46 protein-coding genes and 2 riboswitches (1 of these 48 running past the window's edge) are annotated in these 57,671 nt (G+C 41.2%); of the genes, 9 read left to right on the plus strand and 37 right to left on the minus strand.

What is annotated here, in order from left to right; genetic code table 11:
- Positions 1-490: 490 nt before the first annotated feature.
- The 6 genes from A8F95_RS05735 to A8F95_RS05760 form a co-directional block, all read right to left on the minus strand.
- Positions 491-1,825 carry an NCS2 family permease gene (locus tag A8F95_RS05735; protein WP_065409745.1) on the minus strand — a complete coding sequence of 445 codons (1,335 nt, stop codon included), beginning with the start codon at positions 1,823-1,825 and terminating at the stop codon, positions 491-493.
- Positions 1,826-1,917: 92 nt separating this feature from the next.
- Positions 1,918-2,019, minus strand: a riboswitch (purine riboswitch).
- Between the two features lie 82 nt (positions 2,020-2,101).
- Positions 2,102-3,655, minus strand: a complete 1,554-nt coding sequence (gene guaA, locus A8F95_RS05740) for a glutamine-hydrolyzing GMP synthase (RefSeq protein ID WP_065409676.1) — start codon at positions 3,653-3,655, stop codon at positions 2,102-2,104.
- 99 nt (positions 3,656-3,754) lie between these two features.
- A riboswitch (purine riboswitch) is annotated at positions 3,755-3,856 on the minus strand.
- Between the two features lie 140 nt (positions 3,857-3,996).
- Positions 3,997-4,629 (minus strand): VC0807 family protein, encoded by a 633-nt coding sequence (locus A8F95_RS05745; RefSeq protein WP_065409677.1) that lies wholly within the window; start codon positions 4,627-4,629, stop codon positions 3,997-3,999.
- Positions 4,630-4,730: 101 nt separating this feature from the next.
- The gene (locus A8F95_RS05750; protein WP_065409678.1) at positions 4,731-6,410 is read right to left on the minus strand and encodes a M20/M25/M40 family metallo-hydrolase; all 1,680 of its coding nucleotides are present in this window, start codon (positions 6,408-6,410) and stop codon (positions 4,731-4,733) included.
- Between the two features lie 250 nt (positions 6,411-6,660).
- The gene (gene nadE, locus A8F95_RS05755; protein ID WP_065409679.1) at positions 6,661-7,488 is read right to left on the minus strand and encodes an ammonia-dependent NAD(+) synthetase; all 828 of its coding nucleotides are present in this window, start codon (positions 7,486-7,488) and stop codon (positions 6,661-6,663) included.
- A gap of 26 nt (positions 7,489-7,514) precedes the next feature.
- A complete protein-coding gene (locus A8F95_RS05760) occupies positions 7,515-8,987 on the minus strand; it encodes a nicotinate phosphoribosyltransferase (protein WP_065409680.1) in 1,473 nt (490 codons plus the stop codon).
- A gap of 213 nt (positions 8,988-9,200) precedes the next feature.
- Between A8F95_RS05760 and A8F95_RS05765 the strand changes: the two genes are divergently transcribed.
- The gene (locus tag A8F95_RS05765) at positions 9,201-9,653 is read left to right on the plus strand and encodes a hypothetical protein (protein WP_065409681.1); all 453 of its coding nucleotides are present in this window, start codon (positions 9,201-9,203) and stop codon (positions 9,651-9,653) included.
- 94 nt (positions 9,654-9,747) lie between these two features.
- Here the strand turns inward: A8F95_RS05765 and ltaS are convergent, their stop codons facing one another.
- From ltaS to A8F95_RS22975, 3 genes are all read right to left on the minus strand, one after another.
- Entirely contained in the window at positions 9,748-11,706 is a 1,959-nt protein-coding gene (ltaS, locus tag A8F95_RS05770) for a lipoteichoic acid synthase (RefSeq protein WP_065409682.1), read from the minus strand.
- A gap of 397 nt (positions 11,707-12,103) precedes the next feature.
- Positions 12,104-12,280 carry a hypothetical protein gene (locus A8F95_RS22960; protein ID WP_245671148.1) on the minus strand — a complete coding sequence of 59 codons (177 nt, stop codon included), beginning with the start codon at positions 12,278-12,280 and terminating at the stop codon, positions 12,104-12,106.
- Positions 12,281-12,734: 454 nt separating this feature from the next.
- Positions 12,735-13,181 (minus strand): DUF2515 family protein, encoded by a 447-nt coding sequence (locus A8F95_RS22975; protein WP_245671151.1) that lies wholly within the window; start codon positions 13,179-13,181, stop codon positions 12,735-12,737.
- 105 nt (positions 13,182-13,286) lie between these two features.
- Here A8F95_RS22975 and shc point away from each other — a divergent pair, with 105 nt between their 5' ends.
- Positions 13,287-15,179 (plus strand): squalene--hopene cyclase, encoded by a 1,893-nt coding sequence (gene shc, locus A8F95_RS05780; RefSeq protein WP_065409683.1) that lies wholly within the window; start codon positions 13,287-13,289, stop codon positions 15,177-15,179.
- A 180-nt stretch (positions 15,180-15,359) separates the two neighbouring features.
- Here shc and A8F95_RS22350 read toward each other — a convergent pair whose 3' ends face one another.
- The 16 genes from A8F95_RS22350 to nhaC all read right to left on the minus strand — a co-directional run bounded on the left by A8F95_RS22350 (position 15,360) and on the right by nhaC (position 36,794).
- Positions 15,360-15,536, minus strand: a complete 177-nt coding sequence (locus A8F95_RS22350; protein ID WP_156186981.1) for a hypothetical protein — start codon at positions 15,534-15,536, stop codon at positions 15,360-15,362.
- Between the two features lie 27 nt (positions 15,537-15,563).
- Positions 15,564-17,519, minus strand: a complete 1,956-nt coding sequence (locus A8F95_RS05785; protein WP_065409684.1) for an aconitate hydratase — start codon at positions 17,517-17,519, stop codon at positions 15,564-15,566.
- A gap of 184 nt (positions 17,520-17,703) precedes the next feature.
- Positions 17,704-19,530, minus strand: coding sequence for a sigma-54-dependent Fis family transcriptional regulator (locus tag A8F95_RS05790; RefSeq protein ID WP_065409685.1), 1,827 nt, complete (start codon positions 19,528-19,530; stop codon positions 17,704-17,706).
- Positions 19,531-19,743: 213 nt separating this feature from the next.
- The gene (locus A8F95_RS05795; RefSeq protein WP_065409686.1) at positions 19,744-21,306 is read right to left on the minus strand and encodes a bifunctional GNAT family N-acetyltransferase/carbon-nitrogen hydrolase family protein; all 1,563 of its coding nucleotides are present in this window, start codon (positions 21,304-21,306) and stop codon (positions 19,744-19,746) included.
- Between the two features lie 42 nt (positions 21,307-21,348).
- Positions 21,349-22,413: an ABC transporter substrate-binding protein gene (locus A8F95_RS05800; RefSeq protein ID WP_065409687.1), complete on the minus strand. Its 1,065-nt coding sequence runs from the start codon at positions 22,411-22,413 to the stop codon at positions 21,349-21,351.
- A gap of 42 nt (positions 22,414-22,455) precedes the next feature.
- On the minus strand, positions 22,456-24,090 hold the full coding sequence (locus A8F95_RS05805; RefSeq protein WP_065409688.1) for an amidohydrolase: 1,635 nt from the start codon (positions 24,088-24,090) through the stop codon (positions 22,456-22,458).
- Positions 24,091-24,203: 113 nt separating this feature from the next.
- A complete protein-coding gene (locus A8F95_RS21880) occupies positions 24,204-25,259 on the minus strand; it encodes an ABC transporter substrate-binding protein (RefSeq protein WP_065409689.1) in 1,056 nt (351 codons plus the stop codon).
- Between the two features lie 50 nt (positions 25,260-25,309).
- Positions 25,310-26,086, minus strand: a complete 777-nt coding sequence (locus A8F95_RS21885; RefSeq protein WP_095407446.1) for an ABC transporter permease subunit — start codon at positions 26,084-26,086, stop codon at positions 25,310-25,312.
- A gap of 1 nt (position 26,087) precedes the next feature.
- Positions 26,088-27,008, minus strand: a complete 921-nt coding sequence (locus A8F95_RS05820; RefSeq protein WP_425414972.1) for an ABC transporter permease — start codon at positions 27,006-27,008, stop codon at positions 26,088-26,090.
- A 144-nt stretch (positions 27,009-27,152) separates the two neighbouring features.
- Positions 27,153-28,376 carry a saccharopine dehydrogenase family protein gene (locus A8F95_RS05825; RefSeq protein WP_065409692.1) on the minus strand — a complete coding sequence of 408 codons (1,224 nt, stop codon included), beginning with the start codon at positions 28,374-28,376 and terminating at the stop codon, positions 27,153-27,155.
- Positions 28,377-28,482: 106 nt separating this feature from the next.
- The gene (locus A8F95_RS05830) at positions 28,483-29,556 is read right to left on the minus strand and encodes an ABC transporter ATP-binding protein (RefSeq protein WP_095407447.1); all 1,074 of its coding nucleotides are present in this window, start codon (positions 29,554-29,556) and stop codon (positions 28,483-28,485) included.
- Between the two features lie 46 nt (positions 29,557-29,602).
- Complete coding sequence (locus tag A8F95_RS05835; protein ID WP_065409693.1) at positions 29,603-31,123, minus strand: aldehyde dehydrogenase family protein; 1,521 nt, start codon at positions 31,121-31,123, stop codon at positions 29,603-29,605.
- 54 nt (positions 31,124-31,177) lie between these two features.
- Complete coding sequence (locus A8F95_RS05840) at positions 31,178-32,539, minus strand: putrescine aminotransferase (RefSeq protein ID WP_065409694.1); 1,362 nt, start codon at positions 32,537-32,539, stop codon at positions 31,178-31,180.
- A gap of 328 nt (positions 32,540-32,867) precedes the next feature.
- On the minus strand, positions 32,868-34,145 hold the full coding sequence (locus A8F95_RS05845; protein ID WP_077247236.1) for an NAD(P)/FAD-dependent oxidoreductase: 1,278 nt from the start codon (positions 34,143-34,145) through the stop codon (positions 32,868-32,870).
- Between the two features lie 35 nt (positions 34,146-34,180).
- Complete coding sequence (locus A8F95_RS05850; RefSeq protein ID WP_077247237.1) at positions 34,181-35,257, minus strand: C45 family autoproteolytic acyltransferase/hydrolase; 1,077 nt, start codon at positions 35,255-35,257, stop codon at positions 34,181-34,183.
- A 94-nt stretch (positions 35,258-35,351) separates the two neighbouring features.
- Entirely contained in the window at positions 35,352-36,794 is a 1,443-nt protein-coding gene (nhaC, locus tag A8F95_RS05855; protein ID WP_065409695.1) for a Na+/H+ antiporter NhaC, read from the minus strand.
- Between the two features lie 433 nt (positions 36,795-37,227).
- On the opposite strand from nhaC, the gene selD reads away from it, so the two are divergent.
- The 3 genes from selD to A8F95_RS05875 all read left to right on the plus strand — a co-directional run bounded on the left by selD (position 37,228) and on the right by A8F95_RS05875 (position 41,272).
- The gene (gene selD / locus A8F95_RS05865; protein ID WP_425414971.1) at positions 37,228-38,289 is read left to right on the plus strand and encodes a selenide, water dikinase SelD; all 1,062 of its coding nucleotides are present in this window, start codon (positions 37,228-37,230) and stop codon (positions 38,287-38,289) included.
- A gap of 18 nt (positions 38,290-38,307) precedes the next feature.
- Complete coding sequence (gene mnmH / locus A8F95_RS05870) at positions 38,308-39,366, plus strand: tRNA 2-selenouridine(34) synthase MnmH (RefSeq protein WP_065409697.1); 1,059 nt, start codon at positions 38,308-38,310, stop codon at positions 39,364-39,366.
- 550 nt (positions 39,367-39,916) lie between these two features.
- Positions 39,917-41,272 (plus strand): APC family permease, encoded by a 1,356-nt coding sequence (locus A8F95_RS05875; RefSeq protein ID WP_065409698.1) that lies wholly within the window; start codon positions 39,917-39,919, stop codon positions 41,270-41,272.
- A gap of 124 nt (positions 41,273-41,396) precedes the next feature.
- On the opposite strand, the gene A8F95_RS05880 is transcribed toward A8F95_RS05875, so the two are convergent.
- Positions 41,397-42,713 (minus strand): MFS transporter, encoded by a 1,317-nt coding sequence (locus tag A8F95_RS05880; RefSeq protein ID WP_065409699.1) that lies wholly within the window; start codon positions 42,711-42,713, stop codon positions 41,397-41,399.
- Positions 42,714-43,060: 347 nt separating this feature from the next.
- Here A8F95_RS05880 and A8F95_RS05885 point away from each other — a divergent pair, with 347 nt between their 5' ends.
- A complete protein-coding gene (locus tag A8F95_RS05885) occupies positions 43,061-44,251 on the plus strand; it encodes a PucR family transcriptional regulator (RefSeq protein WP_245671152.1) in 1,191 nt (396 codons plus the stop codon).
- 79 nt (positions 44,252-44,330) lie between these two features.
- Positions 44,331-45,212 (plus strand): DMT family transporter, encoded by an 882-nt coding sequence (locus tag A8F95_RS05890; RefSeq protein ID WP_065409700.1) that lies wholly within the window; start codon positions 44,331-44,333, stop codon positions 45,210-45,212.
- Between the two features lie 67 nt (positions 45,213-45,279).
- Here A8F95_RS05890 and A8F95_RS05895 read toward each other — a convergent pair whose 3' ends face one another.
- Both A8F95_RS05895 and A8F95_RS05900 read right to left on the minus strand, forming a co-directional pair.
- The gene (locus A8F95_RS05895; protein WP_077247238.1) at positions 45,280-46,545 is read right to left on the minus strand and encodes an MFS transporter; all 1,266 of its coding nucleotides are present in this window, start codon (positions 46,543-46,545) and stop codon (positions 45,280-45,282) included.
- A gap of 109 nt (positions 46,546-46,654) precedes the next feature.
- Positions 46,655-48,310 carry an amidohydrolase gene (locus A8F95_RS05900; protein WP_065409701.1) on the minus strand — a complete coding sequence of 552 codons (1,656 nt, stop codon included), beginning with the start codon at positions 48,308-48,310 and terminating at the stop codon, positions 46,655-46,657.
- Between the two features lie 474 nt (positions 48,311-48,784).
- On the opposite strand from A8F95_RS05900, the gene A8F95_RS05905 reads away from it, so the two are divergent.
- Positions 48,785-49,252: a hypothetical protein gene (locus A8F95_RS05905; protein WP_065409702.1), complete on the plus strand. Its 468-nt coding sequence runs from the start codon at positions 48,785-48,787 to the stop codon at positions 49,250-49,252.
- A gap of 203 nt (positions 49,253-49,455) precedes the next feature.
- Entirely contained in the window at positions 49,456-50,052 is a 597-nt protein-coding gene (locus A8F95_RS05910; protein ID WP_065409703.1) for a hypothetical protein, read from the plus strand.
- Positions 50,053-50,155: 103 nt separating this feature from the next.
- On the opposite strand, the gene A8F95_RS05915 is transcribed toward A8F95_RS05910, so the two are convergent.
- From A8F95_RS05915 to A8F95_RS05955, 9 genes are all read right to left on the minus strand, one after another.
- Positions 50,156-50,578 (minus strand): YugN family protein, encoded by a 423-nt coding sequence (locus A8F95_RS05915; RefSeq protein ID WP_065409704.1) that lies wholly within the window; start codon positions 50,576-50,578, stop codon positions 50,156-50,158.
- A 115-nt stretch (positions 50,579-50,693) separates the two neighbouring features.
- Entirely contained in the window at positions 50,694-51,251 is a 558-nt protein-coding gene (locus A8F95_RS05920; protein WP_065409705.1) for a flavodoxin family protein, read from the minus strand.
- A gap of 201 nt (positions 51,252-51,452) precedes the next feature.
- The gene (locus A8F95_RS22355) at positions 51,453-53,240 is read right to left on the minus strand and encodes a hypothetical protein (RefSeq protein ID WP_065409706.1); all 1,788 of its coding nucleotides are present in this window, start codon (positions 53,238-53,240) and stop codon (positions 51,453-51,455) included.
- 51 nt (positions 53,241-53,291) lie between these two features.
- The gene (locus A8F95_RS05930) at positions 53,292-54,374 is read right to left on the minus strand and encodes a hypothetical protein (RefSeq protein ID WP_065409707.1); all 1,083 of its coding nucleotides are present in this window, start codon (positions 54,372-54,374) and stop codon (positions 53,292-53,294) included.
- A gap of 237 nt (positions 54,375-54,611) precedes the next feature.
- A complete protein-coding gene (locus A8F95_RS05935) occupies positions 54,612-55,418 on the minus strand; it encodes a hypothetical protein (RefSeq protein ID WP_065409708.1) in 807 nt (268 codons plus the stop codon).
- On the minus strand, positions 55,405-55,926 hold the full coding sequence (locus A8F95_RS05940) for a sigma-70 family RNA polymerase sigma factor (protein ID WP_245671153.1): 522 nt from the start codon (positions 55,924-55,926) through the stop codon (positions 55,405-55,407). Before A8F95_RS05940 ends, A8F95_RS05935 begins: the two co-directional genes overlap by 14 nt.
- A gap of 281 nt (positions 55,927-56,207) precedes the next feature.
- Positions 56,208-56,657 (minus strand): hypothetical protein, encoded by a 450-nt coding sequence (locus A8F95_RS05945; protein ID WP_065409709.1) that lies wholly within the window; start codon positions 56,655-56,657, stop codon positions 56,208-56,210.
- Positions 56,658-56,756: 99 nt separating this feature from the next.
- Positions 56,757-57,095, minus strand: a complete 339-nt coding sequence (locus tag A8F95_RS05950) for a YmaF family protein (protein WP_049659907.1) — start codon at positions 57,093-57,095, stop codon at positions 56,757-56,759.
- Between the two features lie 39 nt (positions 57,096-57,134).
- On the minus strand, positions 57,135-57,671 hold the 3' portion of the coding sequence (locus A8F95_RS05955) for a DUF2935 domain-containing protein (RefSeq protein WP_049659906.1). The gene runs 363 nt beyond the window's last position; the window shows 537 of its 900 coding nt (coding positions 364-900); its start codon lies off the right edge, out of view; its stop codon occupies positions 57,135-57,137.

Consider the following 57,671-nt stretch of genomic DNA (forward strand, 5'->3'; position numbering starts at 1 on the left):
ATTTTGTTCAGTTTTCAAAGATCAATTTTTCACCGTCGCCCGATAGCGACTTTCTTATTATATCATCTTGTTTACTGCTTGTCAAAACTTTTTTAAGAAGCTTTTTCAGTGTCTCGCTGTTGTTTATCACCAGCGGCGACTCTTAATACTATACCAGGCAATTTTAAAAACGTCAATATTTTTTTAAATAAAATTTATTTCTCTTTATCTTCTTTTTTAGCTGCTTCATTTCCCTATTTTCAAATCACAACTCTTTCATCATAGCCCAGCGGCCGATTGTAATAGAAAACGTTAACTACTCCATCATGCATCTGCAGGATCTTGTGCAGGACAAACTCCAGAGTGCGATTCAACGTCCTGCGGAAAAGTGAGGCCTAGCGAACCGCGACAGAAGTGTCCTTCTGCAACAAACATCAATAACCAAGCATGACAGGGTCAAAATAATAAAAGAGGCCGTCTTCTGCATAGAAAACAACCTCCTTCTTAATCTTTAAATCAGAAAAACAAAATACAACACGAAGATAACAAATAAGAAATACATAATCGGATGAATCTCTTTTCCTCGACCTTTGGCAATCATCGTAATTGGATAAAAGATAAAGCCCATAGCAATTCCTGTAGCAATGCTATACGTCAGCGGCATAGCTACAATTGTTAAAAATGCAGGAACAGCAATTTCAAACTTCGTCCAGTCAATTTGGCCGAGCGCAGATACCATTAGAACACCGACAATAATCAAAGCAGGAGCTGTTACTGGCGCTGTGATAACTTCTAACAACGGAAAGAACAACAAAGACAATAAAAAGAATCCTGCTGTCACAACAGAAGCAAATCCTGTTCGAGCACCGGCCGCTACTCCTGCAGAAGATTCTATATAAGAAGTTGTTGTTGAGGTTCCAAGCAATGCCCCAATGACTGTAGCACATGAATCAGCAAAAAGAGCTTTCCCAGCACGCGGCAACTTATCTTCTTTCATCAAGCCTGCCTGATTAGCGACAGCTACAAGTGTCCCAGCTGTATCGAAAAAGTCCACGAATAAAAATGTTAAAATCACAACAAGCATTTGAATCGTAAAAATTTCTGATGGTGATTGAAAAATTGTTTCCAACGCAACCCCGAAAGTCGGCTCAATACTTGGCACTGTGCCGATCACACTTTTCGGTAAATCAATGAGACCTGTCACCATTCCAATTACGGCTGTAATGATCATTCCAATGAAGATTCCGCTATTAACACCTCTTGTCATTAAAATGACCGTAACAATAATACCAAAAATGGCAAGCAGCGTATTGCCGGCTGTTAAATCGCCGATTCCAACAAGAACGGCATCATTATTAACAATAATACCGGCGTTTTGAAAGCCGATAAAAGTGATGAACAAACCAATTCCAGCTCCAACAGCGAGTTTAAGCTCTGTAGGAATCGAATTAATAATTTTCTCACGCAAACCGGATAACGTTAATAAAATAAAGAACAATCCCGAGAATAACACACCACTTAAAGCTGTTTGCCAGGAAACCCCGTATGTTAAAACGACTGTGTAAGCAAAAAATGCATTTAATCCTACTCCCGGCGCTAAAGCAACCGGGTATTTCGCTATCAATCCCATCAATAAAGAACCAATCGCTGCCGCAATAGCGGTAGCCACAAAAACAGCCCCATAATCCATTCTCATCGCATCTGGTAAATCCGGTACTGTCTTTAGCGAGAGTGTTACTGGATTAACAATGAGAATATATGCCATCGACAAAAAGGTCGTTAACCCTCCAATAAATTCACACCTGTAATTTGTACCGAGCTCTTCAAACTGGAAAAACTTTTTCATCATAATCCCCTTCCTATTTCCCGATCAAAAATAAAAGCGCCTCGGACAAAAGCGTCCAAAGCGCAACTTAGATACCAAACGATAGAGAAAGATCTATCTATTTGTTACCTCGTAGTCAAGCTATTTACGGCAGCTCGGTAGAAACTTTTGGGCCATATTCCCAAGATTATACGAAGATTACATCAAGATTTAATTCTCTCTCATTTTATCCGGCTTCTTCTAACGAGTCAATAAGAAGGCGAACGTTTTATGCTTTTTATAGTAATTTGTTCGTGTTTATTCCCACTCAATTGTAGCAGGCGGCTTGCTTGTAACGTCATACACAACGCGGTTAACGTGTGGTACTTCGTTTACAATGCGTGTTGAAATTTTCTCAAGCACATCCCAAGGGATACGCGCCCAGTCAGATGTCATGCCGTCAATAGACGTCACCGCACGAATACCGATTGTATAATCGTACGTACGAGCATCCCCCATTACCCCTACACTGCGGATATCCGGCAGTACAGTGAAGTATTGCCAAATCTCACGCTCAAGCCCATTCAAACGAACTTCCTCACGTAAGATCGCATCAGATTCACGTACAATCTCTAGCTTTTCTTCACTAATTTCTCCAAGAACACGAATGCCAAGTCCCGGTCCTGGGAACGGCTGACGCCATACAATATGATCAGGAATACCAAGCTCTGTTCCAAGAGCGCGAACTTCATCTTTAAATAGCGTATTTAAAGGTTCAATCAACTTAAACTGCATATCTTCAGGCAGCCCGCCAACGTTATGGTGGGATTTGATCGTTTGCGCAGTTGCTGTCCCACTTTCAATTATATCTGTGTAAAGTGTTCCTTGCGCTAAGAATTCAATACCTTCCAGCTTAGTTGCCTCGTCATCAAATACATAGATAAATTCGTTGCCAATAATTTTACGTTTTTGCTCAGGATCTGAAACACCTTTTAATTTGCTTAAGAAGCGATCCTTTGCATCTACTTTAATTACGTTCATGTTAAAGCCTTGCGCGAATGTTTCCATTACGTCGTCCGCTTCACCTTTACGAAGCAATCCATGATCGACGAAAATACATGTTAACTGATCACCAATTGCTTTGTGAATTAATACGGCTACGACAGAAGAATCTACCCCGCCGCTTAAAGCGCAAAGTACTTTTTTGTCGCCAACGACTTGACGGATTTTTTCCATTTCTACTTCGATGAAGTTTTCCATGGACCAATCGCCACTGCAGTCGCACGCTTCAAATACAAAGTTCTTTAAAAGCTCAATACCATACACAGAGTGTTTTACTTCCGGGTGGAATTGCACAGCATAAAGCTTCTTCTCTTCGTTACTCATGGAAGCAATCGGGCAAGAAGGGTTCACCGCATCAACAGAAAAGCCTTCCGGAGCAGCTGTAACTAAATCACCATGACTCATCCAGACAACTTGCTCAGCTGGCAGCCCTTTATAGAGTGCTGTTTCATTTTTCACTTGAATTGCTGCTTTTCCGTATTCACGGTGTGAAGCAGGTTCCACTTTTCCGCCAAAATGCTTCGTCATCAACTGCATACCGTAGCAAATGCCAAGAATCGGAATATTTAATTCAAAGATTTTCTCATCGCAATGAAATGCATTTTCCGAGTAAACGCTGTTTGGTCCACCGGAAAAGATAATACCTTTCGGGTTCATTTCTCTTACTTCTTCTGCAGTGATTGTATGCGGATGAAGCTCACTATACACACCAAACTCCCGAATACGGCGAGTAATCAATTGATTGTATTGACTGCCAAAATCTAAAACAAGAATCATTTCCTGATTATGTAATTCCGGTTTTCCTGCCACTCTTTCCACTCCTCTATTGTGCAATAAGATACTGCTCGATGCGTATAAAATAAAAACTAGAATCCTCTCATCATTACTGAGAGCAGAATTCTAGTTGTTTACATAAGAACCTGCCCTCATAGTCCAATCATTTACGGTGATTTGGTAGAAACTTTCGACCCCTATTGTCGAAAATATATGAAGGAGAAACTGATTATTCGAGCTAATTTGACCTCATTTTATATCTATCAATCCTGACGGTCAAGCTGTTCTGGCGTTAATTAAATATTCAGTAAAAAATGCCTTCAGAATGTAACCGCTTTTTTCTCCTTCTTGTTATTCTGAACATTGAGAGAGGTGTTTCAAACAGGAGGACGAATGGGTTCTTCCTCATTTGTTTGAAGTAATTTCGATATATAAATAAAACCAATAACCGATACGGCGGTAATGCCCCAGCTCAGCACTTGTCTTAACACAATGCCTTTATCAAATGCATCTACCCCGTACTCCTTTATTAACCATATTTTGACGGATGCCAGCAATACATCCCTAAAAGCAAACAATAGGGTAATCCACTTAAAAGCACGAAGTACTTTTTTTTGATAAAACGACTTTTTCATCTCATGACGGCCACTACCTTGCAATTCAGTAAAATCAATGGCAAAAAAGAGAAAAAGCGGTCTGTTTACCAGCACGGATATAATAAACAGCAAAGCGATCGTATAAGAGTAGAATACATTATTCCACAATAACTGCATAGCAGATCCAGCTAGTACATCTATTAGGGTGCCCACAATTAAATTTCCAAGCATGAAAATACCAAATAAGTTGACTGTTTTAATTAAAATAAAGCGATAGATACTATAAAGAATTCCAGGAACAGAAGAGATGAGCATGGCATAATAATCACCAAGAAGATCCCTGCCGAAATTCCAGATAAGCAATGGAATAGCTACATAACAAATCAAATCAAAAAGGACGACATAATTTTTCAACGGGTTCACCTAATTTCATTGCCATACTAATAAGAAAAAGCCAGGGCTCCTTCGCGGCTGCAACACTTCAGCCCGGAAGGAGAAACCTGGCTCTTTTTCGTTCATTCATTTACTTTTACGGGTACATAATTTAACAAGCTGATCGTCGTTTCTCTGATGAGTTTAGGCAAAATGCCGAACGAGTACGGCTTATAAACGCGTTCCGTCCATTTGTGGCCGTCTTTTCCATAGACCCCCATGTTTATAGAAGGAATATTTAACCGGCGTATCTCTTCAATAGGCAGCGTATAAAGACCTCCAACACTTGGCAAATTGTTCAATAGGCTTTGCAGCTCTTCATTCGTCTCGTGGATGGATAAATAGCTGCCGTCAGCTAAATAAGGGAAGAATTTTTTCACTTCAAACTTTTCGCCGCTTTCCCTTTCCATTTTCTCTAATACATTCTTGATGGTTTTCAAAATAGCTTGTTCCGCTGGATTATCTTCTCGCAAGAAGTTATGAGGCAAGTATGGCGGAGCAAAAAACAAAATGACCCGCGGCTTTTTATAAGGGTCCAATTCGTTTAATACTTCCACTATCTTAAAGGAAATCATTCGCACATCAAGCATTCTATGTTCCTCTGTTACTTTGGCACAAACCGCCTCCACATCGATCCCTCTATTTTTTAAATCTTGACTATACTCCTCGAGAGAGACGACCTCAATGTCCCAGTTCAAATTTTTTCGCGGAAGCCCCGAGCGTTTTATATACTCTTCATACTGGCTTGATAAATATTGAGTTATTTCCTGACAGGCTTCTACTGTAATCTGACGAAGCTTTTTCATGACGTCAGCAGCAGAGTCACGGTATAAAAAGTAGTTAAAATATAAATAACTGCTTGTTGCTGTTTGTACATTGTAAGTGAACTTGTTATCCCGCTGGAATAGACACGTCGGCGGCAACACCATTTCGTCCGGAATATTTTCACAAAGCTCAACGTTATTATGAATTCTTCTCGTTAGCTCTGCAGCGATAAAATTCGGGTCCACCCCTTCCAGCGTGTCCCCTACGTGCGCTTCTCTCCCATAGATGTAAAAGCTCGGAAGAATTTTACCTGCTGCTCCTGTATAAATATATCTCGTTATGTCGCCATCATACTGAGGAGTAATGAAATCGTCATTAATGGCAGCAATATATTCTAAACTCCACTCATTCTTTAAACGTTCAAGCTCAAAGACCGCGCTTTTAACGCCTGCATGCTGGCTTTCTTCATCAGGGTTGAACATGACAAGCAAATTACCGGGAAGTTCATCACGATGCTCTGAAAAATAAAGCAGGTTAGCCAAATGAACGGCAGCTCCGCTTTGCATATCTACAGCTCCACGTCCAAACAGCCAGTCACCCGATTGGGCATCAGCTTGAACATCTTGATTTTGCTCAAACCCACTAAAAAAGCTTTGCAAGTAATCCGGATCAAAAGCATGAGCACGCAAGGAACCAAAATCCTCAACACCGACTGTATCAATATGAGCATGATAAATAATCGTTTGTTTCACATTGATTCCGCCCTTAACAAAAGCAAAGACATTTTTTCTATTTAAAGCATCATCAATCGTAGTCTGTTCCCAAACAAGCGCCGGGTGCTCTTGAAAGTACGGGTACGAACGCAAAATGCGCAAAATCTCATCGGCCGCCGCTACCTCGCCTTTTTCTGAGCCATTGACACTTGGAATCCCCACTAACGTTTTTGTCAACTTCTCTACTTGCTCCGCCACACTTAAACCCTTCAGCTCGTTGTACATACTCTCAATCTCCTCTAATGTGGTCTAAAAAACCTGACACTCCTTAGCAGTCAGCATGTCAGGCTTGTTATTTTCTTATGCTGTTTTTTCATTTTGGTGCTTTTTCTCCTGCGATGATAGGGACTTGAGCGCTACTTTAACATTCATTTAAAACTATATTAATTATATATGATTTCTCAAAAAATGGTAAGCGGTTTTATTCATTATATACAAAAAAGGCCTGCTTATTTTAAAGCAGGCCCTCTATCCATCACTTCCAAAAATCATCAAAAATACTAATCGGCAAATGCCGCTTATGCTGTGAATTTAAATATAATTGTTCAATCCGTTTTCTAGCCGCCTCTGGCACTTCTTTTCCTTCCAAGTAATCATCAATGTATTCATAGGACACTCCAAGAGCGTCTTCATCAGGAAGCATTGGACGGTCATCCTCTAAATCAGCTGTCGGTACTTTTGCATATAAATGCTCCGGACAATTTAGAGCTTTTAACAATTGTTGTCCTTGTCTTTTATTTAAACGATAGAGCGGAACAATATCAGAGCCGCCATCGCCATATTTAGTGAAAAAGCCAGTGATCGCTTCAGCAGCATGATCGGTTCCAATGACAACGCTGTTTCTCATAGCCGCAATGCTGTATTGAGCTTTCATACGTTCGCGGGCTTTTTCATTCCCTTTCGCAAAGTCTGTCAGCTCAATACCAGCCGCTTTTAGAGCTTGTTCACTTGCATCTACGGCAGGTTGAATATTAATTGTAAATATTTCATCAGGTTGAATAAAGTTAAGAGCATCTTGACAGTCATCTTCATCCTTTTGAACACCGCTCGGAAGGCGGACAGCATAGAACTTATACTCGTCCGATCCTGTTTCTTCTTTCAACTCGTCGGCAGCCATTTGCGCCAGCTTCCCCGCAAGCGTAGAATCCTGGCCGCCAGAAATTCCGAGCACAAAACCTTTTAGGAAAGAATGCTTTCGTACATAGGCTTTCATAAAATCAATGCTTTTTCGGATCTCTTCCTGCGGGTCAATAACAGGCTTTACTTTCAGCTCCTCGATAATCTTTTTTTGTAAATCTGTCATTCTTTACTCTCCTCCTCAAGATGATGCTACTTTAATCTCTTTTCCGTTTTTTCTTTCACTTCTTGAATAAGCTCCATTTTATTATTCCAGCATTTCTCACTCAAGTCGACTGGGTAAGCTTCTGGATTTAATATTCGTTTATATTCATCCCATAACAATTCGAGACTGCTGTTTAAATATTGACGCATATCATCCAGTTCTGGAAACTGGTAAACAAGCTCTCCCTTCACAAAAATATCTTCATGTAAATCCCGTGCTTCGAAATTAGTCACGAACTTGGAAATATAGGTGTGTACCGGATGAAACATTTTAATTTTTTCCTGTTCATATGGCTTTTCTTCTTCCAATACAATATAATCCCCTTCTGACTTGCCGCTCGCCCGGCTAATAATCCGGTAGACGCTCTTCTTGCCAGGGGTCGATACTTTTTCAGGGTTGCCGGAAATTTTGATCGTGTCCTCCATCTCTCCATGTTCATTTTCAATGGATACTAATTTATAGACCGCTCCTAAGGCTGGCTGGTCAAAAGCGGTAATCACCTTTGTCCCAATTCCCCACGTATCAATTTTGGCATCTTGAGCTTTCAAGTTTAAAATTGTATACTCGTCAAGATCGTTTGACGCCACAATTTTCGTATTGTAAAAGCCCGCTGCATCGAGCTGCTTTCGTGCCTCTTTCGATAAATAAGCGAGATCGCCGCTATCGAGACGGATTCCAGCGAAATGAATTCGGTCCCCCATCTCCTTCGCCACTTGAATAGCATTTGGCACGCCTGATTTTAACGTATCATACGTATCCACCAGGAAGACACAATTCTTGTGGGATTCTGCGTACTTGCGGAAAGCTGTATATTCATCTCGATATGCTTGGACCATCGCATGAGCATGTGTACCGGCTGGCGGAATACCGAACAGCTTACCAGCGCGCACATTGCTTGTAGCATCGAACCCCGCAATATAAGCCGCGCGGGTACCCCAAATCGCCGCATCCATTTCCTGCGCCCGTCTCGTACCAAATTCCATTACTATATCATCACCACATACCGTTTTAATTCGTGCTGCTTTCGTAGCGATTAATGTTTGAAAGTTAATAATATTTAAGAGAGCCGTTTCGATTAACTGAGCTTCAATAAGCGGCGCTTCCACCCTAACAAGCGGCTCATTCCCAAACACAACTTCTCCTTCTTTCATAGAACGAAGATTACCCGTGAATGTCAGCTTTTTTAAATACTGCAAAAAACCTTCTTCATATTCACCAATACTACGCAAATAGTCAATATCACTATCCGTAAACTGCAGGTCCTTTAGATAATCAACAGCTCTCTCTAATCCTGCAAAGACAGCATAACCATTTTCAAATGGCATTTTTCTAAAAAACAAATCAAACACAGACTTTCTTTCATGGATACCATCTTTCCAATACGTGTAAGCCATGTTGATTTGATATAAGTCGGTATGCAAAGATAAACTGTCGTCTGTAAATGGACTTGTCACATTCATCTCCCCTTTATCAGTTATGTTACCACGTTTCCCGCTTCTTCAATCTTTATACCGCTGTTTTCAGCCTTTCATTTGTCAGCTATCTCAAATATTGATATTCTTTCTTTAAAGCAATAGTTCATACTTTTTTTATTCAGCTTCGCCTGAATAAGTCTCTCCCAAGGAAAAGTGGGTATAAGACTATTACAAAAAACAAAGGGAGAAGAAAACAACATGAATGAAAAGCTATTAATATGCTGGGGCAGCCTAGAAGAAGGCTCTCAAGAAGAAAGGCTCATTGGGCAGTTAAAACAGTCATTTCAAGATAAAAAAATAAAACAGCTAATTAAGCATGCTAAAAGCCTCTATAAAACCGATACGCCTGAACAGCAGCCGTCAACTTATTCTTTTTCTGTCGTTCATGATGATATCCCAGTGGATAAGGATTCTGATTTCCAGCCCGTTAAGACTGAAGGGCTTGTTATTTACGAAGGAAAAGGAAATGACTACAAAGAATTTTTAGTCGCCGTCAATACGATGCTGACCCTTATTCAATCCTCGGCTGAAAAATGCATTTTTATTATTAAAATCGCGGCAGAACTTAAATATGTAAATCGAGAAGTAGGCGCAAGATTCATTGACGATCTTGCTGAAGAAGTATTTTTGTATTCTAAAAAGAAAAAATAAAACGATTCCGGCCTGAAAACCGGAATCGTTTTATTTTTAAGAGAAGATACCTGGTTTACTTTCAGGCCAGTTGCACATCATTCTCAAAGAAACATTATTTAGTTGTTACTGCCTCATCCTCTTCACCTAGACGATGATTATAATCATAATCAGAAGGATTTACTGGCTTAAAGCCTTTTGGCGTATAAAAGCGTAGTAAATCTTCGTTTAACACCTTATCGGAAAGCTGAAGCTTTTTCTCAACGAGTTCCGCCTCACGCTTAATCTCGGCTGTCGCTTCTACTTCCTCTCCAGTTGTGGTGTTGTAATACTTATCATTAATAGCTGTTACGTCTTTGCTAATAAAGTCTCCGTTACGGAACGGAACCACTGCATTATGGCGCGGCGACAATAGGTCTGTTCCCATTTGGACGTATTGTTTCGTATCAATGCCTAACAAATGAAGAACGGTTGGCAATAAATCAACCTGACCACCGTATTGATGCTGCACTCCGCCTTTAACACCAGGTACATGAATAAACAACGGTACCCGTTGCAGCTGGGCATTCTCAAACTTGCCGATTTCTTTGTTCATTACAATGGACATCGCTTTGTTATGGTTATCAGAAATACCGTAATGATCGCCGTACATGATAATAACGGAATTATCATAGAGGCCTGATTTCTTCAAGTAATCCATGAATCCTTTTACTGATTCATCCAAGTATCTAGCTGTTTGGAAATAGCCATCAACAGAGCTGTCTCCCGTATGATGAGGTTCAATCGTTGCTTCCTCCTGATTCATTGGGAACGGGAAATGGTTCGATAATGTAATAAACTTTGCATAAAACGGCTGCTTAACTGTTTCTAACAATGGAATAGATTCTTTAAAGAACGGCTTGTCCTTCAATCCATAATTCAGTACATCTTCTTCATTCATATCGTAATAGCTAGAATCAAAAAATTGATCAAAGCCTAATGCCTTGTAAATTTCATCACGATTCCAGAAAGATTTTTTGTTACCGTGGAATACGGCAGACGTGTAGCCTTGTTGTCCCAAAATAGCTGGCGCCGCTTGGTATGTGTTATGCCCTTTCATAGAAAAGGCAGATCCTTGCGGTAACCCAAACAACGAGTTCTCTAACATAAATTCAGCATCGGACGTCTTTCCTTGTCCTGTTTGATGGAAGAAGTTATCAAAGTAGAACGTATTTTGATCGTGTGCCAATGAATTTAAATATGGCGTTACTTCTTTTCCATCTAGCTTATAATCAATGATAAAATTCTGCAGTGACTCTAAGTGAATGTAAATAACATTCTTCCCTTGCGCTTTACCGAAATATTGCGGGTTTGGCTCAGCATAGAGAGACTTCGTAAAGTTCACAACTTCTGTCGTATCACTGCTGTCAGCCATCGCTCTCTGTGTTGAAGCTTTCGAGCTTTGAACAGCATCATAAATCGTATAGTTGTACATGCCTAAATATTTCACGAGATAATTCCGGTCGAATGTTCTCGTTAATAATTGTGGGCGGTCTGTTTCTGCTAGACCCAAGTTGACTGTGAAAAGGATGACAGCTGTTAAAAAAACAGACCCTACTTGACGGCTTGTCATCTTCACTGGTTCAGGCTTCACGTACTTAGACAATAGAAGCACGATTAAAATGACTGTATCTAAGAAATAGATAAAGTCATAAGGCTGCAATAAAGCACCTATACTTTTCCCTAAGTCACCTGCATTATCGGTTTGTGTAAGGGTTGGCAGCGTAATAAAATCTGTGAAAAATCGGTAATATACGATATTGGCATATAGCAAGAAAGATAGTAAAAAATCAATAACAATCATCAAAATAAATGATTTTCTTCCTTTAGCAAATAGAGCGAATGCTAGGAAAAGTACAGCAGAGCTTATCGGATTAATAAACAACAAGAATTTCTGCATCATGTTGTCAATACCAAGGTCAAATTCAATTTGATAAGCCGCATATGTCTTCAACCAAAGGAGAATGACAGCTAACGAAAAGAACACCATCGGTTTGCTAAGAGAAAACGAATTCTTATTTATTGTTTTCTTCATTTTGTTTTCACCCCTGTTCTATCTGAATATCATTATATGCTATTCATAGAGCGTCTTAACTAAAAACTTTGACTCACGAAATAAAAAAAAAATAACATAATAAATAATAGGGACCGCGAGCAAAAAAGTCAACTAGGACATATGTGAATAGTGGTCTCTCGTGCTATTTTTTTATAGACAAATAGTCGAAAGATTAGACTTCTTTCGATAAATGGCTACTATCTATTGACGAATGAAAAGGCCTTCCTAATTATGTATGAAAATGAACTGTCCCCCTCCCCTTCCGAAGTCAACGTGGTGGCTCCCCCTAAAAAACACTAGAAGAAAAGCAGCAAAAAGTAAGTTTGTACAAGTTCTTTCCGATAAAGTAAAGTCTGAACGAGAAGTATAGACCGCATCAGCTAAAAATGACTTTTTCAGCAATTGCAGCAAGCTCAAGCTTTTCAAGCGTTCGGCAATATTCAGCAGCAATTTTCCCACCTATTGGTTCGTTTTCTTTTTGCAGATATTGAATGATCCGGCAACCATCGAACCAGTCCCTAGTTCTGCTGGAGAATGTTTGACATTTTCCCATGCAAATTCAAGCTTGGGACTATACAGTTTAGTTACTTCTTTATTTATCTCGCAGTCTTTCAGCCTCTTTATAAAGCCTATTCCAGGTACTCCCTCGTTGACGTCATTAAAAATATGCGGCCAATAATCTTTGCGCGTGCCTATACGAAAATGACAGACTGCCCAACAAAAAAATTTTCCAGCTGTTTTTTATTCCCGAAAAGCAAACGGTATAAACGTTTTCCTAACGTAATGCGCTCATGCAACGAAGTAAAATGGTGAAGCGTCGAACCAACAAATGCAGCTTTCCCTCTTTTTGTTTATCTGAATAAGAAGGAAAAAGAAGATGGCTAAGAGAAAGGAGTTCCTGTATCGTGAACTCCAATGCCTGAGATACGTTTTCTTTAAATCCAGCATCGCGGATCACCCTTTTTCCCAATAGTGGTTCCAAACTGCCTCCATAAATATCGATACATTTAAAAGGGCAATAGATAAAACATGGTTTGATTTTGTCTTTTACTCTCCATAAACTCTAAAAATTGCGGATAGGCATCTTGAAAAATAAGCCGGTTGCTCCGTTCCAAAAAAATTACCTGCCTTTTCTCTTCATTAAAAAAACAGGAATGAAGATCGCTTCTTAAATCCGTCATGTTCCATCCCCCGTTTCTCGAAATCATATGCGCGAGGAACGCCCAGCGAATCTCTGGATAAAGACGATAAAAGTCTAAATAAGCTTTTGTTCTCACCACTTTATTGACATTCAACCGGGCCGTTTCTAAACGGATTTTCTGTAACAAATCCTGACCTTTCTTTGGCAAACTCATTTCTCCCAGCATTGGAACAGCCTGAAGCCTTTTCTTTACTCCCTCCTGAATCCCATAAAGATGGCTTGGCAGCGACTGTTTCTTCCTTAGCTTTTCCAAAAAAAATAACCGTTCGCCCCCACTGTGACTCAGCTCCAAGCATTCTTTTTTCTTAAAGGAATATGTATAGAAGAAATGATCTTACGGTAAAAGGATGGTGTATCAATGAAGCCTAAGGTAAAGGAGTTAACCCGCCAAATTGTGAACCAGCTGAAACAAACCCAAACAGCAAATGGCTCATGGGATTATCCATTCGAAACAGGGATTTCTTCCGATGCTTATATGATTATTTTATTAAGAACACTAGAAATAAATGATGAAGACTTAATTCGCGGATTAGCTAAAAGAATTATGAGCAGACAAGAAAAAAACGGGGCCTGGAAGCTTTTTCATGATGAGGATGAGGGAAATGTAACGGCCACTGTTGAAGCCTATTACTCTCTGCTTTACTCCGGTTATTACACAAAAGGAGATCCCCGCCTGCAGGCAGCCAAAAAGTTCATTCTCGCAAAAGGCGGCATCGAACAATCACATTTGCTGACAAAAATCATACTCGCTTTAACCGGACAATATCGGTGGCCTCCTTTCTTTCCAATCCCAATTGAAGTCATTCTCTTGCCATTATCCTTTCCGATTAACTTTTATGATATTTCTGTTTTTGGCAGAGCAAACATTATTCCTATTATGATCTTATCTAATAAGAAATACAGTAAGAAGACAAAAAGGAGCCCTAATCTTTCCGACTTATTCACTTTTAGATCCGATGACTATTTTCGATGGCCGGAAAACCGTGAAACACAAAAGCTCTGTTCTATGATTAAAGAGGAGATTACGCGCTTGATCGGTCTCCCTCATGCTATTCATTCATTAGCGGTTCAACGGGCAAAGCGATATATGCTGGATCACATCGAACCCGACGGAACTCTTTACAGCTATTTCAGCTCTACGTTTTTTATGATCTTTGCCTTGCTTTCACTTGGCTATTCCAAGAGCGATCCCGTTATTTTAGAAGCCATTAACGGCTTAAAAGGGATGAAGTGCCTAATTAAGGGCCATCCCCATATGCAATTCACAACGGCGACCGTCTGGAATACAGCTTTAATTAGCTACGCCCTGCAGGAAGCAGGAGTTTCTTCTTCCGATTCGTCTATTAAAAAAGCAGGCCATTATTTAGCCAAACGGCAGCAGTATAAATATGGTGACTGGGTTTTCCATAACCCTCAGGCTCTTCCTGGCGGATGGGGATTCTCAGATATCAATACAATGAACCCTGATGTTGATGACACAACAGCCTCTTTAAGAGCTCTTTCACATCTTGTTACACTTGACCCTGCGATCTACCAGACGTGGAAAAAAGGCGTTCAGTGGACCACATCCATGCAAAATCAGGATGGCGGATGGCCGGCTTTTGAAAAAAACGTAGACAAAAAGTTATTAAATTTATTGCCAATTGAAGGCGGTCGATTTTTATTAACTGATCCGAGCAGTGCCGACCTGACAGGCAGAACGCTTGAATTTCTTGGAAACTATACAAATTTACGAAAAAATCACCGGATGATCGAACGAGGAATAGATTGGCTTTTACATCATCAGGAAAAAGACGGCTCTTGGTACGGCAGATGGGGAATTTGTTATATATACGGAACGTGGGCAGCTGTAACAGGAATGATGGCAGCTGGGATGAAACCGCAAAACCCGGCGATCCAAAAATCAGTGAAGTGGCTATACCGCATCCAAAATCCAGACGGCGGATGGGGAGAATCCTGTAAAAGTGATACAAAAAACACCTATATCCCTCTCGGGGCCAGTACCTTAACCCATACAGCGTGGGCTCTAGATGCGCTTATTTCAGCAACCGAAAAACCAACAAAAGAAATTCAAGCCGGAATCGCTTATTTACTCGCTTCTTACACTAAAAAAGACTGGACTATAGAGTATCCTGCCGGGCAAGCGATGGGCGGCCGCTTTTACATTCACTATCATAGTTACCAATATATCTTTCCTCTGCTCGCTTTAGCACACTACCGAAAAAAATTCGAATCATCTACAGTGCCATAACTAAAAAGCTGTCTCACAAAGAGACAGCTTTAAAATTGTAGACAAAGCCTTCTTTATATACAGTCAGGCTAATTAAAAACGAGTGCCTTTCGAGGTACGGAGCATGATTACCGCAGGCAGGTGAGCGTTTATCAACAGCCTGAGACCGAAAAACACTTTTCGGTCCAGTTTTATTTTTCTTTAATCTAACAAGCGATTATTTTCGTCTACGGACATAATTCTAGCGGAATCAAATTGATTTTCCGCGCTGATATGTCCCGTTCCTCTGCAAACACTGCAATTATACTGCCAGCCCTCGTCATCAGAGAGCATCCCAGTTCCTTCACATGCCCGGCATGTATTTTCTCTGTCTACCATTTTTATCCCTCCATACAATTGTTTACTTTATGCGTTTTTCCGTTGCCGTTCCTTCACCCAGTTAATCATTCCGCCTTTTAGCATAACGTCAACCTGTCGTTTGGATAGCGCATGTTTAACATGGATCAATTGAGTGCTTCCTTTTACATTGATAGTAAATTCGGTCCCTTGCTGAATTTTGCTTCTCAAGTCTGAAAGCTGCAAAACATCTCCTTGATTCAAATTATCGTAATCCTCTTCATGAACGAAGGTGAGTGGTAAAATGCCAAAGTTCACAAGGTTTTGCCAGTGAATCCGGGCAAAGTCTTTTACTAGAGCTACTCTTAGACCTAGGTAGCGCGGCGCAAGAGCCGCATGCTCACGGCTCGACCCTTGACCATAATTCATTCCAGCTACAATCGCATGCCCGCCGCCGGCAATGCTTTCCTTCCCGCGTGTATAATAGGTTTTATCAATAATTTCAAAGGAAAACTTGCTAATCTCCGGAAGATTGCTTCGATAAGGAAGAACACGTGCTCCTCCAGCTAAGATCTCGTCTGTAGAAATATTATCCCCCATCTTTAATAAAATTGGGATTTCTAGCTGATCCGGCATCTCATCCATTTCCGGGATAGAGGCAATATTCGGTCCCTTATGCAATTCAACTTTCCGCGCTTCCTCGTACGGCAGCGGCGGTTCAAGCAAATTTGTGTCAACCGTCGGCTCTTTTGGTTCTTTGATTTGCGGATACGGAAAATCAAGTGTTCTCGGGTCAGTGATTTCTCCTGTTAACGCAGAAGCGGCCGCTGTTTCCGGACTGCATAAATAGACGCTGTCTTCTCTCGTTCCGGAGCGTCCCGGAAAATTACGGGGAGTCGTCCGCAAACTGTTACGTCCTGTTGCCGGTGCCTGTCCCATCCCGATACAGCCATTACAGCCAGCCTGATGCAGTCTTGCACCCGCTTGCAAAAGACTCGCAATATGACTCTCCTTCACTAAATCCGTCAACATCTGCCTGGAAGTCGGGTTGATATCGAAAGAAATGCCCTGGGCTACCTCTCTTCCTTTTACAATTTCGGCGGCAATCGCAAAATCACGGAACCCTGGATTTGCCGATGAGCCAATATAAGATTGGTAAATAGGTGTGCCGGCCACCTCCGTTACAGCTACAACATTGCCCGGACTAGATGGCTTAGCAATGAGCGGCTCCACTTGAGAAAGATCGATTTCTTCGTTAAGATCATAAGCAGCTCCTTTATCGGCAACCAATTCCACCCAATCCTCTTCACGGCCCTGTTCTGTTAAGAAAAGCTGTATTTCATGATCAGATGGAAAAACGGTAGCGGTAGCACCTAGCTCTGCCCCCATATTAGCAATAACATGACGGTCCATCGCACTAAGCGTATTAACACCCGGTCCATAATATTCAATGACCTTGCCAACGCCGCCTTTTACATCGTATCTGCGCAGCAGCTCTAAAATAACATCTTTTGCACTGACCCAATCGCTCAGCTTCCCAGTTAACTTAATCCCCCATACTTGAGGCATTTTGACGTAGAATGGCTCGCCTGCTATCGCTAAAGCAACGTCAAGCCCTCCAGCTCCCATCGCCAGCATACCCATGCAGCCATTCGCACACGTGTGGCTATCTGACCCTAGCAGTGTTTTCCCTGGTTTCGCAAGCCTCTGCATATGAACAGGATGGCTAACCCCATTTCCTGGCCGGCTGTAATATAATCCGAAACGCCTTGTTGCACTTTGTAAGAACAAATGGTCATCTGGATTTTTACTGTCCACTTGAATTAGATTATGATCTACATATTGAGCCGATGCTTCTGTTTTTGCCCGCTCTAATCCCATTGCCTCTAATTCGAGCATAACCATTGTCCCCGTCGCATCCTGGGTAAGTGTTTGATCAATTTTCAACCCGATTTCTGTGCCTGGGATCATCTCGCCCGAAACAAGATGTGCCTTGATTAGCTTTTGGGTAACATTTAGTGGCATGTCACTCTCTCCTGTCCGTAGATTTCTTCGCTGTTATGTATTTTCCTGTACTTTTATATAGCGTGATCTGCTCAGTAAAAAATATACATTTGTTTTCTTTATGCAGAGAGTCTATATGGCTGCCCATAAATAAAAAAGATCGCACATATATTGGCGATCTCTAAAGCTATCACGAGCAGTTGTCTCAATTATTCATTAAATAATGATAGCTGACAGCCGCAGGATCATTTTGCAAGTTATGATCTTCAAGCTTTCTATATAAAGTAGCAAGGCTAATGTTTAACTGAGCGGCAATTTGTTTTTTGGCTTTGACTGAGTAACCGTGTTTACTTAGCATCTTTTGTAGAATAGTCTTTTCATGAAGGCTAAGCATCGCTTTTAAAGAAGGGGCATCTGAAAAATGATCTTTTTGTTCCAGCATGCGCACCGGCAGACTCGGCATAGTAATTCGATTCGTTTGCTCCATGTTCACCGCATACTCCACTGCATTTTCTAATTCACGTACATTTCCAGGCCAGCGGTAATTCTGAAACAGCTCAATGACTTTTGGGTCAAATCCGTGAATTTCTTTATTTAAAGAGGCTGTGTGCTTAGATAAGAAATGATTCATTAAAATAGGAATATCAACTTGTCTCTCTCTTAGCGGCGGTAAATAGAGGGGGATGACATTCAGGCGGAAATATAAATCGGCGCGAAACTCTCCTTCTTGGACCATTTTCTCCAAGTTTTGGTTCGTCGCGGCAATCACTTTGATATCGATCGGGATCAAACTGCTCCCACCTACCCGCTCTACTTTTTTATGCTGTAACACATGCAAGAGCTTCACCTGCAAATGTAAAGGAAGGTCCCCGATTTCATCTAAAAAGATTGTTCCGCCATCTGCCATTTCAAATTTCCCTATTTTCCCTTCTTTATTGGCGCCTGTAAATGCTCCCTTTGCATAGCCGAACAATTCACTTTCAAGCAAGGTTTCCGGAATAGATCCACAGTTAACAGAAATAAAAGGACCAGAGGCTCGATTGCTAGCATTGTGGATGGCCATCGCAAATACCCCTTTTCCCGTCCCGCTTTCGCCGGTGATCAAGATATTTGAATGGCTGTTACTTACTTTCATAGCTTGTTGTTTTAAGCTTTTTATAATATTGCTTTTTCCCTTTACTTCAGTGAAAGATAAATCCAATTCACCGGTTGTTAAAGAGTAGGCAAGTTTTCTTACGTCTGACATTTTACGAATGGAAGCGACAACTCCATAGACTTGGCTTTGATTAAAAATAGGGGTGGCTGTTACGATAAAGTGGAAGTGTTGTTTGGGTATTTCGTAGATTTCTTCTTTTTCCGAGTACCCTTTACCTGTTTTCAAAACAGATAGCATAGGAGATGCGGGTAAAATTTGCTCGAGCGGTTTTCCAATAAGCTGCTCCTTACGCGTATCCAGCAGCATTTCAATTGTGTAGTTACAATGTGTAATAATCCCTTGTTTATCAATGGCAATAATTCCATCTTGAATGGATTCCAAAATGGTATTTAATTTATTTTTAGTTAAAAGCAATTGATTGGTCGTCTCCATTTCAGCAACTTTTCCAGTTATTAATTCTGACATGCGCCACAAGAAATTTAACATTTGCTTTTTGTTTTTAATGAGCCGATTGTGCTGTTCTTGATTGAACGCTAAAAGACCAATGACTCCAATGGCTTTTTCCTTATATATAATAGGACAGCAAATCTCCGCCACTTCTTCTAGTTCACCCGTATTAACGAGCGGGTCGTACATTGGATCATTACGCGCATCTTCCACTACAAAGGCCTGCTTCGTGATCAGCACCCTGCCATATACATAGCCAGCTTCTTTTTTCCCGCCCTCTTCTATCTCATTAATTCTTTTCCTGCATTCTCCCGTGCCTGCCATGACGGTCATCGTCTCATCTATTATCTCTGTTTCAACCTTTAAGGCTGCCGATATAGCATCTGCTATCTGCTGCACCAATTCTTGTATCCCCTTTAAAAATGTCACACCCTCACTCCTATCTTTTTAAATTTATATAATGACTTACTTCTATTTCCAGCTTAAAAATCCTCTTAATATCCAAATCTTGTATATAAGAGTCTTATGTAAAAAAACCCTTTATGTGAGAAAGGCTAGAAATGTTCTTTGCCCATCTGAATAAAGGGTTCCCTCTATGCAACTGCTTTTCTCGGCAAGCTAAAAATATAATTTAATAGAAGGCTACACTTGCCCTGCTCCAAGCAAGTCTAATTTTTTAATTTCTGTATCGTACAGTTCCATTCTTCTATCTTTCAGCGGTGTAACGGTACCGATATTTCGACTTCTTCTTAAGGTCTCCAAATCCACTTCTCCGACGATAATCGTTTCAATATTCGGATTGCACTCGCCAACAATCCCGTTTCCAGGGAAAGTAAAATCACACGGTGAAAATATACCGGACTGCGCATACTGAACATCCATATGCGGAACATGTGTCAAGTTCCCAGCCGTTCCAGCAATAACAGTGTACACTTGGTTTTCGATCGCCCTTGCCTGTGAGCAATACCTGATTCTTAAGTAACCTTGCTGATCTTCTGTCGAAAACGGCGTAAAAATAATTTGAGCTCCCTTGTCGACAGCGATGCGCGCAAGTTCTGGAAACAGAATATCGTAACTAATAAGCATAGCGATTTTTCCACAATCCGTATCAAATACATGAATATTGTTTCCCGGCTGTATTCCCCACCATTTTCGATCATCTGCCGGAATATGAATTTGACGCTGTCTATCAACCGTGCCATCTCTCCTAAAGAGATAAGCAATATTGTAGATAGAATGGTTTTCCTCTACAAAATGAGAGCCTCCAATAATATTAACGTTGTACTTAATCGCCAAATCTGTGAATGCCTGTATATATTGCTCTGTAAAGCTAGTCAGCTTTTTCACTTGCAAACTAGGAACATCTTCCCCTAAGAACGATAAAAGCTGCATCGTGAAGGTTTCTGGGAATACAACAAAGTCAGATCTGAAATTAGCACTTGCATCGATAAAATATTCACATTGGTTAGCAAAATCGGTAAATGAGTGGATTTGCTTCATCATATATTGCACAACTGAAATCCTCACCGGAAAAGCCCTTTGGTATTGGTGCTGGGCCTTCGGTAAATAATCGACGTTATACCATTCCATCAATGTCGCATGTTTAAGAGACGCTTGATCATCCGATAAATAATCTGAGTTTACCCGCTTTAATACGAACCCGTTCATCATTTGGAACGTTAAAACCGGATCATAAAGATTTTGCTTCATCACTTCATCCACATATTCCCTCGCTGACAATCTATCAGCATGTTTGCTATAGTTAGGGATTCTGCCGCCTATAATGATGCTCTTTAAATTTCTTTCTCTACAAAGCTGCTTTCTCGCCTCATACAGCCGCTGGCCTATTTTCATGCCCCGAAAGTTTGGATGAACAGCCACATCAATCCCGTAAAGGTTCAATCCCTTTGGATCATGGTTTCTTATGAATCCATTGTCTGTGATCTCATCAAAGCTATGGTCATCGTCATATTCCTCGAAATCAACAATCAAACTCGAACATGAGCCAATAATTCTTCCGCCATATTCTACGCAAAATTGCCCTTCCGGAAAGATCTTCAAATGGCTTTCCAAGTGTTGAACTTCCCACGGTTCCATTTGTGGGAAAGCAATTTTGGACAACTCGATGATCTCGTTAAAGTCCTCTGTTCGAATATTGCGGACAATGATTTTTTTATCAAAGTTTGATGGTTTTTTTACCGGCATAAAAACCGCCCTTTCCTTCTCATACCGAAATATTAGGCTAATTTATTGTTTGACTTCTGCCCATACGCGATCATACACAGCCGTTGCTTCGCCTACATCTCTTGCATAGATGCCTCTTTTCAGTTCATTGGCAGGTAAATCAATTACACTTCGCAGATCTTCAGGCAATTGTTTTAGAGCTTCTTTATTCGGATTGCCATATGGGTAGCTCATCGTAATTTCCTTGCTGATTTCAGGGCGCAGTAAAAAATCGATAAACCTTTCGGCATTTTCTTTATGTAGTGCTCCTTTCGGAATCACTACATTCTCCTGCCATAAAAGCAAGTACTCCTTCGGCAGAACAAGCTTAATATCCGGATTTTCCTGTTGAGCGAGGATAGCCTCACCCCCGTATAAAATCCCTGCCTTCACCTCATTATTTGCCAAAACAGTTTTCGGGCTTTCGTTATCAAACAGTTTGATGTTAGGCAGCAGCTCTTTCATTTTTTTGCCTGCTTCCTCAATTTGCTTTTCATCTTTTGTGTTTGGATCATATCCTTCCATAGCGAGCATGGCACCTAAAACAAAGCGCATATCATCAGATGCCACAATACCGTTTTTAAACTGGGGATCAAATAAATCCTTGTACCCTGTCACTTCCTTATCCACGAGTTTTTCGTTGACTGCGATAATGCCTGTCCCCCACATAAAGGGAATAGAGTAGTCATTGTTCGGATCAACGTACAATCCCATAAAATCCTGATCAATGTTCTTCAAGTGAGGAATATTGCCTTTATTGATCTTTTCCAGCATTCCCTGCTTCTCCATAATTTCTAGATAATACAAGGTAGGGAACACAACGTCATAACCTGATTGGCCAGCGCTTAATTTTGCATACATCTCCTCATTAGATGCGTACGTATCATAGTTCACTTTTATTCCTGTCTCTTCTTCGAATTTTTTGATGACTTGATCCGGAATATACTGAGACCAGTTAAATATATTTACCGCTTTTTCATCTTCTTTTGACTTAGTCTCCTGGTTGCAACCGCCTAGAATGAATACAGCTGCTAATATAACTGAACTAACACTTAACAAATATATTCTCTTCCACGTGCCGCTTTTCATTTTCCCTCATCCTCCCGACGAGCTGCTGAATGATAGAAGCTTTTATTTAACAGCTAATTTTTCAGACTGTGCATGTTCATAAACAACCATTCCATCCATGATCGTTAACTTTACCTTTGCCTGTAAAATGTCTTTCGCAGGCAACGCAAACAGATTGCGATCTAAGACAGTAAGATCAGCCAACTTCCCTTTTTCCAGCGTGCCGAGTTCATCCTCTGCAAAAACACCGTAAGCAGAACCTAAAGTATAAAATCTTAACGCATCCGCCAACTTAATTTTCTCGTTGGGATTCCATCCGCCTTTTGGTTCATCGTTTATGTTTTCTCTCGTAACTGCCCGGTAAATACCAAGAAGCGGATTTATTTCAACGATTGGATAATCACTTCCGAACGCAAGGTGTGCTTGGGAATCTTGTAAACTTTTAATCGACCACGTCCGCCTGGAGCGCTCTTTCCCAAGACGGGATAAATAGACGTTGCTCGCAAACTCTTCTGTATTCATATGCTCGGGCTGCATAGATGCAATCACACCTAATCTAGAAAAGCGAGGAATATCGTCAGGGTCAATTACTTCAATATGCTCAATGGTATGCCTGGCATCCCGTCTGCCGTTAGCTTCCATTGCTTCTTCATAGGCGTCAAGCCCCAATTGGACAGCCCCATCACCACAGGCATGCAGCCGGACCCGGAACCCTTCTCGATCGGCTTCAGCAACCCATTTCTTAATCGTCTCTGGAGGCAGAAAAGGCTCGCCGGCAGTTGGGAGGTCGGTATAATCCTCCAGCATAAGGGCTGTATAAGTTGCCGGCACTCCATCTAAAAATTGCTTTAAACCAGAGAACTTTAATTTTTTAGAATTAAATGCCCGCCGTACTCGTTTGGCATAGTCTAAATTTCCGTTTAACACCGTTAAAAAGTTAATTCTTGTAGTTAACTTCCCCTCTTCTTCAAACTGTTTGTATAAATGAATATCACCTAATTCATATCCTGTAAGCGGCAGCATATCACTGACACTTGTAATCCCGAACTTAGCCGCTTTATTTAAAAACTGCTCGAGCAGCTGCTCTTCCTTTTCCTTAGGTAATCGAAAGGCCTCCTGAGCTAAACTAATCGCTGTTTCGTAGAGAATTCCGATCGGTTCCCCTGACTCATCTTTGAATATCTTCCCAAAGGCCGGTTCCGGGGTCTGTTTATCGATGCCGAGTACTTCCATTGCCTTCGTATTCAACCAGATGCCGTGACCTTCTTCATTGACTAAAAGAACAGGCCTGTCTGGAATTAATTCATCAAGAGTTTGGCGGCTAGGCAATGTATGCTGATCCCAGTGTACGTGATACCATCTAAATCCAAATATCCAGGGATCATCTGGCCGCTGATCGGCAAACTCTTTTACCATAGCGGCTGCTTCCTGCTCTGACTTGGCATCAATGAGTGACACGCTATCTGCATATAAACTCCCTAAAAATAAATGAAGATGAAAATCATGAAATCCGGGCAGGATGAGCTCATCATTAAAGCTATATACTTTCGTTTGAGTGCCGATATAGGTCTTGCTCTTTTCTTCTGTACAGATATCGCTAATTCTATTGTTCTGGATAATGACTGCTCCTGAGACAGGCTCGTCAGTTAAACCTGTAAAAATAGCGTTTCCCTTTAAAATAATGTCTGCTTTAGCCAATGGACCCGTTCCCCCGATCTTTTCTAAATTAGATGCAATAGGCGCTTTTACTATATAAATTGTTTATAAGACATTCAGTCGGCTGTCCTATTACACACCATTCCATTTAGTTACTATTGCTTTAGCTCCGCCCAAATCCTATCATAGATAACCGTTGCTTCTCCTACGTCCTTCATGTGTGTGCCTCTTTTAGCTTCTTCTTCCGGAATATCAATTTCTTTTCGAATATCTTCAGGCAAAAGCTTTACGGCCTCTGTATTTGGATTCGCGTACGGGTAATCCATCACAATTTCTTTACTAACTTCCGGACGGAGAATATAATCGATGAACTTCAAAGCATTTTCTTTATGCTTCGCTCCTTTTGGAATAACAAAGTTGTCTTGCCACAAACTGAGGAATTCCTTTGGATAAATTTTCTCTATCGCCTTATTTTCCCGTATAGCCAGACTTGCCTCAGCCCCGTAGACAATTCCGCCTTTCACTTCTCCGCTCGCCAGCAACGCTTTCGCATTATCGCTGTCAAATACTTTAATGTTCGGCTTTAATTTCTTTAGCCATTTGCCTGCTTCTTCTATTTCTTTTTCATTTGTACTGTTTGGGGAGTAGCCTAAAACCGCCAAAGCCGATCCGATAACTGTACGGGGATCATCCAGAATAACAAGACTGTTTTTAAATTGTGGATCAAGTAAATCTTTAATAGAAGTAACCTTTTTGTCTACCAAATCTGTATTCATCACGATCAGTTCCTCTCCCCATAAATATGGAACTGAATACTTATCTTCTGGGTCTGCATCTTTTCCTAAAAACTCTTCCCCGATATTTTTAACATTAGGTATTTTCCCTTGGTCAATTTCTTCCACAAGCCCTTCCTTTATCAGTACATCAACATAGTAAAGTGAGGCAACGGCAAGATCATATTGTCCTTGTCCCGTATTTAACTTGGCAAACATTTCTTCATTCGAAGAGTAGGTCCCATAGTTTACTTTGATGCCCGTTTCTTGTTCAAAATCCTTAATTACTTTTTTTGGCAAGTATTCTGCCCAATTAAAGACGTTAAGCACTTTTTCGTCCGAGCTATCCGTAGTTGCCTCACTTCCACAGCCGCTCATAATGAAGGAAGCAAGTATTAGCAGTACAAGTATTAAACGAAAACCCTTTCTCGCTTTCACAACTCATCCCCCATTTCACTTGTTTTCATGACAGCTGCCTAGTTCTGGTTTTATCTCTTTCTCGTTTGCAGCTTTTGGGCGAAAACCACGAATGTAAGTGTGACAATAAGCATTAATGTAGATAAAGCATTGATTTCTGGAGTCACCCCGTGCCGGACCATCGAGAAAATTTGGAGTGGCAGTGTAGTGCTATCAGGGCCAGCAACAAAAAAGCTGACAATCACATCATCAATTGAGATAGTGAACGCCAGCATAGCACTTGCCGCAATCGCTGGACCTAAAAGAGGAAAAGTAATTAAGCGAAATGTTTGCCACTCGTTTGCTCCTAAATCTTTAGATGCCTCTTCAATTGACTGGTCAAATCCTTTTAGTCTAGCGTTGATGACCACTACGACAAACGGTATGGAGAAGGTAATATGCGCTATAAGCAGAGTGCCCATTCCTAACGGGACTTTTATCATTGAAAAAAACGCCAATAAGGCAATCCCCATCACAATTTCAGACATAACAAGCGGAACATAGAGCATCGCATCTATCATTCCTTTTCCTCTAAAACGATATCGGTACATCCCTACGGCTACCAAAGTTCCCAGCATCGTGGAAATGACTGTGGAAAAGAAGCCGACTGTCAGGCTAATCTTTGCAGCTTCCAAAATGCTAGTATTGGTCCATAGCTTTGCATACCATGCAAACGTAAACCCCTTCCAAACAGCGTTTAGTTTTGAATCATTAAATGAGTAAGCCACTAATATAGCAATAGGGACATACAGGAAGGAGTATATAAACACGGCATAAGCGACAGAAGGCAAACGGGTAAGTCTACTCATATTACAACAACTCCGTATCATCAGTTTTTCCGCCAGATACCTTTAGATAGAAGAGAATCATCATTAAAGTAAGAACCATTAAAATGATGGAAGCCGCCGAACCAAATGGCCAATCTCTGGCAGTCAAAAATTGATTTTTAATTAAATTGCCGATGATCATTGTCTTGGCTCCACCCATTAAGTCGGAGATGAAGAAAAGTCCCAATGTTGGTATAAACACAAGTAAAGAGGCAGCAACGACTCCTGGAAATGTAAGCGGCAAGGTAACGTTTAAAAAGGTTTGCCACGGTCTTCCTCCTAGGTCGCTAGAAGCTTCCAAAAAAGTCCGATCTAGCTTTTCAATGGAAGCGTATAGAGGTAAAACAGCAAACGGGAACAGTGTGTACACAAAGCCAATCAAGGTCGCTCCACTGTTATAGAGCAAAGTGAGCGGCTCAGCAATTAAACCAATCTTCAATAGAATAGTATTGATGACCCCTTCTGTTCTCAATAAAACAATCCATGCGTACGTGCGAATTAAGGAGTTCGTCCAAAACGGAACAATGACAAGCAATAGCAGCAGTGTCCGATACTTAGCAGGTGATTGAGCGATAATATAAGCAAAGGGATATCCGAAAACGACACAAATTAACGTAGTCGCCGCTGCCATAGCGATAGACACAACAATAATCCGGAGATATAGAGGCTCAAAAAAACGGGCATAGTTCTCGAGCGTAAACGTATATTCAATACCACCATATGTCCCTCGGGACATGACACTGACGACGAGTATAAAGAAAAGCGGGATAAATAAAAATAGTAGCAGCCAGATCGTGACAGGAGAAATGGTCCAGATGGCAGCAAGGTTTATTTTTTTTTTCGAATGTTTTATTTTGGGCTTGATAGGAATATCAGTGGCAAGAGTTGCATTTTCTTTTTTCAACATTTCTCACCTGCTTTTTCATAGGTTTAACAAGAGGCTGCCCTCTGCAGATATCCATTCTGCTTTCGAGACAGCCCTTGCCGTTTTAAAAGATTTTATATACCAGGTAAAATAACTAAATATTCAGTCATTTAAAAGTAAACTTCAAGCGTTAGTCAGCTCTTCATTTTTTGCTTTATAGATGGGAGCCGTCTTTTCAATGATATCCCAATCCATTCCCCGTGCTTTTATTCTTTCCAAAATAGGGGCTGGTTCAATTAATTCAGGCGGAATACAGCCTGTTTCACGCAACAATCCGGCAGCCATCATATCAACTGCTGCCACAGGCGGAACCCCTGTTTGCCAAACTGTCGCTTGGAAGCCGCTATGCTGGTACACTTCATCGTGATTAGCCATCGTGTAAATAAATAATTCTTTCTTTTTCCCATCCTTTGTTCCTGTAACGAGCGCTCCGATAGCTGAGTATCCATGAATTTTCCCAGCTAAATCTGCTGGCTTCGGCATTGTTTTGACCACTACGTCAATAGGAGCGACAGTGGAACCCTTCACATTAATTTCTTCTCTGCTATCAAGCCCCAAATAGCTTAACACTTGAAGGGTATTAACAAAATCCGGATGAAGGGCATATTTAAAGTCCACGTATTTACAGCCTTTTTGCCTGCCGATGGTGTCTCCAATCGTTACCGGCTCCTCGTGCTCTACGTTGTAACAGTCCATCCACCCAATAGGTTCCGGGAACTCAAACTCATCTTTATTGGCAAATGGCGTTGAATAATATTGGATTCCCTTTTTATGGGTCCAGTAGTTTGGTTTTGCTAAGCATTCTTCAATCGCTGTTTGCGGACTAAAATAAGCACAGAATCCATCATAATCCACTTTCGAGTTATCTCCATCCCGAATAGAAATGGACTCTACTGTATCTAATTCATCAACGCCGTAACGAGCGGCGATATTTGCAAATCCAGGGTCGCAGCCAAGTCCCATGATCCCCAAAATGCCCGCTTGCCTAAAGCGGTCATTCCATGACAATTGCTCTTTCAAGCCTTCTGGACTGGCGGCAGCCATATCTATATAGTTAGTACGAGTATTTATACAGGCTTCCATTACAGTAAAGTTATTATCCGGAAGTCCCGAGTGTATGACTACATCTACACCTTGAAGCGCTGATTCTACTTCTTTCAAACTACTAGCATTTACTTGCTTAATGATAATTTCAGCATTTGTCTTTTTTTGATATTCTTTTGCGAGTTCATTTGCATGATCAGTAAAAATATCTGCTAACACCAATTTTTTCAAATAATTCCCTTTAACCAATTCAGATGCCACTACTTGACCGACTCCCCCTACTCCTATAACGATCGCTCTCATGAGTATTCCTCTCCCTTTTGGTATTTAATAAAATAAAAGTATTTACCAAGCATATGGATTTCTGCTTTTACATAGTTTTCCGATTTTTTCACCCCCTTAAAAGTTGTTAAGCTCTGAGTATGACTGAGTCTTTTGGATGCCAGCCAATATAAAGTTGGTCTCCTATCTTACTCATGCCTCTATGCCCCTCTGTTTCATTTACTGTTACATGCTGACCATTTGGAAACTCGAAAATTAATTTAGTAACTGAACCAACGTAAATTTTTTCCCGAAGGATTCCTCTAATCGCTGTCAACTCTTCATCAGGGGCAGGAAGGATTTTCATTTTTTCAGGGCGAACAGCTATCGATACTTGATCTGATAGATCGCTTGTAAATTCACGGTGTACCTTAATTTCCTGACTCGCACAGTTTACATAGACAAATTGGTCATCCATTCGGGTCACGGCACCCTCAAAGAGATTCGTTTCACCGATGAAATCAGCAATAAATCTCGTTTTTGGCCGTTCGTAAATCTCCGTTGGCGAGCCAATCTGTTCAATCATGCCGTCGTTCATAATAATGATGCGATCGGACATCGTTAGAGCCTCTTCCTGGTCGTGCGTTACATATACAAAGGTAATTTGAAGTTCCTGCTGCAGATGCTTTAACTCCACTTGCATTTGCTTTCTAAGCTTTAAATCAAGCGCTCCCAAAGGTTCATCCAATAACAGCACTTTAGGGTTATTCACTAAGGCTCTAGCAATGGCAACACGCTGCTTTTGCCCGCCGCTTAGCTGATGCGGTTTTCTTGATGAGAATTTCTCCAGCTGTACAAGCTTAAGTATTTTTTCTACCCGTTCCTTTATTTCGCTTTTAGGTACTTTTTTCATTCGTAACCCATACGCAATATTGTTAAAGACACTCATGTGAGGGAATAGAGCGTAACTTTGAAAAACGGTATTCACATCCCGTTTATAGGGTTCTACATGATTGACCATCTGGCCATTGACCCATACTTCGCCTTCCGTCGGCTGCTCAAAGCCTGCAATCATTCTTAGTGTCGTTGTTTTTCCACATCCTGAAGGACCGAGCAACGTAAGAAATTCTCCGGATTCTACTGAGATATTAATGTTTTCTGCAGCCACGAAATCTTTAAATCTTTTAGCTACATTTTTTAGTTCAACCATTGGCACACTCAAGCGATCCCCTCCCATTCGTATGCCTTACAGCATTTTTAGCTGCTTATTAATCGGCAAACCAGCCTGTAGGTTCTACCTTTAACGTATTAATGATTTGCTTCACTTCTGTATATTCATCAAATCCATAAGTTCCAAGCTCTCTTCCAATGCCGCTCTCTTTGTATCCTCCCCATGGGCCTTCTACTAAGTTCTGCTCATACGTATTTATCCAAACAACTCCTGCCCGGATATATTTAGCCATTCGTTCTGCCTTTGCTGTGTCAGATGTAAAAATCCCTGCTGCTAACCCGTAAGGAGAGTCATTAGCAATGTTCAGCGCTTCTTCTTCTGTATCAAATGGAATGACACAGAGAACAGGTCCAAAAATTTCTTCTCGGGCAATGGTGGCACTTGGATCAACATCGATAAAGATCGTCGGTTCAATAAAGTACCCCTGCCCACAGTCCTCATCGAGCAAACGGCGGCCTCCACAAATGAGCTTTGCTCCCTCCTGCTTGCCTATTGCAATATACTTTTCTATCTTTTCCATATGCTGTTTGCTAATAACCGGCCCCATTTGCGAAGAAGGGGCAGCACCGTTACCTACTCGAATTTTCTTAGTCGCCTCAGCTAAATCTTTAGTGAAACGATCATAAATTTTCCTTTCAACTAACAGACGGGATCCTGCCGAACATACTTGCCCTGAGTTATTAAAAATAGCGAACGCTGCATAATCTAAAGCGCTTTCATAATCAGCATCAGCAAAGATAATATTTGGCGATTTCCCCCCTAATTCAAGCGATACTTTTTTCAAATTGCCTGCAGCTTCTTTTATAATGTGTTTTCCGGTTACAGTACCGCCTGTAAAAGCGATCTTATCTACAAGAGAACTGGTAACGAGCGGCTGTCCGGCATTTGGACCCGTTCCATTTATTAAATTAACGACTCCTTTCGGAAAGCCAACTTCGTCAATCAATTCAAAAAGGCGAATAGCGGTTAGTGGTGTGAGTTCGGAAGGCTTTAAAATACATGTGTTGCCTGCTGCTAATGCCGGTGCCAGCTTCCAGGCAGCCATCAAAAGGGGATAATTCCATGGGATGATTTGGCCGCACACGCCAATTGGTTCTCTCACTACTCGTGAAACAAGAGGTTCCGTCGTCTCAAACGTTTCACCTGTGGGCTTCGTTGCCAAACCTGCATAATAACGAAAGGTTTTAACCGCCTCAGCGATATCACCTTGCGCTTCTCTCAGCGTTTTCCCATTATTAGCCGTTTCTATTGCAGCAAGTTCCTCCTGATGTTCTTCCATTTTTGCGGCCAGCTTCGTAAGCAACGAGGCCCTTTCATGAGCTGACATAGAAGGCCATTGTCCTGTATCAAAAGCTGCACGCGCCGCCCGAATGGCTCTTTCGGCATCCTGCGCGTTAGCTGATGCCACCTCGGCAATTTCTTCTCCTGTAGCCGGATTAATAATAGAAAGAGTCTCCCGGCCAGCCGGTTCTGTCCACTCTCCGTTTATATATAATTTTTTCAGATTTACTGTATCCGTCCATGTCCCAATAAGCGATAATTTCTCTGCCTGACTCATTGTCTATCGATTCCCTTCTTCTTTATTTAAACAGGGCCTTTATAGCCCTGCTGATTAACTAGTTACAGCTGGCTGTTGGGCTAGGTTTGCTACATGTTTATCGATTGCATTAATAACCGTATCGATTTGTTTATACGTGATAACAGCAGGCGGCTCAATCCGGATAACCGTAGCATTATTCAACGTTCCGCCTACAAGGATTTGATCATTAAATAATCGCTTTGCCAATTCAAAGCCAACTTCATTTGTGGCAAACTCCATTCCAATTAACAATCCCTTTCCGCGAACCGCGACCATTACTTCTGGATAACGTTTTTGAATTTCAGCTAATCTCTCCATGATGTAATCGCCTTTTTCACGGGCTTGTTCTACGATATTCTCTTCTAGGATCGTTTTAATTCCGGCAATGGCTCCCGCACAGCAAAGAGGATTTCCGCCAAATGTTGAAGAGCCGAGCAAGAAAGGATTTTCCTCCATTTTCTTCCACAAGTGCGGACGAGCTACCATGGCTGTAATCGGCATCACTCCGCCCCCAAAAGCTTTGCCGAGTGTCATAATATCCGGGACAACATTCCAATGATCAATACCAAACAAAGTTCCTGTTCTGCCCATCCCGGTTTGTATTTCATCTACAATTAATAAACAGCCATGCTCATCACAAATCTCTCTCAATCTAGGGAAATAATCATCAGATGGAATATTAATGCCGCCTTCTCCCTGAATCGGCTCAACCATAATACCGGCCACTTTTTCCCCTGTCGCCTCAAGCTGTTTAATAGCATTTTCCATAGCATCTGCATCACCGAACGGAACATGATGGAAGCCAGGGACAAGCGGTAAATAAGGCTCTCTGAATACAGCTTTCCCTGAAGAAGAAAGGGCACCAAACGTTTTTCCGTGGAATCCATTTACCGTAGAAATAAAGTGAGTCTTTCCTGTTGCCAAACGTGCCAATTTAAACGCCATTTCATTGGCCTCGGCACCTGAATTTGTGAGATAAGTATACTGCATATCCCCCGGCGTAATAGCTGCTACAAGCTTAGATAAGTAGCCTCTCAGCGGGTCAACTAGTTCCTGGCTATGCAACGCATAACGCTTCAATTGGGCCTCTACTGCTTTTACTACTTTTGGATGACGATGTCCTAATAAATAAACGCCGTAGCCGCCCAGGCAGTCGATAAATTCTCTGTTCTTCGTATCACGAAAAATAGCCTGCTCGTCCTCCCACTCTACAAATGAAAAGTCAGTAGAAGCTGATTTCCGATGCTCCAAGATAGCCCTGTTTACAAAATGAGTAAAATTATAAATGGAATCCTCAATAATTTGGTCCTTCTGCTTCTCGTTAAGTGAATCGCTTTCAATTAATTCCAAAATCTCTGTTGCTATTTGAAGTGCTTCCTCATTCGATTTCCTCATCTTTTTCATCCCCTTATTCGTTTTTATACCTACGCCTCTATTAATGCAACTGCTGTGCCAGCTTCCAAAACTAGTAATATCACTGTTAGACAGCCTTATGAGCTGATTTTATTTCTCATCTATGAGAAATTTAAGAGGGAGTTAGATAAATTATTCAGAAAGTTCCATTTGTTTAGCTGATTTTTTGCTTTTTCTCATTTATGAGAAGTCTTTATCAGATTTGATAATTTTTTTCTACACAGTCTTTACTAAATAAAAAAACTATCTGATCTACCGAAATTTAGCGGTTATCAGATAGTTTTGCTTATCATCTTCCGTATGGAACAGTTTAAAAGAATTTATCCAGCAGCTTATAGTAATACTTCATAACACTGACCACTTTAGCATGTTGATGGTAAAAAGGAATAGGCGTTAACGTTGTTTTCTCTAGTGGATTTTTTCCTCTTCCGATCTGCAGAACATTTGCCGCAATTAATTTCCCCATTAATGTTGACATTGCCGCTCCGTGACCTGCATATCCGAAAGCAAAATGAGTTCCATCTTCGAGCTGACCTATATAGGGAACTTTCTCTCTTGTAAATCCTACTTTTCCACTCCATTCATATTCAATAAGAGCTGTTTTCAGATCAGGAAATACTTGATTCATCCCTTCACGAAGCTGTAAAAATAATCGTTTGGCATCACGCTTGCTCGTTGTTCTTCCTGATCCGCCGAACGCCAACCGATGATCATCGGTTTTTCTAAAATAATACAGTAAGTTTTTCGTATCATACACTCCACGATTTTTTTTAATCAATTTATTCAATACATGAGGAGGCAATGGCTCAGTCGCGATCATAATACTTTCAATTGGTATCACGGCTCTTCCTATGGTTTTATGAAGATCACCTGAATAAGCGTTCGTGACGATTACGATCTGTTCAGCCTTAATTGTCCCCTCATTAGTTGTTACGATTACTTTTCCACCGCTGTTTCTCTCTATTTTAAGAGCTTCCGTTTCTTCAAAGATCCTACCGTCTAGCTCTTCAACTAGATTAGCCAGAGCTAATGCATAATTAAGAGGGTGGAAAATAGCACTCTTTTCATCAATGCACCCTCCCATATAAAACGAGGTGCTTAACTCCTGCTGTATATCCTGTCTTTCAATAATTTTAACTTCATGATCGAAATCGCGCCTCAATATTTCTTGTTCACGCTTTAAGGATTCCAAATGAGCCGGTTTATAAGCCGCTTGCAAATGCCCTTCTCTGTGAAAATCACACATAATATTATTCTCTCTAATAATGTCCTCAATTAAGTCTATCGAGTCTATTGTTAAACGCAGCATTTGCTTTGCCGTTGAGAGTCCATATTTTTTAGTGAGTGCACTCATCGATATTACATATCCGGTTAGGATCTGTCCGCCATTTTTTCCACTGGCACCGCTGCCGATTTTGCCTTTTTCCAGAATGATTGTTTGACAATTATTCTTTTGGAGGTGATAGGCTGTTGATAAACCTGAAAATCCACCGCCAATGATGACTACTTCGCATTCTTGATCCCCTTCTAGTCTCTCCCAGTGCCTTCGCTCTTGCTGAGTCGCTTCCCATAATGATAGATTGCTCACTTTTTCTCCGCCCTTCTTTCGCTGAGCCCTTCTCGTTATATTTCTACATAAGATCCTTCTGAAGGTTTTCCAATGCAAACGTATAATTTTTCCGTTGAAAGATTCATGATAATAGAGAAAATAGTTTCCATTCTCCTGTGAGGAGGCAATTTTTCATTAATAAAATGATTGATAGAGTTAGGATAATGATGTTGATCTGAAAACCACTCTTTAAAACTGTCTACTCCTGCTCTCTCATGATGAGAGACATGCCCTTCAATTAGCTGTCTGGCCCGTTTCATCCTTATCATAGAGTCCGTTTCGATATATTCATTTTTATCAACTACGTGTGATTTAATAAATGAAGAGCAAATATGATTAGTATGAACAACATACCCATCTTCGCTTTCTTCTATATCAATACCTGCAGGGCTTACTTCGACGTTCATTACCATCTCTTTCTGTTTCTCGGCTGAACCGATTAGAAAATTCGCAGCGGCGGCCATGAGCCCCCCGTCTATTCTTAATATAGCTTCTGAATAAGTGTAAGAATTCAGCACACTTCTGAGCCCTAAATGGATCGGTATTTGGTCAGACTTTTTATCTGTCAGCAAGGCATTCAAACAAACACCCAGCCCAGCGGAATTACAGCCAATTTTGCCGATAATCCCGCCTTCTGTTATCATCTTAATACTTGGCTTTTCTGTCTGCTCAATGTCTAAATAAAGGAGACTCTCTGCCTGCGACGATTTCCAATCCCAGTTTTGACCGATTATAACCTCTGAAGACATGGGAGACATTACCCCGATTGCTGTGCAGCCATCCGCAAATTGCGTGTACTTACCTGATAACGCGATTTCGCTTCGCGTGTTTAAAGCTAAAATATCCTCAAAATCAACACCTGCCCCAACAGCTACTCCTTCCATTTCTTCAATCAGGTCTTCGTCATATTGCAAAATGGCTTCTACGTGTTTCAGCGCCAGCTCCTTCGCTTCATCCCAACGAATCTGGCTATATTCATAAAAGAGTGACTCATACGTTTCTAAACTTCTCAGTACTTCTTTTTTCCCCTCTGCCCCATGCTTTCTTCCGATTTCTCTATAAGAGCCTTGTAAATAAAGTTTTTTTATCATCTCATCACCGTTTACATAATATTCTGACTAAATTCTTCAGTCTTTTGGAAATAGCTGCTTTTCTATGAATGAAAGACTTGAAGGTTACCATCAATTACGGAGTGATTTTATCCACCCTTCTGACCAATTCTTCCGACTCTTCCTCATCTGAAATGCGGTCTATCTTAATATTCAAATAGGCGTATATAATAGCGACAATTGGACTGATCCAGGCAAGAAAGGCATATGGAGCATATTCAAAAGCACTCACCCCAAGAACGCCTAGCATAAACACTCCGCACGTAGTCCAGGGAATGAGCGGTGAACTCATTGTACCTGCATCCTCTAACGTTCTTGCTAATACTTTTGGGTGCAAGCCTCGTTTTTTGTACTCGGATAGATACATACGGCCTGGAATGATAATGGACATATATTGCTCACAGCCAACCGCGTTAGCTGAAAAGCAGGTTACGACTGTAGTCGCAATCAAGCTGCCCGTTCTTTTTACTTTTTTGACTAATGCTTGCACAATCGTTTCAAGAATTTGTGCTTTCTCAAGCACGCCTCCGAAACTCATAGCAATTAACACGAGTGCGATCATACTCATCATATTTTCAATGCCACCCTGATTCAGCAACTCATCTGTAATAACATTTCCAGTATCAGCTGTAAATCCAGTATGCATGGCAGCGATAACATCCTTTACCCCTGCCCCCTGAACGAACAGCGCACATAAAGCCCCGACGATGGACCCAATCGTCAGACCCGGTATGGCAGGAATCTTCAAAACTAGTATAACGATGATCAAAAGAGGCGGGATAAGTAAAAATGGTGAGATAACAAATTCATTTGTAAGGATATTTTGAATCAGCTCCACGTCATTGACACGGGAACCTTCTCCAAAATACTTAATGCCAAGAAGTCCATATAAAACGAGTGCTATTATCAGGGCTGGTCCCGTTGTATAAATCATATTCCGTATATGCTCAAACAGACCTATCCCTACCACAGCCGGTGCTAAATTAGTTGTTTCCGACAAAGGAGACATTTTGTCTCCAAAGTAAACACCTGACACAATAGCCCCCGCTACCATCGGCAAAGGCACTCCCAAGCCTTGTCCAATCCCCATTAGAGCGATTCCCACTGTTCCGGCCGCTGACCAGGCATTGCCCGCTGCCATACTTACAATACAACAAATAATACACGCTGCAAGTAAGTAATAAGCCGGAGAGATAATATCTAACCCATAATAAATCATTGTTGGCACGATACCGCCTGCCAGCCATGTTCCCATGAGCGTGCCGATAATCATTAAAATTAATATAGCTTGAAGGGATAGCATAATCGTTTTAAAAATACTTTTTTCAATATCTGCCCAACTATGACCTAGTTTTACGGCAATGATTGCAGCCACAATCGTACTAAGAAATAGCGGAATATGCGGATCAGCTTCAAATTTAATGACTGAGATAGACAAAGACACGACCATGAATGCTACTGGTACTAAAGCCAGCCATATGGAAGGCTTTCTTACTTTCTTCTTGGCTTCTTCCTTCATATTTTTACCCCTCTCTTTTTACCGGTTTACCCGTCCAGAATTTTTTATTGACCATCGTCAAGCGTTTACATAGAGGATGCAAAATACATACCAGTAAAAAAGCAGGATACTCCTTGAAATGTTTATCAATCATTTCTCATTTATAAGAATGTAAAACAGTTGGCTAGTAAATAATTGAGCTTATTTTATAAGCAATGAATGAAAAAACTTTCTATTTCGCAATTCTTATAATTCTTTCTTAAAAATGAGAAATTAAAAGGAAGGTTTATAAAAAGCCCTAAGTAGCCAACAATGAAAAAAGGATGATTAAGGCGATCGGCTAATCCTTGTTTATGATCATTTCTTTGGCCCTCAGCCGGCTGAGTCACCATCCCCTCCCTTTTTCTACGCCTGTGCTAAAATAAAAGATATTCACTTTATGAAAGGCTGATTGATGATGAATCAAAATCATTCTATAAAATTAACTACTCTATCTTCAAAGGGCGGATGTGGCTGTAAAATAGGACCTGCCGATTTGGCACAGGTTTTGCGTACGCTGCCGCCTGCTGCTTCTGATCCAAACCTGCTCGTTGGCCTTGATACGAGTGATGATGCGGGTGTCTACCGCTTAAATGACACGACAGCTATCGTGCAGACAGTTGATTTCTTTACACCAATTGTTGATAACCCATATGACTTCGGACAAGTTGCTGCCGCTAATGCGATCAGCGATGTATATGCGATGGGCGGAACACCTATAACCGCTTTAAATATCGTTGCTTTTCCTATTTCCACATTAGACAAAGGCATTCTAACTGAAATATTGCGAGGAGCCGGTGATAAATTAAGAGAGGCTGGCGTAACACTAGTGGGCGGTCACTCTATTGATGATAAAGAACCTAAGTTTGGCCTTGCTGTGACAGGCACCGTTCATCCTGATAAAGTCAGAACGAATGCTGGGGCGAAGCCTGGAGATCGCCTAATTTTAACGAAGCCGATTGGCGTCGGCATTCTGACAACCTCTCTTAAAAAAGACTTATTGTCCGAAGAAGAAGTTGCCCGGGTCACAAAGGTCATGACGACGTTAAATAAAACGGCTGCTGAAGTAATGGCAAATTATGAGGTTCATGCTGCTACAGACGTAACGGGCTTTGGCTTGCTTGGACACGCTTCCGAAATGGCAAAAGGAAGCGACGTTGGGCTGCGTGTTTATTATGACCAAGTTCCTGTTTTGCCGCGCGTAAAAGAGCTGGCTGAATCAGGTTCGGTACCTGGAGGAACGAAAAATAACTTCGAACATGTGAAAGACATTGTCACTTATCCTGATTCACTTGATCAAATAGACCGCTGGATTTTATGTGATGCTGTCACATCAGGCGGACTGCTAATTTCAGTAGCAAACGATGAAGCAGAACAACTCGCCACGGAGCTTCAAGAGCGAGGCGTTGAGGCGCGAATCATTGGAGAAGTAACCGAAGAAAATAAAGGCCGCATTGCCGTACAATCGCTCAATTAACTATAGAAGGTGAAATAGATGTTTCAAGATATCTCGCTGTCTGATTTATTGGCCTTACAGGAGCAAAAGACACACACATTAATCGATGTTCGCTCCCCGAAAGAATTTAACGAAGCGACCATTCCTGGCAGCATCAACATTCCTATCTTTAACGACGAGGAGCGCGCAGAAGTTGGAACGATCTATAAGCAGCAAGGTGTAGAAGCCGCAAAAGAAAGAGGATTAGAACTCTTCTCGCAAAAATTGCCGGCCTTTATCGCAGCTTTCAAAGAAATCGAAACACCTATGACTGTTTTTTGCTGGCGAGGAGGCATGCGCAGCAAAACTGCTGCCACTGTTCTCGGCCTCATGGGCATCCGTGCTAATCGCTTAACAGGCGGTATCCGGACCTACCGTCAATGGGTCGTGCAAGAGCTGGAAAATCAGCCATTTCAACCGAAGCTATTCGTACTAAATGGCTATACTGGTTCAGGAAAAACAGCCATCTTGCAACGGTTAGCAGAACATGGCTACCCCGTCATTGACCTCGAACGGATGGCGGGCCATCGCGGGTCTATCTTTGGCCAAATTGGCCTTGAGCCAAGTAACCAGAAAAAATTTGACTCCCTCCTTGTTAGCGAGCTTCGTCGTTATCAGAATGAATCATTTGTTTTTATCGAAGGAGAAAGCAAGCGGATTGGAAAAGTGTATCTCCCTTCCTTTTTGAATGAAAAAAAAGAAAAAAGTACCCAGTTCTTTCTCGATCTGCCTGTTGAAGAGAGGGTTCGCAATATTTTAGACGACTACCAGCCGTGGAAGTACCCGGAGCGTTTTAAAGAAGCCTTTCAATTCATAAAAAAACGCATCCATACGCCAGTTTCCAAGCAAATCGAAACAGCCTTAGAAGAGCAGGACTTTTCCATAGCGATCCAGCTTTTGCTTGAGTATTATTACGACCCTAAATATGAATATTCAACACATCATTATTCAGACGAGCAAAAGGTGATCATTGAAGCCGCAAATGTGGATGAGGCTTTCCAAAAGATTGTGCAAACATTGAAAGAACAAGGCTATGGCCTGAAAGCGAATCGCCTTTAATGATCTGGTCAATACAGAAAAACCGACAGGAACATATAAATCTCCTGCCGGTTTTTTCACTTTCCCTCAGTTTAGATTGCTTTATCATTTGTCGAGGAAACATTTTATACTTTCAAATAGGATCATTTCCATTTTTTAAATCGCATCTTATCCCCCTCTTTATCCAATCACAACTAAGGAACTAATATAATTACCTCCTCCATGACAATCAACCTATCACCTCCCTAGCTGGGAGGATTTTTTTATGCATATGAGACTAAATTATGCAATACAGCATGAAAACACCTCTTTTATTGCATACAGCTCTCTTAAGAAGCAAAGGTTTTGTTGCTTATTTCCTTAAATCAGCTCACTTATTCATGAGTAATACCAATTGGCGCGAAAATTGCAATGGTTTATCGCAAAGAACTTTTCAAGCAAGAAACAAAAGGAGGAGGGACCAATGTATGCTTGAACGTCCGCCTTAAATCCTCTCCATATTTCTGAATATTCTTTTAACTGACATCAGTTAAGTATAAAGCAACTTAAGAATAAAAAGGAGAGTGGATATATGTCAGGAACTAACACACTTAAACGCTCACTCGGACTTTGGGCGATTGTCGGCCTTGGGCTAGGCTATATGACCCCAACTGTTGTATTCGATACATTTGGTATTGTATCTAAGGAAACGAATGGGGTTGTCCCGCTCGCCTACCTTGCTGCTCTAGTCGTTATGCTTTTTACAGCCATAAGTTACGGAAAAATGGTACAAGTCTTTCCAAGTGCGGGATCTGCTTATACGTACACGAGAGAAACGATGAATCCTCATCTTGGCTTTTTAGTTGGCTGGTCTTCACTGCTAGATTATTTACTGTTGCCAATGATCAATGCACTTATTATTCGTCTCTATATGGAGTCTGTATTTCCCGATATCCCTTCATGGATTTGGGTTGTTGGCTATGTCATTATTATTACAGCTATTAATATGTGGAGTATGGGAAAAACATCAAGCCTCAATTCGATTCTTGTTGTTTTTGAAGTTGTATTAATCGCAGCTTTTCTAGTTCTCGCTTTTAATCAGTTGTCTAACGGAATGGGGCAAGGCACGATCTTTACAACTGAACCATTATTCCATTCCAACATACATTTAACGGCGATTTTAACAGGTGCAACTGTTGTCTGCTTCTCCTTTATCGGGTTTGACGCTGTTACCATGTATACCGAGGAAGCAGTGGATCAAAAAATCATGCCAAAGGCGATTATGCTCACAGTACTTATCGGCGGTGCCATCTTTTTTGTTTGTAGTTATTTTGCACAAGCACTTTTTCCTGATCTATCTGGCTTTAAAGTAACAGACGACACATTGCCGGAAATTGGGCTATTCGTCGGCGGCTCTATCTTTAAGCTCTTTTTCTTATCAGGAGCTTTTGCTGCTACTGTCGCCTCTGGGCTTGCTTCCCATGCCAGTGTCTCGCGTTTATTATACGTAATGGGCCGGAATGGTGTGCTCCCGCGCAAACTGTTCGGTTACGTTCATCCGAAATTCCGCACACCTGCCTTTAATGTTGTACTTGTTGGAGCGGTGTCATTGCTTGCTATTGCACCAAGCTTAGAACTAATCTCAGCAGTCATCAATTTCGGCGCATTGATTGCTTTCACATTTGTTAACCTGTCTGTAATCGCTTACTTCGTCTTCCGTCAAAAGAAATACAAAACAGCCAAAGATATTTTCTCATACTTGATCATGCCTCTTATCGGCGCAGGCTTAACAGGAATTTTGTGGTATCACTTGCATATTGATGCCCTCATAGCCGGACTCGTTTGGGTAGGAATCGGCATCGTCTACATGTTGTTGCTCACTAAATTTTCTAAGAGCAAACTATCCGATCTTCATTTGGAAGAGGAAGATACACGGGCTTCACTATAGAAATAGCATGATCACCCACAGGGAGAATTTGATTCTCTTCTGTGGGTTTTTCATTTCCTCAATCACTTCATCCACACTTGGAAAATGCAGGCATAACCGTATAAACAAGCTAGCTATTTTAGTGTTAATTAGACAATTGTTGTGAGCGATTGCTTCGATACCAAATAACAATCGGTACAAGCAGCAAAGCAAGAAGACCTCCGATCAGCGATAAAGCAGCGTAGCTTGAATGAGCGGCAATCACTCCAGAAAGCACTCCCCCAGCTGCTCCAGATAACGCGATTAACACATCAACAGTCCCTTGCGTCTTTGCCCGTGTGGACGGATGAGCAGCATCCACGAGAAGCGCTGTTCCGCTAATCAAGCCAAAGTTCCAACCTAGCCCGAGTAAGGCCAGAGCGGTAACGAGCAGAAACATAGAATTAGCAGGTGCCAGAGCCGCCAAACTCCCAGCTGCAAGTAACGTAACTCCAGAAGCAATCGCCAGCGCCATACGTCCTACTTTATCAACGAGAAGACCAGTCACCAGAGATGGAAGGTACATAGCACCAACATGAATCCCAATGACGAGCCCCACCTCGCTTAAGCCATGACCGTGATGCCGCATATGAACTGGCGTCATCGTCATGATGGCCACCATCACCATTTGCGTTAGCACCATAACCGTTGCGCCCACGACGACTCCTCTACTATTTGCAGCAACTGCATCGGGAGTCCCGGTGGAAAAATCGGCTTCATTTATTACCCGTCTTTCTTCAATCGCTTTGGCAACGACGAGCGGATCTGGCCGAAGCAAAAGCAGAAGCACTAAGCCAGCAAGAATATAAGCTGTCGCCGCGAGAATAAATGGCCCGGATAAAGCAGGAACACCGATAGATGTGGCAAACCGCCCCATCACACCAACTAAATTTGGGCCTGCTACTGCGCCCAGTGTCGTGGACACCATCGCAATGCTCACTGCTGTTGCCCGCTGTGTAGAATTAGCTAAATCCGTACCGGCATAGCGCGCTTGCAGGTTTGTTGCCGTTCCGGCTCCATAGACGAGCAGCGACAGAAAAAGCAGGACAAGATTGCTTGTTACCGCTGAAATAACGACTCCAATGGCACCGATACCGCCCGCTAAAAATCCCGCTCCGAGTCCTACACGTCGGCCAAACCGCTGAGAAAGCCGGCCCACAAGCATAGCGGCACCAGCAGAGCCAAGAGTAAATAGCGCTGTCGGCACTCCGGCAAAGCTGTCTGTCCCTAGCATGCTCTGGGCAAGAAGAGCTCCTACAGTGATGCCCGCTGCAAGTCCAGCTCCGCCAAAAATTTGCGAAAGGACGACAATGATCAACGTTCTCCTGTATAATTGCTGTTGTTTCTCCGGTGAATCCATATAAATATGTAAAGGATTTTCTTGCTCCACTACAGCTGCTGAGCCCTCAGTTTTATATTCCATTCTCACTCCCTCTTCCTTTTATGTAATCAACCCTTAGTACCATGACTATCTAAAAGCACTTAAAAATGATGAAAGAATTTATAAGTAAATCAATTCCTTACTTCGTGACCTACACCTAAAAACTTTCAATCTCTTAGTTATCGTTGTCACCAACTTTAACAGATAAATCAACAGCTTAAAAGTAGCATGCGGCTTCAAAAGATACAATTCCCATTATGAAATTCACAAATTGATTAGAGATAAACTTACAAGTTCTATCTAATAAATAAAAAGATTTATTTATCTGTTAATCATCCTTCTATGCTTTATAATCATGTTATCTATGTTATGGAAAAGGATGATGGGTGATGATGACGGTAAAGGACTTTTTACAGCTGCCGATTACAAAAGACTTTTCAGTTGTAGCCGGCAGCCATGCACTATACAAACCAATCCAAACTGTTGAAATTTTAGACTTTGAATTTGCTGCTGGCGTTCAGCAAGTAAGAGATACGATCTTTAACCCTCATAGTATTGTGCTCAGCAGCCTATTATTTGCTAACCAAACCCCCGAATGTTTAGTTGACATGATTAAAAAGCTGATTGACTTGAAGGTAAGCGCCTTAGCCTATAAGCCAGTGATTTTCAAAGACTTGCCGGATGAGGTGCTAGCTTTTGCCAATGAACAAAACTTTCCGATTTTATGCTTTGGCGGAGATGAGTTTTTTGAAGATATCATTCTTGAAACGGTCAATCACATAAAGAAAAGTGACTATGCACTCTTTTTAAAAAATATGATAAGGGATCTAATTGAAGAGGAAGTATCAACAGAAAAAATACAATCCTTTCTGCAGCAAATCAATAAATCATTTGAACATTATGTATTTGCGGCCAATGTTCAAATGAAACAGGCAGAGAACGACGAGTGGATGCAGCCCTTTATCCGCCTCGATTCTTTTTTGAAATCGGGTGTTCTTTCTACCTATAAACAAAGCATTCTCATCATTTTTACAGACCGGAACGAGCAAACTACGTTTGACAGCATATTAAAGGAATGGATGGCGCTTTACGTGATTCCCTCGGATGCATTAACAATTGGTTATAGCCAGGCTCATCTAACACAGACCGGACTTCATCTCGCCGCTAGAGAAGCCTATTACGCTCGTATTATGGCGGAAATAGAAAGAAGTCATGCTTGCCATTATCAACAACTTGCGTCCGATCAACTGCTCATCGAGCTTTACCGAAAAGATAAGCAGTTTGCGAACGATTATGTGAAAAGGTACTTAGGGGTACTTTTAGAAGGAGAGGCAGACAAGGATTTGCTCCATACTGCGATTGCATTCATATTGGAAAAAGGGAATGTGAAAGAAGTAGCTGCCGTCCTCCACTGTCATCCGAACACGATTCGGTATCGCATGATGAAAATCCGTCAATTAATCGAACCTCTTAGTAATGATCTTGTTTTTTATGAGCATTTATCATCAGCAGTAAAATTGTATTTGCTACATCAAACAATTGAGGGAACAACAGCCGCTTTGGAATCCTTCCAAAAATAAACTCAAAAGTTTAGAAAATCACTTAAATTATGGTCCCTTCTCTCATGGTATTCTTATTTTAGTTGGGAGGAGAAGAGAGATGAGACAATATATAGGGGATGCGATGCTCCTCATCACAGCAGTGATTTGGGGCAGCGGATTTGTTGTTACGGCCATTGCACTAGAGTATTTAAACGCTTATCAAGTGATGGCAGGAAGATTTGTTTTAGCTACGCTCATACTTACAGCACTGTTCGGATACAAATTCAAGAAATTCACCAAATCGGTCGTATGGAAAGGCGCCATCTTAGGAACCATTTTATACATTGCCTTCGCTTTGCAGACAGTCGGTTTGCAATATACGACGCCATCTAAAAATGCCTTTTTGACAGCCGTCAATGTTGTTATTGTGCCGATCATCGCTTATGTCCTTTATAAGCGCGGACTTGACCGGTATGAAGTGACAGGTTCTGTCATAGCTCTTATCGGCATCGGCTTTCTATCGCTGCAAGGCTCCATGACGATCAACATTGGCGATGCTTTGTCTCTTGCATGCGCCATCGCCTTTGCTTTTGATATTTTTTATACTAATCTTTTTGTCAAAAAAGAAGATGCGATCTCACTGACGATGATGCAGTTTATTACAGCGGCTCTCATTAGTATAGCCGTTGTGTTAATTCGCGGCGACATACCGGCAGCAATCGAAACAGAAGCCATGTACTCGATTGGATATTTAGCGGTCTTTTCCACAACAGTTGCCTATCTTTTTCAAAATATTGCACACCAATATGCAAGTGCAACAAAGGCTGCCATTATCCTATCAACTGAATCATTTTTCGGCATGCTGTTATCGGTTTTATTTCTACATGAAGTCCTGACAACCCGCATGGTTTTGGGAGCTGCATTCATTATGATGGCCATCTTAATTGCTGAGGTAAAACCGGCATTTCCTAAAAAACAGATGGTAAAGAATGTACGTTAGCGACAAATGAATAACCTATAAGCACAAAAAAACGGGGAATTGTTTGGACAATTCTCCGTCTTTTTATTTATCTGCTGACTGGAATACTCGGTTCGATATTTTCTTCAGGTACATTCTCTTTATCGGAAGTAAGCGTAAGGAAAGCTAAACAGCAAACAATTCCAAAGGCAACGAGCAGCCAAACCACGCCATTATAGGAACCGTCAAAAAGATCAATCATAAAGCCGATGGATAAAGGAGCGACAAATCCAGCTACCTGCATTCCAAGATTAATCATCCCAACAGCCGATCCACCCACAGCTTCTGGCAAACGCTTGATCGGCAAGCTAAAAATAACAACCGAAAGCACACCCGCAAACATCGGCAATATAGATTGATAGATCACTATACCTGTAATCGTCTGAGCATTGAACATTAAATAAACCATTACAGCAATCCCTATTCCAGCGACAGCCCCGAACCATTTTTCATTTCCCGCCTTGACTCTATCCAGTACATAACCGGCTAAAAGAAAGAAAACAAATCCTGTGACAGCAGGGATCATTTGCAAAATGCCTAAAGCGCGTAAATCAAGGCCGCGTTCATTCACCAAATAAGTCGGCACCCACGAGGCGGTTCCCCAGCTGATGAAGCCATAGGCGAAAGAGGCTACCATTAAACTCCATACGATGGGCTTCTTTGCTAATGCTTTAAATACACCTTTTACAGGAGGGGCAGCTTGTCCAGCCATTGATGCTGAATTCTCTTGATGCTGACGCTCTCTTTTAGGTTTTAAATAAAACCAGTACAGCAAGCCGATTAAAGATCCACATATTCCAATGACCACGAACATCATTCGCCAGCCGATTTGAAGAAGCATCGTTGTGGCCAATAAAGGGGCAGCAACACCAGCAACTGTTAGTGCGGAAAGGTAAAAAGACATCGCTCGAGATCGTTGTTCTTGTGGAATAGTGGAAGAAATTAATTTTGCTCCTGCCGGGAAAAAGCTTCCCTCCGTCAAGCCAAAAATGAAGCGAATCGCAATTAATGAAGCAAGCGACCAGGCTAAGCCTGTTAAACCAGTAAAGAGGGAAAAACCAACGATAGAGATGAAGATTACTAACTTAGCACCAAAACGATCGGCTAACCATCCACCGGGAAGCTGCATAATCGCATACCCTAAAAAGAAAATACTTAATATCAACCCTGTTGAAGAAGCGTTCAACTGCAAATCTTTGGAAATGTGTACAATTCCGTAATTAATAAGAAAGCGATCGAGACCAGAAATAAAGTTACCCATAAATAGCAAAAATATAATCATTTTTGGGTTAAGACCATATGTGGATCCGTTCAAATGGACTCCTCCTAAAATTTATTGGCCCATCAATAACTCCATTACAGCTGGCATTCAATTTAGCTCTTTTTCCAGAGTAATCGGCTTCTTCGAATAATTCACAGTGAGTTCAAGAAGTTTTTATCGTTTCATGTCCGTAAACCGGTTGTCCATCAATATAGGTAGCAAGGATCGAAATATCTTTAATCTCCTCTGGGTTCACTGTTGTAGGGTCTGCCTCCAGCACGGCAAAGTCTGCCTGCTTTCCAATCTCAATACTTCCCGAGATATTTTCGGCGAAATTCAATTTAGCTCCATAAATCGTCATAGATTTCAAGGCTGTCATCGCATCAATACGCTGCTCGGGTCCGAGAATTCCCCCCTCTTTTGTTAAACGATTAACGGCCGCCCAAACAGAAAATAGTGGTGAAATAGGTGTAATCGGACAATCAGAGTGAAGGGTAAACAACAAGTTGAGCTTTACTGCTTCAGCCAAAGGACTGATACGGCTTGCCCGTTCTGGTCCTAAAAAGATTTTTTCATGACGGTCTCCCCAATAATACACGTGGTTAATGAAGAAGGAGCCAGCTACTTCGAGCTCTTTCATTTTTGCCAAGTCTTCAGGAGTGGCGGTCTGGACGTGTTCAATCCGGTGACGGTGATCGCTGCGCTGATGTTTTGATAAGGCGTACCCGTATGCTTCTAATATCGATCCAATCGCACGGTCCCCGTTTCCGTGGGTGGCGATTCGAAAGCCACGCTGATGAAGATCAGCCACCTCTTCATTGAACACTTCCTGTGGGTGAACCAAGTTTCCAAGAACCTCGGAGTTTTGATAATATGGCTTCCGCAAAGCTCCTGTCAGGCCTTGAATAGACCCGTCTTGAAATAACTTCGCGCTGTCGAGTCTGGCCATGCCGCCTGACCGCTCTCTAATTTCCCTATCCAATTCAACGGCCGAATATCCTTCAAATACTCCCCCTTCACGGAGAAGATGATGCATAATCATTAGCTGCGTGCGCATCGGATTTACGCCTTTTTCCGCTGCTTTTACATGTGCTGAAAAATCATCTATTCCGAAGATAGCTGCATCTGAATTTGTCGTAATTCCCTGTGCTATATAATCCTTTGCAGCTTCTCCCAAAGCATTGACCATATCATCCATCGTCATTTTAGGCAGCTGATTCATAATTGACTGCATAGCAGCCGACTCGTACAAAACCCCGTTCAAACACCCTTTCTCATCCCGGCCGTAGTGACCGCCTTGCGGATCAGAAACCGTATCCGTTAAACCGCCTCTTTGCAAAGCAAGCGAGTTAACAGCAGCTAAGTGGCCGGAAGTGTGCATAACGATAACAGGATGATTAGGGGCAGCTTGGTCTAAATCTGTTCGTGTAATATGACGCTTTTCTTGAAGTAGCGTGTCATCATAACCGTATCCCTGAATCCATTCCCCATTGGGCGTTTCTGTCGCTTTCGCTCTAACCGCCTTTACTATATCGTGGATGGTTCGATTAGGCGGCGTACCGCAATTCAACTGGCTTTTCATTTGGCCGTACGCCAAAATGTGGTTATGGGTATCAATAAATCCCGGTATGAGAGTGGCCCCTTTTAAATCAATTACATTTGTCCGGGCTGTTATTTCCAGCTCACTTTTAGAGGGCTCTGCGTCTTTCCAAATACCGATAATTTTGCCTTCTGACACGGCCACAGAACCAGCACGAGAATTTCGGCTGTCTAATGTCAACACGTTCGCATTCTTAAATAAGAGATCTACTTTACTCATTTACAATCCCCGTTTCATTTATGAATTTGATTGTTTCCTGACAGACTCTACAAACACGACTTAAAGTGATCGCTCTAAATAAATTCAAATATGTGTTGTTAAAAAATTATTTGAACTCGATCTAAAAGCCTCCTCTCACCATTATTATTTAATGCCTCATGGGGTTCCGATAAATTTAAGTTATTAAAAGTTTAACGTCTAAATTTTTAATATTCAATAAATTTTTGATCTCTATTTATCTTACTACTTCATAAGACCTATCGATAATTTGAATGAATTCTCTTCCAATATTCTCCTTATCTCCCTCTTGCTTAAGTGAATATACTTACAATCTATACTAAATTCCAATAAATCAGGGAATACCAACCATTTACAGTACACATTCACTATTCAAAATTACCTATATAGAGTAGTGAAATAGATAATATATGATAAACTTAATTTTAAACAATAGGATAAAAAGGACAGACTCACATGAATATGTACGATAACTTCGATCACAAGAGAGGGTACACTAGAAGGGGAGAAAAACGGGGGTGTCTTACTTGGACAATTCTGTTAACCATTCTCCTATTAGTGCCGATTGTTTCATTCGGCGCTAAATTTATTTATGAAACGGCGTTTAGGGAGCGTCTGCTTGTCATCAGTCATTCTCCACATAATGTCCATAAAATTGAAGTATTTGAAAAAGGGGCAGAAACTTTTTTTAGACCCTCTACAGTTAGAATAAAACACTCTGACAGCCATATAGATTGTCACATTCGCCATGATGGATCATCACTGCAGCCTTCCAATGTTTCAGTCACCTGGAAAAACGAGAAGGAAGCCACCATTACACTGACTGGGGATGGTCAAACATTTAAAACGATAGAATTCAAAGTGACGAACCATGAAGAAGATTCCTCTTCCTTCCAAGAAGTGCAGAGAACCTCAAGTTTTTAGTCTTTATTAGGAGATGCATAGCTGAGATTATACATTTATAAATAACTTCAAGACTTTAAAGCATCGACTCTTCAATAATACATTAAGCGTCGATGGGGAAAAAGATGAGAAGATGACCCTGTCATCATTCATTTGATAGAGGAACATTCACGAGGAAAGCTTCTATTCAGATTAAAATTACATGGATAAGGTAAGGTGACTCTGTGAGAACGATAAAAGAATTAAGTATAACAGGTTTTAAGCTGCTGCCTTCTGCCAAACCTGTACTTTTTCATGGAAGCACAGTCAGAAAAACCGTTACCGATCATCTTTGGAGAAAAAAACTGCGCCCTGTCATATTGGAACAACAAGGAACAAAGTGCTCCATTTGTAAATGGATACCGGCATCTAACGAAGAAATAAGGCACCTGCATTTGCACGAAGTAGAAAAGTACGATTTCATCAATAAAGTCTGTCATTTAATCGATATTCAGCTTATTTGCAGAAAGTGTCATTCATTTCAACACATCATCAGAACTCAATTAGTCTCGACCGAAGAACAATGGAAAGATCTTATAGCGCACTTTATCAGTGTGAATGGTTGTTCTTCTGACATCATAAATATTTTCGATCTTATTATAGCGAAAGCGTTGCAGTTAGAAAGCTTCAACGAAACTGGATTAGCCCTCCTCTCTTTAAAAGAACGGAAAGAGCTAGAGAGACAACCTGTGCGATTTACCATTGATCCCCACATTCCTTTTGCCGATGAATTGCGAAAACAGATAGAAAAAAAGGGTTTGTTGTATAACATTGAGCACTAGAATAAGAAGATATATAAATATGATCCCTTGTACAACCTGCTAAGTGATCATAGAAGAGCGCTTTATGTAGGGCTGGCTATGCGGTTACGCCAGCCAGTGCTTTTTAGAGTTGGCTAAATTCGATTTCATCTATTATTGCTGCAACCTTCTGTTCACCTTCTAAAGCCCAATTTGTTTTTTGATGAATCGGTGCATCTTTATCATCAGGGCTTTGAAACTGATCTAATCCTGTGGAAGCGAGCGCTGGACTTTCATCGTCGTCCAAACCAATATTGGCAACGTGCTTAATCACGAAGGGCGTTTGAAAAACGAGCAGAGCATCCTCTTCATCTAGCATGCCGGATTCTACCTGGAACGGCAGACGCAGATAAATGGTCTCTCCTTCATCGCTGTATAAAGTTGTATCAAACATGCCATGGTCAAACTCCCAGTTTCCGCCAATGACGAGCCCGTGATTCTCGAATAAGCTGCATACCTCTCCGTATAAGGCCCTCTTTCCTTCTAGCTCTGTTTCAAGTTTAATCATTGAATCTCTCCTTTTTTGTTATTGATTTCCATTTACCCGCATGAAAATCTTTCAAACTGTATTCATAAAGGAGAAAAACCTTCTTGTTTTATCCCTCTTAATTGAGGTTTACATACTAAGCTGACGGCTGCCGTTCTTTTAATCGTTTGTTTAGCAGATCAGCTTGAACTAGCGCCTGCTCATCTTGTAAAATATCGCCTGGCCGGTTCCCTTCTCCCAAAATATAAGTGGAAAAGCGCATATTTAAGAAATCAAACGTATATTGAAATTGCTGAATGAGGGGCAGTCCTTTTATTTTTGGGTCATCGCCCCCGACAGCTAGTACAATAGCTTCTACCGTTTGCAAGTGTTCGGTTAACTGTGGAAACCGTTCATCCCGTATCGCCTGGCTTAGCCGGTCAATCATGTTTTTCATAATGCCAGACATCGTGTACCAATAGATCGGAGTAGAGAAAATTACAGTATCACTTTCCAATAAAGCCTTAATGATGACGTCATAATCATCGTCTACTAATTGAAAACCGCCGTCAGCGTGGCGTAAATCATGAATAGGCTGAATGGATAAATCCTTCAAGTCAATTTTTTGATGTTCTACCTCCTTTGTCACTATATCCGCTAATAACTCGCTGTTGCTTTCTTTTCTAGAGCTTCCTATAAATGTAGTGATCTTCATCCGTCTCATTCCTCTCTGTATCTTCTTATGAAAAATTTTACACGTAAATTCACTATCAAAAAAGATAAATGCTTCTATTGCATTGATCCATAAAAATAACAGATAAATATTGAGATGCCCAAAGACAAAAAAACCCTTATGCGGAGAAAATGATTCGCATAAGGGTTATGTAGCTATCCTAAGCCAATTCTCTAAAACAGATTATGCTTGTACAGCTTTTGTTTTTGCAGTTACTTCAACTTCAGTTGCCAGAACAGCAGAGTTTACGGAAGCATTTGCTTTTGCTTGCACGCTTGCTTTTTCACCAGCTTGAGAGTTGAATTTGTTAGCAGCAGATACGTTTACTTTTTCATTTTCAACAACTTCTTTTGTGTCTTCAGTTACTGCATCAGTTGTTTCTTTTACAGCTTCTTCTGTGCCTTTTACTGCATCAATCGTTTTTTCGGCAGTTTCTTTTGTGCCTTCTGTTACTGTCTCAACTGTTTTTTCAATCTCTTCTTTTGTGCCTGTTGCTAATACAGCAGAGTTAACAGCTGCATGCGCTTTTGCTGTTTCACTCGCTTGTACACTTGCTTGTGCGTTCGCTTTATTTACTGCTGATTTGTTTACTTTTGTATCTTCCGTCACCTTATCCGTTGTCTTTGCTACAACTGATTTCGTGTCTTCGGCTACCTTATCAGCTGTTTTTTCCACAACTGCTTTTGTGTCTTCAGCTACTTTATCAGCTGTCTTTTCTGCAATTGCTTTTGTATCTTCAGTTACTTTATCAGCTGTCTTTTCTACAGCTTCCTTTGTGCCTGTTGCTAATACAGCAGAGTTAGCAGCTGCATGCGCTTTTGCTGTTTCGCTCGCACGTACGCTTGCTTGCGCGTTCGCCTTATTCGCTGCTGATTTATTTTGTTTTACTTCCATCACTTTATCCGTTGTCTTTGCTGCAACATCTTTTGTGCCTTCTGTCACTTTATCAGCTGTTTTTTCTACAACGTTTTTTGCCTCTTTTGTTACGTTGTCAGTTGTCTTTTTTACAGTTTCTTTTGTGCCTGTTGCTAATACAGCAGAGTTAACAGCTGCATGCGCTTTTGCTGCTTCACTCGCTTGTACACTTGCTTGTGCGTTCGCTTTATTTACTGCTGATTTGTTTACTTTTGTATCTTCCGTCACCTTATCCGTTGTCTTTGCTACAACTGATTTCGTGTCTTCGGCTACCTTATCAGCTGTTTTTTCCACAACTGCTTTTGTGTCTTCAGCTACTTTATCAGCTGTCTTTTCTGCAATTGCTTTTGTATCTTCAGTTACTTTATCAGCTGTCTTTTCTACAGCTTCCTTTGTGCCTGTTGCTAATACAGCAGAGTTAGCAGCTGCATGCGCTTTTGCTGTTTCGCTCGCACGTACGCTTGCTTGCGCGTTCGCCTTATTCGCTGCTGATTTATTTTGTTTTACTTCCATCACTTTATCCGTTGTCTTTGCTGCAACATCTTTTGTGCCTTCTGTCACTTTATCAGCTGTTTTTTCTACAACGTTTTTTGCCTCTTTTGTTACGTTGTCAGTTGTCTTTTTTACAGTTTCTTTTGTGCCTGTTGCTAATACAGCAGAGTTAACAGCTGCATGCGCTTTTGCTGCTTCGCTCGCACGTACGCTTGCTTGCGCGTTCGCCTTATTCGCTGCTGATTTGTTTTGTTTTACTTCAACTTTCACCGCGACTTCTGGCTTTTTCTTTACTACAGGTTTCATTGGCTGCGCCAGCTCTTTTTCTACCTTTGCTTTTACTTCTTTCGCTGTAGCTGTTGCCTGTACAGCAGAATTAGAAGCGGCGTGAGCTTTTGCCGTCAAAGAAGCATGGGCGCTCGCTTGTGCTTGAACAGAGATTCCTTTCGCTTGATCGTTTTGAGCTGCTTCACTTATTTGTCCACCCGCTAAAACACCAACTGAAAGTACTCCTGCCAACACGATAGATTTAACCACTTTATTTCCTGTAATATTTTTTTTCATTTTTTGTTCGCTCCTTTTTTCTTTTACTTATCATTTTTTTGATTTTGTGTATTAAGAAAAAAGGAACAATTTTGGCGGCTGTGATGGAGGCGCATTCGTCCATTGATTGCTAAATTCTTTAATTCGGGACGTATGCGACTGGCTGATCTCCAGTGTCCAATAATGCCCCCAATCCAGCCATTTGTCTATGTAATTGACAGAACTATTTCCTGCTTTTGCCCGGTCTTTAGAAGATCCCCCTGCATGCTGATTGGACTGTGAAGGGGCAGTCGCCTGCTTCTCATGCGGGACACGCTTGTCCGTTCCTGATGAATGGTTCTCCTTTGGCAATCCAGCAAAAACAGGCGGAGATTGGGTATTACTTTTCTTGCTTATTATAGGTTGAGCGTTAGTTTGATGAACAAGCTTGCCTTTAACATTACTAGCCGGTTTGTCTTTATCCTCATTTACCGGTGTTGCTGCAGTTTTGCTAGCAGGTTCTTCCTCGGATTGGTTAGCTGATTGAGCCTTAGCTGTACTAGCAAGCTGAATCCGAGTGTTATCAGAAGGCTTAACAGCTTTTGAAGCCTGTTTCTGTGTCATTTCTTCAGGTTCAGGACGCTGTAGAGGCTCACTAGAAGGTTTTTCACTTAAAGCCGGCTTAACCGGTTCGATGTTTTCTGAAGCTTTCCCCTGTTGGACAGGCTTCTTTTTACGAACAGGCAACGCTTCCTTCTTCATAAGCAGCCCTTTCTTTTTCCCTGGATTCGCTATTGCTTTCTCAGGTAAAAGTTCCTTGCTAGTCTGTTTAACCGTTTTCTCAACAGCTTGTACAGCTGTTTTTGCCTGGCTGCTCGCCTGCTCCGGCAATGTTTTTATAAGTTGAGCAGGTTTAACAGATCCTGTTTGAGGAGAAGGTGAAACAACCGGCTCTTTTTTTCCGGGAACTTCTCTCTCCATCTTTGCTTGAGCGTTAGAAATTTCCTCTTTGCTCTTTTTAACTTGCTCTTGTGCAACAGCGGCTGCCTTCATTGTTAATTCTTTTACAACAGGCTGTTTCGGAACAAGATCCGCTTTTTCGGCAAATGCATTCGTTGGTAAGAACCAAGCCGCTCCTATAAGTAAGCCGCTTAAAACGAATCGCTGAAGGTGCATCAATTCACCCCCTTTCAAATCCAATAGTATGTCTTTTTATTAATACCATAGGATTCTTCATTTGTGATGGTTTTTTTAGTCAGAAAATAAAAACGATTCCTTTTCACTAACTGCCTTTTAACCTATACCTAAACCATATAAAGTAATTTAATGGAAACGTATCCATTTTCACTTCAGCATTCATCAAAAAAGGCACACCTGCCTCATTAAGAGATGTACCTTTCTGTCGGCACTGATTTATTGATTCTCCTTTATCTCCAACAGCTGACGATCAATAGCTTCAGCCTTTTTAACGAGTTCATCAACCTTTAATGTGCTTGCTAGAATAAACAACAAGCGGTCTCGTTTCCACACTACATAATTCGTTCGATTGCTTTCATCTGTCTTACTAAATTGATAAGAAAGAACCTCCGCCTTCACACCATGCAACGTTTTACTTTCTTTTACAACGGAATGGACACTTGCCCCCTCAAAGGAAGGAAGGTTATCCGGATCGGTTACAACATTTAACACGCCATCTTCATTAAAAGCATGAATGTCAAACTGTCCCTCATTGTATTTTGCTACTCTTATAGACAAATGACCTTCTTCAGTCTTTAATTCAGGAATTTGAATTCCGATATATTCTTTTAGTTCCTTTGTATACCCGTCAAAAGATTTAACCTCTGGCTCTCCAGCATTAAACGGTCCTTTTTCTCCAAATCCATATTGCGAACCACTGATAGTGTGCGGAGGCTGTGTTTCTTCATCCACCTCTTTATACGTAACAGAGTAAATATAGCTGAGTACCGGTACTTTTTTTAATACAGCTGCCATAGCAGGAGAGGCCATACTGGAGGCGATAATCCCCGCTGCCAGCACCCCAGAAACAGCAGCTACTTGCATCCATCCACGCTTCTTCCCTCTCTTCCTCTCTGTCTGGACAGTTGAAGGCAGGCTAGCTAAAGCCTCATCAATTCCCTGGCTAAAAAAATTTGGGACTTCCTCATTTTTTTTTCGACTCAACAACTCTTCCATTTCTTGATCTAATTTAAATTGATTCATGTCTTATGCCTCCTAATGGAATATCCCTTACCATTACTTTCTCTAACTTTTTCCTCGCTCTGCTCAACCTGGACTTCACCGTTCCTTCAGACTGTTGAATAATTTTCGCAATTTCTTTAACAGAGAGATCTTGAAAATAGTACAGAGTAATCACGATACGGTGGTCATCTTCCAACATCTCTATCGCTTCTTGTACGTAATCTCCCTGTTCATGGGGCGGCAAATGATTTTCTCTTGCTTCTACATGATCGAAATGCACCACTTTTTTACGTTCCTTTAGGATTCTCGTACACTCTCTTATTAAAATTCTCGTAATCCATGTCTTGAAGTACTGTGGGCTTTTAAGAGACCCAATCGACAGGTATGCCTTTAATACAGCTTCCTGGGCAGCATCCAAACATTCTTGTTCAGATTTCATAATCGAAGAAGCCATTCGATAAAGACTGGGCTCAACTTGTTTAATTAATCGGCAAAAGGCTTCTTTATCACCTTTCTGAGCCTTTATCACATCAAGCCTCATAGTGTTTTCCAAGATTCTTCACCTTCCATTCCATTATGTATTACATTTATTAGAGGCAAATTTAAATTGTTTTGGTTCCATCGTCATGAAAATAGTTCATATTTGATTAATATTTTGAAAAGTTTTTATCCTGCAGAGGATCGAGACTGCTTACCTAGAATCATGAGATACAATAGTTGGTAAAAGAAAAAGGCCTTCCATCAATTGAATAAACTGATGGAAGGCCTTTTTCTCTAACTTATTTTATTCGTCAGGTGAAAAAATGTCGTTCAAACGCCCCATTTGCCCTGGTAGACTTTTCTTTCTTTAGCTGTATCAAGACCCGACCAATAATAAATAGGTGACCACGGAAAGTGAATAGAACTTTCTTTTTCCTTCTCAGTAAACTTGTGTTTACCGGAATAGCTGAAATAATAAAATGTAAGGCCGACTTTATTGTCATCATTCCGATAATCTGAAATGAGACGGTTCACTCCATATATCTCGTAGCTATAGTCTTCATTTTGAATGACCTGAGCAACGCATAACCCGTTCACTTCTGCATTCCATAACACTTCCCCACCGGAGATTAGGGCTAAGTTAAACTCTCGATTTAAAATTAACCGCTCAACCAATTGTTTAACAGGGAGATCTTCCGTTAACACAATCGATTTTCTATGGGAATATCCATCGTCTCCAGCATGTACCGAATCTCTATCTACGATTAACTCTACTTTCACTCTTTTCTCCTCCATGCTGTTTCATGGCTCACTGTTGTTCCCTTAATTTTACACCATCATTTTGTAAAATTCCTGCTAAAAGGAGGAAAAATCTAACTTTTACTTATTACCCGGAGCAGGCTGGTCTACTCCCCTCACATGATGCCGATGTCCGTCATTTTCACTCGTATAAAAATCGTAATAATGGACGTGCATTCCATTTCCGACTGGTATTGCTGGTCCAGAATACGCCTTATAATAGTGGTTATGACCATCTTCGAAGACGACATAGCCCTCCGTATAATGGATATGGTTATCATCCTGAGTCTGTATTGGCGGGGAAGTAACATCTAAGCACTGATGAACATGGCCAGCCTCAACCGAAGTGTAATCAACTGAACCGTGATTATGATTCGGCACAAACCCTTGAACGAAATCTTCTCTTGATATTTTCGGCATATCCTCACCTCTTCTAAAAATAATAACCGTTAGCTGTTGTCAGCGCTGTTCTGCCATTTTTTTATTTAATCTCTCTTCCAAAACATGAATCATGTAGAGGAAATGATCCGCTTCTCGTAAAACATGGTCTGCTAACAAAGGATTTATAACATTACGAATCTGGCAAGATCGAATAAGATCCAGTCCAGTTTTCTTAAATGCCCGCAGTTCCGTCGCAGCGCTTTCACTTTCTTTATTCATCCTTCCGATAATCGGATAGGTCGGCTGCTTATGATATAACATTGATTCTACATCTCTTGCTTGGTTTAGAAGCACCTCAAAATCATCGCCAAATTTTCTCGCTGTATTCACTAAATTCCTTTCTGACTGATCCAGTAGCGAAGCAATAAAACGAGAATGTTCCATCATGATTTTCAGCCAAAATACGTTTTCATTAATGATGGCATCCTGGATAGGCTCTAAAATTCCCTTGTTAAACTTTTTTAACGTTCTCATAAAATATTCAGCTTCCCTTGCAATATGATCAACAAGCAAAGGAAAATTAAATCCGCTTATTTTACAATTTATGATCATAAT

The organism is Pseudobacillus wudalianchiensis (genome assembly GCF_001685015.1).
GTDB lineage: Bacteria > Bacillota > Bacilli > Bacillales > Domibacillaceae > Pseudobacillus > Pseudobacillus wudalianchiensis.

Excerpts from the sequence above, each read along its gene's own strand:
- nadE (WP_065409679.1), bottom strand. The coding sequence starts at position 7,488 with ATGACAGATTTACAAAAAAAGATTATCGAGGAGCTGAAAGTAAAGCCT.
- A8F95_RS05800 (WP_065409687.1), bottom strand. The coding sequence starts at position 22,413 with ATGAAAAGCGGCACGTGGAAGAGAATATATTTGTTAAGTGTTAGTTCA.
- A8F95_RS22350 (WP_156186981.1), bottom strand. The coding sequence starts at position 15,536 with ATGGTAGACAGAGAAAATACATGCCGGGCATGTGAAGGAACTGGGATG.
- A8F95_RS05930 (WP_065409707.1), bottom strand. The coding sequence starts at position 54,374 with ATGCACCTTCAGCGATTCGTTTTAAGCGGCTTACTTATAGGAGCGGCT.
- A8F95_RS21885 (WP_095407446.1), bottom strand. The coding sequence starts at position 26,086 with ATGAGTAGACTTACCCGTTTGCCTTCTGTCGCTTATGCCGTGTTTATA.
- A8F95_RS05750 (WP_065409678.1), bottom strand. The coding sequence starts at position 6,410 with ATGTACAACGAGCTGAAGGGTTTAAGTGTGGCGGAGCAAGTAGAGAAG.
- selD (WP_425414971.1), top strand. The coding sequence starts at position 37,228 with ATGATGAATCAAAATCATTCTATAAAATTAACTACTCTATCTTCAAAG.
- A8F95_RS05915 (WP_065409704.1), bottom strand. The coding sequence starts at position 50,578 with ATGATTAAACTTGAAACAGAGCTAGAAGGAAAGAGGGCCTTATACGGA.
- ltaS (WP_065409682.1), bottom strand. The coding sequence starts at position 11,706 with ATGAAGAAAACAATAAATAAGAATTCGTTTTCTCTTAGCAAACCGATG.
- mnmH (WP_065409697.1), top strand. The coding sequence starts at position 38,308 with ATGTTTCAAGATATCTCGCTGTCTGATTTATTGGCCTTACAGGAGCAA.
- A8F95_RS05950 (WP_049659907.1), bottom strand. The coding sequence starts at position 57,095 with ATGCCGAAAATATCAAGAGAAGATTTCGTTCAAGGGTTTGTGCCGAAT.
- nhaC (WP_065409695.1), bottom strand. The coding sequence starts at position 36,794 with ATGAAGGAAGAAGCCAAGAAGAAAGTAAGAAAGCCTTCCATATGGCTG.
- A8F95_RS05920 (WP_065409705.1), bottom strand. The coding sequence starts at position 51,251 with ATGAAGATCACTACATTTATAGGAAGCTCTAGAAAAGAAAGCAACAGC.
- A8F95_RS22355 (WP_065409706.1), bottom strand. The coding sequence starts at position 53,240 with ATGAAAAAAAATATTACAGGAAATAAAGTGGTTAAATCTATCGTGTTG.
- A8F95_RS05785 (WP_065409684.1), bottom strand. The coding sequence starts at position 17,519 with ATGCCACTAAATGTTACCCAAAAGCTAATCAAGGCACATCTTGTTTCG.
- A8F95_RS05885 (WP_245671152.1), top strand. The coding sequence starts at position 43,061 with ATGATGACGGTAAAGGACTTTTTACAGCTGCCGATTACAAAAGACTTT.
- A8F95_RS05765 (WP_065409681.1), top strand. The coding sequence starts at position 9,201 with ATGAATGAAAAGCTATTAATATGCTGGGGCAGCCTAGAAGAAGGCTCT.
- A8F95_RS05825 (WP_065409692.1), bottom strand. The coding sequence starts at position 28,376 with ATGAGAGCGATCGTTATAGGAGTAGGGGGAGTCGGTCAAGTAGTGGCA.
- A8F95_RS05850 (WP_077247237.1), bottom strand. The coding sequence starts at position 35,257 with ATGATAAAAAAACTTTATTTACAAGGCTCTTATAGAGAAATCGGAAGA.
- A8F95_RS05795 (WP_065409686.1), bottom strand. The coding sequence starts at position 21,306 with ATGCCGGTAAAAAAACCATCAAACTTTGATAAAAAAATCATTGTCCGC.
- A8F95_RS05880 (WP_065409699.1), bottom strand. The coding sequence starts at position 42,713 with ATGGAATATAAAACTGAGGGCTCAGCAGCTGTAGTGGAGCAAGAAAAT.
- A8F95_RS05760 (WP_065409680.1), bottom strand. The coding sequence starts at position 8,987 with ATGAATGTGACAAGTCCATTTACAGACGACAGTTTATCTTTGCATACC.
- A8F95_RS05935 (WP_065409708.1), bottom strand. The coding sequence starts at position 55,418 with ATGAATCAATTTAAATTAGATCAAGAAATGGAAGAGTTGTTGAGTCGA.
- A8F95_RS05875 (WP_065409698.1), top strand. The coding sequence starts at position 39,917 with ATGTCAGGAACTAACACACTTAAACGCTCACTCGGACTTTGGGCGATT.
- A8F95_RS05840 (WP_065409694.1), bottom strand. The coding sequence starts at position 32,539 with ATGAGGAAATCGAATGAGGAAGCACTTCAAATAGCAACAGAGATTTTG.
- A8F95_RS05735 (WP_065409745.1), bottom strand. The coding sequence starts at position 1,825 with ATGAAAAAGTTTTTCCAGTTTGAAGAGCTCGGTACAAATTACAGGTGT.
- A8F95_RS05905 (WP_065409702.1), top strand. The coding sequence starts at position 48,785 with ATGAATATGTACGATAACTTCGATCACAAGAGAGGGTACACTAGAAGG.
- A8F95_RS22960 (WP_245671148.1), bottom strand. The coding sequence starts at position 12,280 with ATGGGAAAATGTCAAACATTCTCCAGCAGAACTAGGGACTGGTTCGAT.
- A8F95_RS05900 (WP_065409701.1), bottom strand. The coding sequence starts at position 48,310 with ATGAGTAAAGTAGATCTCTTATTTAAGAATGCGAACGTGTTGACATTA.
- A8F95_RS05835 (WP_065409693.1), bottom strand. The coding sequence starts at position 31,123 with ATGAGTCAGGCAGAGAAATTATCGCTTATTGGGACATGGACGGATACA.
- shc (WP_065409683.1), top strand. The coding sequence starts at position 13,287 with ATGAAGCCTAAGGTAAAGGAGTTAACCCGCCAAATTGTGAACCAGCTG.
- A8F95_RS05890 (WP_065409700.1), top strand. The coding sequence starts at position 44,331 with ATGAGACAATATATAGGGGATGCGATGCTCCTCATCACAGCAGTGATT.